53 protein-coding genes (2 of these 53 cut by a window edge) are annotated in these 55,868 nt (G+C 70.4%); 31 read left to right on the top strand and 22 right to left on the bottom strand.

All coding sequences use genetic code 11. From position 1 onward, the window contains the following. On the top strand, positions 1 to 286 hold the 3' portion of the coding sequence (locus tag ACIHFD_RS38615) for a YbaB/EbfC family DNA-binding protein (RefSeq protein WP_355190613.1). It extends 155 nt beyond the left edge of the window; the window shows 286 of its 441 coding nt (coding positions 156-441); its start codon lies off the left edge, out of view; it ends in the stop codon at positions 284 to 286. A 45-nt stretch (positions 287 to 331) separates the two neighbouring features. On the opposite strand, the gene ACIHFD_RS38620 is transcribed toward ACIHFD_RS38615, so the two are convergent. From ACIHFD_RS38620 to ACIHFD_RS38645, 6 genes are read right to left on the bottom strand one after another with little or no spacing between them, the layout of a single operon-like run. Then, positions 332 to 1,672 (bottom strand): hypothetical protein, encoded by a 1,341-nt coding sequence (locus tag ACIHFD_RS38620; RefSeq protein WP_397371199.1) that lies wholly within the window; start codon positions 1,670 to 1,672, stop codon positions 332 to 334. A gap of 22 nt (positions 1,673 to 1,694) precedes the next feature. Beyond that, entirely contained in the window at positions 1,695 to 2,108 is a 414-nt protein-coding gene (locus tag ACIHFD_RS38625) for a hypothetical protein (protein WP_350731435.1), read from the bottom strand. Further along, positions 2,105 to 3,538, bottom strand: a complete 1,434-nt coding sequence (locus ACIHFD_RS38630) for a hypothetical protein (protein WP_397371200.1) — start codon at positions 3,536 to 3,538, stop codon at positions 2,105 to 2,107. The genes ACIHFD_RS38625 and ACIHFD_RS38630 overlap by 4 nt, the downstream gene beginning before the upstream one ends. Beyond that, on the bottom strand, positions 3,538 to 3,918 hold the full coding sequence (locus tag ACIHFD_RS38635) for a hypothetical protein (protein ID WP_355190621.1): 381 nt from the start codon (positions 3,916 to 3,918) through the stop codon (positions 3,538 to 3,540). Before ACIHFD_RS38635 ends, ACIHFD_RS38630 begins: the two co-directional genes overlap by 1 nt. Before the next feature lie 34 nt (positions 3,919 to 3,952). Beyond that, complete coding sequence (locus tag ACIHFD_RS38640; RefSeq protein WP_350731440.1) at positions 3,953 to 4,264, bottom strand: WXG100 family type VII secretion target; 312 nt, start codon at positions 4,262 to 4,264, stop codon at positions 3,953 to 3,955. Between the two features lie 18 nt (positions 4,265 to 4,282). Further along, positions 4,283 to 4,624 (bottom strand): WXG100 family type VII secretion target, encoded by a 342-nt coding sequence (locus ACIHFD_RS38645; protein WP_397371201.1) that lies wholly within the window; start codon positions 4,622 to 4,624, stop codon positions 4,283 to 4,285. 256 nt (positions 4,625 to 4,880) lie between these two features. On the opposite strand from ACIHFD_RS38645, the gene ACIHFD_RS38650 reads away from it, so the two are divergent. Together ACIHFD_RS38650 and ACIHFD_RS38655 are read left to right on the top strand one after the other, a co-directional pair. Further along, positions 4,881 to 5,957 (top strand): hypothetical protein, encoded by a 1,077-nt coding sequence (locus ACIHFD_RS38650; protein WP_397371202.1) that lies wholly within the window; start codon positions 4,881 to 4,883, stop codon positions 5,955 to 5,957. A gap of 8 nt (positions 5,958 to 5,965) precedes the next feature. After that, a complete protein-coding gene (locus tag ACIHFD_RS38655) occupies positions 5,966 to 6,823 on the top strand; it encodes a hypothetical protein (protein ID WP_397371203.1) in 858 nt (285 codons plus the stop codon). Between the two features lie 251 nt (positions 6,824 to 7,074). Here the strand turns inward: ACIHFD_RS38655 and eccB are convergent, their stop codons facing one another. Further along, a complete protein-coding gene (gene eccB, locus ACIHFD_RS38660; RefSeq protein WP_397371204.1) occupies positions 7,075 to 8,490 on the bottom strand; it encodes a type VII secretion protein EccB in 1,416 nt (471 codons plus the stop codon). A gap of 513 nt (positions 8,491 to 9,003) precedes the next feature. Here eccB and ACIHFD_RS38665 point away from each other — a divergent pair. Further along, positions 9,004 to 10,389: an RNA-guided endonuclease InsQ/TnpB family protein gene (locus ACIHFD_RS38665; RefSeq protein ID WP_397371205.1), complete on the top strand. Its 1,386-nt coding sequence runs from the start codon at positions 9,004 to 9,006 to the stop codon at positions 10,387 to 10,389. A gap of 33 nt (positions 10,390 to 10,422) precedes the next feature. Here ACIHFD_RS38665 and ACIHFD_RS38670 read toward each other — a convergent pair whose 3' ends face one another. After that, entirely contained in the window at positions 10,423 to 11,781 is a 1,359-nt protein-coding gene (locus tag ACIHFD_RS38670) for an alpha/beta hydrolase family protein (RefSeq protein ID WP_397371206.1), read from the bottom strand. Positions 11,782 to 12,103: 322 nt separating this feature from the next. On the opposite strand from ACIHFD_RS38670, the gene ACIHFD_RS38675 reads away from it, so the two are divergent. Beyond that, on the top strand, positions 12,104 to 12,685 hold the full coding sequence (locus ACIHFD_RS38675; protein ID WP_350728303.1) for a helix-turn-helix domain-containing protein: 582 nt from the start codon (positions 12,104 to 12,106) through the stop codon (positions 12,683 to 12,685). 341 nt (positions 12,686 to 13,026) lie between these two features. Here ACIHFD_RS38675 and ACIHFD_RS38680 read toward each other — a convergent pair whose 3' ends face one another. Next, complete coding sequence (locus ACIHFD_RS38680; protein WP_397371207.1) at positions 13,027 to 18,045, bottom strand: FtsK/SpoIIIE domain-containing protein; 5,019 nt, start codon at positions 18,043 to 18,045, stop codon at positions 13,027 to 13,029. A 535-nt stretch (positions 18,046 to 18,580) separates the two neighbouring features. Here ACIHFD_RS38680 and ACIHFD_RS38685 point away from each other — a divergent pair. The 12 genes from ACIHFD_RS38685 to ACIHFD_RS38740 all read left to right on the top strand — a co-directional run bounded on the left by ACIHFD_RS38685 (position 18,581) and on the right by ACIHFD_RS38740 (position 28,754). Beyond that, a complete protein-coding gene (locus ACIHFD_RS38685) occupies positions 18,581 to 19,252 on the top strand; it encodes a hypothetical protein (protein ID WP_350728305.1) in 672 nt (223 codons plus the stop codon). 1 nt (position 19,253) lies between these two features. After that, the gene (locus tag ACIHFD_RS38690; RefSeq protein WP_397371208.1) at positions 19,254 to 19,970 is read left to right on the top strand and encodes a hypothetical protein; all 717 of its coding nucleotides are present in this window, start codon (positions 19,254 to 19,256) and stop codon (positions 19,968 to 19,970) included. Next, on the top strand, positions 19,967 to 21,262 hold the full coding sequence (locus tag ACIHFD_RS38695; protein ID WP_350728307.1) for an ATPase, T2SS/T4P/T4SS family: 1,296 nt from the start codon (positions 19,967 to 19,969) through the stop codon (positions 21,260 to 21,262). The genes ACIHFD_RS38690 and ACIHFD_RS38695 overlap by 4 nt, the downstream gene beginning before the upstream one ends. 4 nt (positions 21,263 to 21,266) lie before the next feature. After that, entirely contained in the window at positions 21,267 to 22,112 is an 846-nt protein-coding gene (locus ACIHFD_RS38700; protein WP_397371209.1) for a type II secretion system F family protein, read from the top strand. Further along, positions 22,105 to 23,025 (top strand): type II secretion system protein, encoded by a 921-nt coding sequence (locus ACIHFD_RS38705; RefSeq protein ID WP_364243157.1) that lies wholly within the window; start codon positions 22,105 to 22,107, stop codon positions 23,023 to 23,025. Before ACIHFD_RS38700 ends, ACIHFD_RS38705 begins: the two co-directional genes overlap by 8 nt. Then, positions 23,025 to 23,255 carry a hypothetical protein gene (locus ACIHFD_RS38710; protein ID WP_350728310.1) on the top strand — a complete coding sequence of 77 codons (231 nt, stop codon included), beginning with the start codon at positions 23,025 to 23,027 and terminating at the stop codon, positions 23,253 to 23,255. Before ACIHFD_RS38705 ends, ACIHFD_RS38710 begins: the two co-directional genes overlap by 1 nt. Then, positions 23,242 to 23,670, top strand: coding sequence for a TadE/TadG family type IV pilus assembly protein (locus ACIHFD_RS38715; protein WP_350728311.1), 429 nt, complete (start codon positions 23,242 to 23,244; stop codon positions 23,668 to 23,670). The genes ACIHFD_RS38710 and ACIHFD_RS38715 overlap by 14 nt, the downstream gene beginning before the upstream one ends. Continuing rightward, entirely contained in the window at positions 23,667 to 24,059 is a 393-nt protein-coding gene (locus ACIHFD_RS38720) for a TadE/TadG family type IV pilus assembly protein (RefSeq protein ID WP_357726163.1), read from the top strand. The genes ACIHFD_RS38715 and ACIHFD_RS38720 overlap by 4 nt, the downstream gene beginning before the upstream one ends. Beyond that, complete coding sequence (locus ACIHFD_RS38725; RefSeq protein ID WP_363962408.1) at positions 24,056 to 24,466, top strand: flp pilus-assembly TadE/G-like family protein; 411 nt, start codon at positions 24,056 to 24,058, stop codon at positions 24,464 to 24,466. Before ACIHFD_RS38720 ends, ACIHFD_RS38725 begins: the two co-directional genes overlap by 4 nt. Positions 24,467 to 24,535: 69 nt before the next feature. Beyond that, entirely contained in the window at positions 24,536 to 27,241 is a 2,706-nt protein-coding gene (locus ACIHFD_RS38730) for a BTAD domain-containing putative transcriptional regulator (protein WP_397371210.1), read from the top strand. Further along, entirely contained in the window at positions 27,238 to 27,834 is a 597-nt protein-coding gene (locus ACIHFD_RS38735; protein ID WP_397371211.1) for a hypothetical protein, read from the top strand. Before ACIHFD_RS38730 ends, ACIHFD_RS38735 begins: the two co-directional genes overlap by 4 nt. After that, a complete protein-coding gene (locus ACIHFD_RS38740) occupies positions 27,831 to 28,754 on the top strand; it encodes a hypothetical protein (protein WP_397371212.1) in 924 nt (307 codons plus the stop codon). The genes ACIHFD_RS38735 and ACIHFD_RS38740 overlap by 4 nt, the downstream gene beginning before the upstream one ends. A gap of 27 nt (positions 28,755 to 28,781) precedes the next feature. Here ACIHFD_RS38740 and ACIHFD_RS38745 read toward each other — a convergent pair whose 3' ends face one another. Continuing rightward, the gene (locus ACIHFD_RS38745; RefSeq protein WP_397371213.1) at positions 28,782 to 29,216 is read right to left on the bottom strand and encodes a MarR family winged helix-turn-helix transcriptional regulator; all 435 of its coding nucleotides are present in this window, start codon (positions 29,214 to 29,216) and stop codon (positions 28,782 to 28,784) included. Positions 29,217 to 29,306: 90 nt separating this feature from the next. Here ACIHFD_RS38745 and ACIHFD_RS38750 point away from each other — a divergent pair, with 90 nt between their 5' ends. Next, positions 29,307 to 30,461, top strand: coding sequence for an MFS transporter (locus ACIHFD_RS38750; RefSeq protein ID WP_397371214.1), 1,155 nt, complete (start codon positions 29,307 to 29,309; stop codon positions 30,459 to 30,461). Here ACIHFD_RS38750 and ACIHFD_RS38755 read toward each other — a convergent pair. From ACIHFD_RS38755 to ACIHFD_RS38775, 5 genes are all read right to left on the bottom strand, one after another. Further along, positions 30,458 to 30,958: a methylated-DNA--[protein]-cysteine S-methyltransferase gene (locus ACIHFD_RS38755; RefSeq protein ID WP_397371215.1), complete on the bottom strand. Its 501-nt coding sequence runs from the start codon at positions 30,956 to 30,958 to the stop codon at positions 30,458 to 30,460. The genes ACIHFD_RS38750 and ACIHFD_RS38755 overlap by 4 nt on opposite strands. Then, positions 30,955 to 32,334 (bottom strand): AlkA N-terminal domain-containing protein, encoded by a 1,380-nt coding sequence (locus ACIHFD_RS38760; RefSeq protein WP_397371216.1) that lies wholly within the window; start codon positions 32,332 to 32,334, stop codon positions 30,955 to 30,957. The genes ACIHFD_RS38755 and ACIHFD_RS38760 overlap by 4 nt, the downstream gene beginning before the upstream one ends. A gap of 119 nt (positions 32,335 to 32,453) precedes the next feature. Beyond that, a complete protein-coding gene (locus ACIHFD_RS38765; protein WP_363962414.1) occupies positions 32,454 to 33,395 on the bottom strand; it encodes an NYN domain-containing protein in 942 nt (313 codons plus the stop codon). Between the two features lie 107 nt (positions 33,396 to 33,502). Next, positions 33,503 to 33,712 carry an acyl-CoA carboxylase subunit epsilon gene (locus tag ACIHFD_RS38770; RefSeq protein ID WP_350728322.1) on the bottom strand — a complete coding sequence of 70 codons (210 nt, stop codon included), beginning with the start codon at positions 33,710 to 33,712 and terminating at the stop codon, positions 33,503 to 33,505. Then, positions 33,709 to 35,298 (bottom strand): acyl-CoA carboxylase subunit beta, encoded by a 1,590-nt coding sequence (locus ACIHFD_RS38775; RefSeq protein ID WP_397371217.1) that lies wholly within the window; start codon positions 35,296 to 35,298, stop codon positions 33,709 to 33,711. The genes ACIHFD_RS38770 and ACIHFD_RS38775 overlap by 4 nt, the downstream gene beginning before the upstream one ends. 36 nt (positions 35,299 to 35,334) lie before the next feature. Between ACIHFD_RS38775 and ACIHFD_RS38780 the strand changes: the two genes are divergently transcribed. The 3 genes from ACIHFD_RS38780 to ACIHFD_RS38790 all read left to right on the top strand — a co-directional run bounded on the left by ACIHFD_RS38780 (position 35,335) and on the right by ACIHFD_RS38790 (position 40,362). Then, complete coding sequence (locus ACIHFD_RS38780; RefSeq protein ID WP_397371218.1) at positions 35,335 to 36,099, top strand: ABC transporter ATP-binding protein; 765 nt, start codon at positions 35,335 to 35,337, stop codon at positions 36,097 to 36,099. Positions 36,100 to 36,124: 25 nt separating this feature from the next. Then, positions 36,125 to 37,675: a hypothetical protein gene (locus ACIHFD_RS38785; RefSeq protein WP_397371237.1), complete on the top strand. Its 1,551-nt coding sequence runs from the start codon at positions 36,125 to 36,127 to the stop codon at positions 37,673 to 37,675. Between the two features lie 65 nt (positions 37,676 to 37,740). Next, positions 37,741 to 40,362: a phosphoenolpyruvate carboxylase gene (locus ACIHFD_RS38790; protein WP_397371219.1), complete on the top strand. Its 2,622-nt coding sequence runs from the start codon at positions 37,741 to 37,743 to the stop codon at positions 40,360 to 40,362. A 9-nt stretch (positions 40,363 to 40,371) separates the two neighbouring features. Here the strand turns inward: ACIHFD_RS38790 and ACIHFD_RS38795 are convergent, their stop codons facing one another. From ACIHFD_RS38795 to ACIHFD_RS38805, 3 genes are all read right to left on the bottom strand, one after another. After that, on the bottom strand, positions 40,372 to 41,451 hold the full coding sequence (locus ACIHFD_RS38795; RefSeq protein ID WP_363962418.1) for an epoxide hydrolase family protein: 1,080 nt from the start codon (positions 41,449 to 41,451) through the stop codon (positions 40,372 to 40,374). Between the two features lie 61 nt (positions 41,452 to 41,512). After that, positions 41,513 to 42,355, bottom strand: coding sequence for a formate dehydrogenase accessory sulfurtransferase FdhD (fdhD, locus tag ACIHFD_RS38800; RefSeq protein ID WP_397371220.1), 843 nt, complete (start codon positions 42,353 to 42,355; stop codon positions 41,513 to 41,515). Then, on the bottom strand, positions 42,352 to 44,556 hold the full coding sequence (locus tag ACIHFD_RS38805) for an FdhF/YdeP family oxidoreductase (protein ID WP_397371221.1): 2,205 nt from the start codon (positions 44,554 to 44,556) through the stop codon (positions 42,352 to 42,354). Before ACIHFD_RS38805 ends, fdhD begins: the two co-directional genes overlap by 4 nt. A 35-nt stretch (positions 44,557 to 44,591) precedes the next feature. Here ACIHFD_RS38805 and ACIHFD_RS38810 point away from each other — a divergent pair, with 35 nt between their 5' ends. The 7 genes from ACIHFD_RS38810 (at position 44,592) to bfr (ending at position 49,569) form a co-directional block, all read left to right on the top strand. Then, positions 44,592 to 45,434, top strand: coding sequence for a biotin--[acetyl-CoA-carboxylase] ligase (locus tag ACIHFD_RS38810; RefSeq protein ID WP_397371222.1), 843 nt, complete (start codon positions 44,592 to 44,594; stop codon positions 45,432 to 45,434). Between the two features lie 33 nt (positions 45,435 to 45,467). Beyond that, positions 45,468 to 45,980, top strand: a complete 513-nt coding sequence (locus ACIHFD_RS38815; protein WP_397371223.1) for a PH domain-containing protein — start codon at positions 45,468 to 45,470, stop codon at positions 45,978 to 45,980. A 4-nt stretch (positions 45,981 to 45,984) separates the two neighbouring features. After that, positions 45,985 to 46,950: an adenylate/guanylate cyclase domain-containing protein gene (locus ACIHFD_RS38820; protein WP_397371224.1), complete on the top strand. Its 966-nt coding sequence runs from the start codon at positions 45,985 to 45,987 to the stop codon at positions 46,948 to 46,950. Positions 46,951 to 46,965: 15 nt separating this feature from the next. Then, the gene (locus ACIHFD_RS38825) at positions 46,966 to 48,051 is read left to right on the top strand and encodes an S-(hydroxymethyl)mycothiol dehydrogenase (protein ID WP_350728332.1); all 1,086 of its coding nucleotides are present in this window, start codon (positions 46,966 to 46,968) and stop codon (positions 48,049 to 48,051) included. Beyond that, positions 48,052 to 48,663: an MBL fold metallo-hydrolase gene (locus ACIHFD_RS38830; protein WP_397371225.1), complete on the top strand. Its 612-nt coding sequence runs from the start codon at positions 48,052 to 48,054 to the stop codon at positions 48,661 to 48,663. Between the two features lie 228 nt (positions 48,664 to 48,891). After that, positions 48,892 to 49,068: a bacterioferritin-associated ferredoxin gene (locus ACIHFD_RS38835; protein ID WP_138669932.1), complete on the top strand. Its 177-nt coding sequence runs from the start codon at positions 48,892 to 48,894 to the stop codon at positions 49,066 to 49,068. Between the two features lie 15 nt (positions 49,069 to 49,083). Beyond that, positions 49,084 to 49,569, top strand: a complete 486-nt coding sequence (gene bfr, locus ACIHFD_RS38840; RefSeq protein ID WP_397371226.1) for a bacterioferritin — start codon at positions 49,084 to 49,086, stop codon at positions 49,567 to 49,569. A 62-nt stretch (positions 49,570 to 49,631) separates the two neighbouring features. On the opposite strand, the gene ACIHFD_RS38845 is transcribed toward bfr, so the two are convergent. From ACIHFD_RS38845 to ACIHFD_RS38855, 3 genes are all read right to left on the bottom strand, one after another. After that, positions 49,632 to 50,108: an RICIN domain-containing protein gene (locus tag ACIHFD_RS38845; RefSeq protein ID WP_397371227.1), complete on the bottom strand. Its 477-nt coding sequence runs from the start codon at positions 50,106 to 50,108 to the stop codon at positions 49,632 to 49,634. Positions 50,109 to 50,189: 81 nt separating this feature from the next. Further along, the gene (locus ACIHFD_RS38850) at positions 50,190 to 50,591 is read right to left on the bottom strand and encodes a MerR family transcriptional regulator (RefSeq protein ID WP_397371228.1); all 402 of its coding nucleotides are present in this window, start codon (positions 50,589 to 50,591) and stop codon (positions 50,190 to 50,192) included. 23 nt (positions 50,592 to 50,614) lie between these two features. Further along, positions 50,615 to 52,882: a glycosyl hydrolase family 95 catalytic domain-containing protein gene (locus ACIHFD_RS38855; RefSeq protein WP_397371229.1), complete on the bottom strand. Its 2,268-nt coding sequence runs from the start codon at positions 52,880 to 52,882 to the stop codon at positions 50,615 to 50,617. A 203-nt stretch (positions 52,883 to 53,085) separates the two neighbouring features. On the opposite strand from ACIHFD_RS38855, the gene ACIHFD_RS38860 reads away from it, so the two are divergent. Both ACIHFD_RS38860 and ACIHFD_RS38865 read left to right on the top strand, forming a co-directional pair. Continuing rightward, on the top strand, positions 53,086 to 53,754 hold the full coding sequence (locus ACIHFD_RS38860) for a response regulator transcription factor (protein ID WP_043620820.1): 669 nt from the start codon (positions 53,086 to 53,088) through the stop codon (positions 53,752 to 53,754). Between the two features lie 3 nt (positions 53,755 to 53,757). Then, positions 53,758 to 55,038, top strand: a complete 1,281-nt coding sequence (locus tag ACIHFD_RS38865) for an ATP-binding protein (protein ID WP_192790161.1) — start codon at positions 53,758 to 53,760, stop codon at positions 55,036 to 55,038. On the opposite strand, the gene ACIHFD_RS38870 is transcribed toward ACIHFD_RS38865, so the two are convergent. Next, the gene (locus ACIHFD_RS38870) at positions 55,022 to 55,504 is read right to left on the bottom strand and encodes a GtrA family protein (RefSeq protein WP_397371230.1); all 483 of its coding nucleotides are present in this window, start codon (positions 55,502 to 55,504) and stop codon (positions 55,022 to 55,024) included. The genes ACIHFD_RS38865 and ACIHFD_RS38870 overlap by 17 nt on opposite strands. A 280-nt stretch (positions 55,505 to 55,784) precedes the next feature. Here ACIHFD_RS38870 and ACIHFD_RS38875 point away from each other — a divergent pair, with 280 nt between their 5' ends. After that, positions 55,785 to 55,868, top strand: the 5' end (the start) of a protein-coding gene (locus ACIHFD_RS38875) for a 5-(carboxyamino)imidazole ribonucleotide synthase (protein ID WP_350728339.1). It continues 1,065 nt past the right edge of the window; the window shows 84 of its 1,149 coding nt (coding positions 1-84); its start codon is at positions 55,785 to 55,787; the stop codon falls past the right edge of the window.

A 55,868-nucleotide genomic window follows, 5' to 3' on the forward strand; every position in this document is an offset into this window, starting at 1 on the left:
CACGGGGCTCAAGGAGCTCGTCCTGCACCCCAAGGCCATGCGCCTCAACTCGGCCGACCTGGCCGAGCGCATCAAGGTCGTCATCGCGGAGGCCAACGCCGACCTGCAGCGGCGGATCTCGGAGGAGATGGGCAACGTCTTCGGCGAGGAGAACAACCCCATGCGCTTCGCCCAGAACCCCGAGGGCGGCCTGGAGCTGGTACGGCAGGCCGAGGCGGCCTACAACCGCACGTACGAGGACCTCATGGGAGAGCTGGACAGGATCCGGCAGCGCATGGAGGGCTGAAAAAGCCCGGCTCACGTGGCGTGAGCCGGGCTTTCTTGTTTTCCGTCAGCCGATGCGGTCGGGGCCGGCCTGGTGCGCGGAGGACCAGATGTCCCCTTCGGGGTCGTAGATCTCGCGGTTGCGCTCACTGCTCTGGTCGCCGCCCGCGCCCATGCCGCCCGGCGGGTACGCCATGAGCCCCGTCCCCGAGGCCCCCGGCCCGCCGCGGAGCACCGACGGAGCGGCCCCCGATGCCGAGCCGCCCGCGCCGTACCAGGTGCTCGGGCCGCCGCCGCTCTGCCCCGGAACCGGGGAGAACGGGGTGCTCGTCGGCACCTGCGTGGTGGGGTTGGTGAGCACGGTGGGCGTGGACTGCTGCGGGTAACCGGTGTTCGGCGGCGTCGTCGTGGTGGTGGTGGGGAAGTTCGGGTTTCCGGCGTCGGCGAGCTGGGTCTTCGGCTGGTCTGCGCCGATCACCGGAGGCACGCTCTGGTCCTGGTCCCCGGGCTTCTGCGGCGAGCCGCCGGTGCCCGGGCCGTTGCCCGGCTGCTGGGGGTTGTTGGGGTCCTGGGTGCCCGTGGACGGGTCGTCCTGACCCTTGCCCGGGTCCTGGCCCGGATCGTCGCGCCCCGGGTCCTGGTCCTTGCCGGGGTTCTGGTCGCCCTTGCCGTCGGTGCCGTCGGTGCCGTCACGGCCGCCGCCGGTGCTGCTGCCGTCGGAGCCGGACGAGCCCTTCGAACCGTCGCCCGTGCCGTCGCCCGTCCAGTACCTCGTCTCGCCCGACGGCGTCTTCGTGCCGCTGCCGGGGTCGAGGGGCTGCTGCTTCTGGGTCTCCACCACCATGGGCTGGATCTCGGGCAGCTTGAACGCCAGGCCGTCGGCCATCTGCGCGTTCAGGTCGTTGATCTTGTTGTTCAGCTGCTCCAGATGCGCCCGGGCCGCCGAGTCCACCAGATACCCGGCAGTCCCCAACTGCGGGTTGAAGTTCGTCGTCGGCTCGTTGTCGACGTTGGTCGTGGTGCTGAGGGCGGTGGGCCCGGGCATGGTCGTCTTGGACGTCCTGAGCTGCTGGGCGTACTCGACCATCGGCTTGCCGGTCTTCTCCATGGCGTCGCCGAGCGCCGCGGCGCTCGCGTGCAGCAGCCGCAGCGCCTCCAGCGCCGTCGTGGCCCCTTCGCCGCGCCAGACCTCCGCGAGCTCCTCAGCGGCCTTCAAGAGCGTGCCCTCGAGCCCGCTCTTGCCGTGGACCAGACCGGCCGCCTTGACGTAGCTGTTGCCGGCGCTCTCGATGCGGTCCGGCTGGGTGTCCTTCAGATAGGCGACGATCTGGGCCCTGGTGACGAAGATGCCCGGCTTGCTGTTGCCGAGGTAGTCATAGAGCCTGATCGGCTTCCACTCATCGCCCATCTACGCCATCCCTGCAGATATCTCACGCACTGCTGTCCCGCTGCCCTTTTTCGTAGTTGGAGACGGCCCGTTCGACCGCCTCGGCCCACTTCTCGACATAGTCGATGAGCTGGCTGTAGCTCTCGCCGAACACCTTGTACGCCGACTCGAAGTTGGCGCCGAAGTTGCTGGCCACCTCCCACTTGCCGGTGGCCTCCGATCCGACGTTGCCCAGCCCTTGCACCTCGCCGATCGTGCCGGGGCCGCTCCACGTGGCGCTCATCGACGGCTGCGGGTTGCCGTGCACGGAGCCCAGGTTCTTGCGCAGCCGCGAGACGACGTCCCTGATCCCCTCGTGATCCGCGTACTGCCCGCCGCCGTTCCCACTGAGCCCTGGGAAGTCCTTGGCGAGCTCCAGTCCCGGGGGCGGCGAGTCGTTGTCCTTCGGAACGCTCACGCCTTGCCTTTCGAGTCACCCTTGATGGTGTGGTTGGTCGTCGTCACGTCGCTTCTGAAGAGGTCCTCGTCCTCCAGGAGGTACGTGGTCCGTACGATCTCCTGCTGCTCCTGGGCGCCCCGGCCGCCGGACGGAGGGACCGCCGAGACCATGGAGGGGCCGCCGCCCAGGCCGCGCAGGGTGGCCGCGCTCACGCCGTTGCCCGCTCCCGAGGCCGCGCCTCCACCCCCGCCGAAGCTACTTCCTCCCGTGGTGGAGCCGCCGTACGGGCTGCCGATGCCCGTGGTGGGCAGGCTGGTGGACGGTCCGGACACGGACGGATCGGGCATCCCGGCCAGGGTCGTCGTCGGGCCCCCGGCATTCGGGCTCTGGGGGCCGTTCAGGTTCGGGTTCGCGTTCGCGTTCGGGTTCAGGGCGTTGGAGGGGTCGGTCAGGCCGGGGATGTTGCCGGCGCCGTTCTGGCCGTTGCCGCCGATCCCGTTCTGGCCGTTCCCGATTCCCGAGCCCACGGTCCCGACCGTGCCGTTGGGGAACGTGCTCGTCGGGTTGTTCGTGGTGTCGATGCCCGGGATCTGGTGCCGGTTGGGGTCCTGCATGCCGTCCTGGTTCAGGCCGTCGAAGCCGGCCGTCGGGTCGAACGCCTGGTTGAGGCCGGCCGGGATGTTGCCGCCGATCCCGGTCTTCCCGCCGAACGGGCCGGTGGGAACGTTCGGCGAGAGCGCCATGAACTGCGGGATGTCGGTCTTGAGCTCGGCGGGGAACACGTCGTTGTTGAGCTTGGTGTCCTGGCTCAGCAGCTTGATGGCCTCGGCGGCCTTCTTCCTGTCCTTCTCCTCCTTGGAGTCGCCCCAGAGGTTGGCGAAGGGAAGGTCGCTGATGAAGCGGGTGATGCCGCCGACGAGCACGCCCACGCCCGCGCCGATCACCACACCCGGCACGGCTCCCACCCCGCCGAAGAAGGAGCCGATGGCGGCGCCGGCCACGCCGCCCGTGACGGCGGCCTCACCGAAGTCGATGTCACTGCCGGGGTTGTCGGGCACGTCTCCCTTGGCCGCCGACAACGTCCGGGCATGGACGATGAGCGCGGGGGCGACACCGTGCGGGTTCTTCGGGGGGTTCTTCGCATCGACGGGCTGGTCGCTGATCGTGGTCGAGATGTCCGCCGCCGCCTCCCGCAGCCTGCGCAGCTGCTTCTTGACGGTCTTGGCGTCCTCGCCCGCGGTCCAGGACTTGTCCAGCTCCCGCAGATGCTCGTCGATCACATCGACGAGATGGTCGAGCCGTGCCTTGCCTTCGAGGAACTCGGCCGCGGCCTGGCCGATGAGCTGGGGCTTGTTCTTGGCCAGCGTGTCGCGGAGCAGATCCAGCGTCGCGCCCTCGAACTCGAGGCTGCCGATCTGGCCCCTGATAGGCGCCTGGTACTCGGCCATCAGACCTGCATCGCCTTCGACCGGCCCTCGCTGTCCACCTCGGCGCCGTCGTAGTTCTGCAACGCCTGGTCGAGGAGGCCGATGACGTTCGCCACCTGGCCGGTGATGTTCGAGTAGGTGCTGGTGACGGTGGTGATGGCGTTGGTGGTGCTCTGACGGAAGCCCATGGCCGCCGGCCAGAACCCGCCCAGGGCGTCGTAGTCGCCGCTCAACTGCTCGACGGGACCGGAGCCCGTGAAAATGGCCTGCACGGCGCCGCTGCCGCCCGTCTTGCCGGCCTCATGGCCGGGGTCCAGCATGGCGAGGGCCTCTTCCAGGTCCGCCTTGGCCGCCTTGATCGCTCTCCGGCTGAGCTCAACCCCGCCGTTGTCGCTGCCCATGTTCCCCCTCTGGAATCGGCCCCCGCGCTACGCCTTACTTGCCGTCGAAGATCTGGGAGTTGATCCTGTCGACCTGCTGCATGTTCATGTTCGTGACGTTGATGTTCTTCTTCATCAGGTCGATGAACTGCGACATGTCGTTGGCCTCGCGCTCCCAGAGCTGCCTGACCTCGTCGAAGACGGTCTTGGCCTCGCCCTGCCAGATCGCGCTCTTGGCCAGCAGGTCCCGCTCCAGGTTGTCCAGCTCGGTGACCATGTCGTTGAACGCCTTGGCGAAGTCGGTCTCACCCTGGCTGAGGCCGGAGTAGTTGACCTTTGTAACGTCGAAGATGTCTTCCGCGGGCATTGCGGCCTCCCCTTGCTGCTAGCTGAGACGCGAGTCGAACTGGTTGTTGATCAGGTTGGCGATCTGGTTCATCGCCTCGGTCCGCTCCTGGTTGAACGCCTGGTAGTTCTTGTTGCTCGTGCCGATGTTCTCCGCCAGGCGGCGCAGGCTGCCCAGGATGACGTCCATCCGCTCGTGCCACTTCTTGTGGACGGCGTCGAACGCGGCCTCCGACTGGCCCAGCCAGTGCGTCTTGAGGCTGACGCCGGCCTGGTCGAGCTGCAGCTGGATGCCGCGCAGGCGCTCGGCGGCGTCCTCGATGCGGGTGACAGCGGCGATGAGATCGGATTCACTTACTTGAGCCTGCGGTTGTGCCCCCACAGTCCCTCCCTTGCTGGTCGGCTGACTCCCAGCCGACTACTGGAGTCGGCCCGTTTGGTCACATTAGTGAACATCCATCACTAGCGTCGCATGTGATCACGTTAATTTTCCATATCTTCGAGGCGGATGGTGGGTGTATTGACAGAATGTAGGCATTTGGGGCCTTGCTCCTGGTGAGTGGTAACAGGCCGTATCTGTCTGTACGGCACATGTGGGGCTGGCGTAACGTATGGGCCGTTCGTGACAAGGGGGGCACGTGGCCGAGGACAGCAATCCCTACTCGAGCGCCCTGAGCGGGCTCGGCGGGCTCGGCGGCGGCGCCGTCGACCCGCGTACCAAGGATCCCGACTTCTCGATGAAGTACTCCAGCGTCAATACGCTGGGGAAGAACGTGGGCAGCTACGGCGACGACCTGACCTCCATGAGTCAGAAGACCGGCGCCATCGACATGCACCAGTTCACCTTCGGCGTGATCGGCGGCGGGCTCAACGTGGCGCATCGTTCGGTCCGCGACAACGCCGTCGAGGCGCTGAAACAGGCCAAGGAAGTGCTGGACTCGTGGAAGCAGGCGATCGCCGACGCGGCCGCCAACGGCAAGGACGCCGAGGAGGCCAGCAAGGCCGGCAAAGGCCCCGGAGGCCCCGGCGGGCCGGGCAGCGGTGGCCTGCCCAAGACCGGGATGGGCGGCCTGCCCAAGGGCGTCAACCCCGACGACCTGAAGATCGACAAGCCCTCGACGGACATCCCGAAGCCGGACATCCCCGGGTCCGACATCCCGAAGCCGGACATCCCTGGGTCTGACATCCCGAAGCCGGACATCCCCGGGTCCGACATCAACAAGCCGGACATCCCGGGGTCCAACATCGACCAGCCGAAGATCGATCAGCCCAAGATCGACCAGCCGAACATTGACCAGCCCGACATCAAGCAGCCGGACGTCAAGCAGCCCGACCTGAGCGCCCTCAACCAGACGCCCAAGACCAACCTGGAAGGTCTCAACCCCAGCGTGCCGACCTCGACCACGCCGCAGGTCCCCAGCACCCCCGGCTACGACCCGCGCGCCTCCGTGCCGCGCACGTCGGTCGGCGTGCCGGACAGCGGGGTGGGATACACCGCCGGCGGCGGCACGCCAGGTACGAACGCGGGCGCGCCGGGGAGCATCGCCCGCGCACTGAACAGCGGGACGCCGCTCTACCCCATGACGCCCGGGATGGGCGGCGGAGCCGGCCAGGAGGAGAAGGACCGCGAGCGCGGTCCCCACCTCGGCGAGGACGAGTCGGTCTGGGAGACGGACGAGGACATCACGCCGGCGGTGCTCGGCAGGGAGGAATAGGCGAGCAGGTGGCTTACGAAGCGGATGTCTGGATGTTCCGCAGTGCCTGGGCGGCCACTGCGGCGGCGACGATCGTCATGCCGTACGCGGCGCCCATCCTCGGGCTCATGAGCCTGGTGATCGCGGACCCGGCCGAGCAGAGCCGGGCGGCGGACCAGTGGAACGACAAGACGCCGGTCAACATCGGGCAGGCCGACAACAAGGACTGGCACCCGCCGATGGCGGCGGGTGCGAAGCCCGCGCAGCAGACCCCGCTCCTGGCCCCGGCCGGGAACTCGGGGGGCGCCAGCGACCTCGCCTACCTGCGCGGCGAGCTGAAGCGGATGGCCAAGGAGATCGGCGACAACAGCGACTGGGCCGGCCGGGGTTACGCGTCGTTCGTGCAGAAGGTCAACGAGCTCGACACGCAGCTGGACAAGCTCGACAACAACCGCGTCGCCTGCGGGGAGACGCTCAAGTGCTCGGCCACCGCGTTCCATGTCGTGGCGGTGCTGTGCGACGTCATCGCCGGCATCCTGACGGTGATGGCGGGGATCGTGCTCGCCGTACGTTTCATCCCAGGGGGGCAGGCGTGGGAGGCGGCGATCATCCGCGGGGTGATGAGCATCTACAAGTGCCTGCAGACGGTCTTCAAGAACCACTGGAAGCTCGTCATGAAGGTCACCCTCTACCTGGGACTCGCGGGGACGGCGTTCAACCAGTTCACCAAGGACCTTCCGTTCCTGAAGGCCATGCCGTCCACCGGCGCGCCTAACCTGGTGAACGCCAGCGCCATCTGGGACCCCAGCAAGGCGGACATCGTCAAGAACCCGACACCGCAGATGCCCAACGTGGACGACTCGATGATTCCGGAGTTCGGCTTCTAACCCGGCCCCGCCCCTGCCGGGACGCCGGGAGCCCGGCTGCGCATCACCGTGCCGCCGGGAAACCGGCTACGCCCACCGTGCCGGCCCGGCCCGCTCCTCGGAGAGGCGCACGCACGCGAGCCCAGACGCAGACTCGAACTCGCTCCCGAACCGGACCCGAACACTCCTGAACCCGGATCCGAGCCCATCCCCGGGACCGACCATCCCCGGGACCAAACCCACCCCGGGGACCGAACCCACCCGCGATGGGCCTACCGGCTGCCGACGGTCAGGGGCACCATGGCCGCGGCGGGATCCAGCGCAGGCCCCTGCGGAATCGCGTGCATGATGTTCGTCGGCACGGGCGCGATGTCCGCGGCGTCGTACCCGAGCTTCGCCAGCACGTCAGCCGACGGGACCGGATAGCGCACCCCCTGGTCACTGATCAGCGCCAGCGTGCCCGCCACCGCGCCGAGCTGGCCCTCGCCGGGCAGCACACCGGCCACCACGGCGCTGCCCGGCGGAAGCAGCACCTGGTCGAAGCGGTCCTGTACGCCTGAGCTCGACGGCGTCGGAATCGTGACCCTGCTGCCGACCGTCACCTTGGTCACGACCGAGCCGGCAGCCGTGTTCGGATAAACCGAGCAGAGCGGCGTCGTCCCGGACACGTTGATCGCCTTGGGCATGGTCGTCGGCAGGGTGGGGTCCATGACGTTCTGGCGCGAGGGCGAGGCGTTGGCCGAGGCCGCGTCGATCTGGATCTCCCGCGCCACCCGGTTGCCGTACGCCTTCTTGATGTTCGGGTCCTCCAGCAGCAGCCTGGCCTGGACGGGGGAGATGGGCGCCAGGCCGTCGTTGAGCAGCACGTACCACCGCGCGGCCGTACCCGGCATGGCCGGGACCACGAACACCTGCCCCACCGCCGCCGTGACCTTCCCGTTGGCCCGTACCTTCCTGCCGAGGTTCGCCACGTTCGGGCCCCTGAAGTCGTGGCCGACGGGCAGCGCGTTCAGCCATGCCGCCGGCACCTTCCTGGGCTGCGCGTTGAGCGCCCGTACACCGTGCTCGTTGACGCGCATGCGGCGATTGCCCCAGATCACCCAGTTCTGCTGCCCGTCGGAGACCACCATCGCGTCCCCGCCCACGGGCCTCCCGCCGAGGTCGGTCCCCCCGACAAGGGTCGTGTACGGCTTGCGCCCGCCCGTGCTGTCGGGCCCCTCCACCACGCACACCGACCACGGCGCCTTGACCAGCTTCTTCCGATCGGGCAGCGAGTCGGGAGCCCCGGAGATCCCGATGAGCGGCCCCCGGGCGTACCCGGCCAGCGAGGCGGCGCTCACGCTCCGGGTCGTGATCTGCCCGGCGTCCAGCACGAGCCTGGCCGACACGTAGTTCGCCACCGGCAGCAGCCGCCGCTGCTGCTGGCTGTAGATGAACTTCGCCCCGCTCTCCTCCTCGACCAGCAACTGCCCCGGGTCGGTCAGCTTGGTCGCGTTCCCGGGCCGCACCAGCCCCCAGATCCCGAACACCGCCATCACCAGGACCCCGATCAGGATCCCGCCGAACGTGGCGACGTTCTGCCGGCGCATGGGGGACTCGGGGACGTCGGGCTCGGCCTGCAGGAGCGCCATGCCAAGCCTCTGCTGCATCAAGCGGTGTGCCTGATAGAGGTCCTTCTTGGTCTGCACAGCGCCTCCCCGCGTCAGAATCCGCGCATCAGCATAAACGCCTCAAACCCCACCCGCCCCAATCCCCCCAATTCCCACCCCCTCTCATACCTTCGCCCACCCCCGCCGCCCAGCTTCCGGCCCTCCAATCCGCTCCAGCGCCCTCGACCACCGCCCGGTCGGGCTTCTACCGGATTTGTCCGCAGTGCTCCGGCCTTCAGGCCGGGGGCGAGGCGGACCATCCCGCGCAGGGGCAAGAACAGCCGATACGCCCCTGAGGCGAAACGGCGTCCACGCGGCTCAGACCGGCAGGTCCTGCTGCTCGATGGACTGGCGATGACGGTCAGCGGTGTCCCGCCGCAACTCCCGGCGACGTACGAACCGGAAGGTTAAGGACTTCATTTGAAGCGCGGCGTGGAGAACCGGTCGTTTGGGACGGGCAAAGCGGACCTACTTTAGAACACGCTATGGAAAGCTTCGGCGACGATGGGTAATATTTTCGATGGGTGATGACCATGTGACAGGAGGTGCGTAATGGCGATCCGCCGCTCCACCACCAACAAGCAGGACCTGCCGCCGGTGGTGCAACCGCAGCTCGCCGCCGCCCCGGCCCAGGAGCCTGGCCCGGACAAGCGGCGGTTCGGGCACCGCGCCCGGCTGGCGCTGACACCCGCCCAGGCCCGCCTCATCGACGACCAGGCGCACGCGGCCCGTGCATTGTGGAACCTGCTGCACGACTGGTGGACGATGCTGGCCAGACACCAGCGCACGCTGGGCGCGGCAGACGCTGCGATCCGGCAGGCCCGCCAGGACATCGATTGGCTCGCCGTGCTGCCCGCCCAGGCCGCGCAGGCCGTCCTCAAGACGTACTTCCAGGCGTGGAAGAACTGCTGGCAGGGCCGGGCCGCGGCGCCGACCTTCAAGGCCCGCTTCCGATCGGTGATGGCAGTGGACATCCCGCAGGGCCGGGACCTGCAGGTCGCGCGGGCGCACCGGCGCTGGGGCATGGTCAATATTCCCAAGGTCGGCCGGGTCCGGTTCCGCTGGACCAAGGACCTGCCCGTCGGCAAGAAGGCCGATGCCGGCAACCGGATCACCGGTGCCCGGCTGGTCAAGGACGCGCTCGGCTGGCACATCGCCTTCCGCATCCAGACCATCGCCCCCAAGCCCGAGCCCCACCAGGGGCCGGACGTCGGCATCGACGCCGGTGTGGCAGTGCCGCTGGCCCTGTCGGATGGCAACCATCACACCCACGAGAAATGGAAGGCCACCAAGGACAAGCCGAACGCCTGGCTGACCGACGACGAACAGGCCACGCTGCTCGCTCTGGAGCGGCGGGCGGCCCACCGCAAGAGCTTCCGCAAGCCGGGCGAGCGTACCTCGCGCCGGCTGCGGGTCACCTATGACCAGATCGCAAGCCTACGTGCAAGAGCCAAGCGCCGGGCGATCGACTGGCAGCACCAGACCACCACCGAGATCGCCCGCACCTACGGCGTCATCGTGGTGGAAGACCTGCCCATCACGAACATGACCAAGAGCGCCAAGGGCACCGTCGAGAACCCGGGGACGAACGTCGCGCAAAAGACCGGCCTGAACCGCTCCATCAGCCAGGAGGCCTGGGGCCGCACTGTGACGATGCTGACGTACAAGGCCGCACGCTATGGCGGCGCGCTGCACAAGGTTCCCGCTCCGGGCACCTCTCTGCGCTGCTCGGCCTGCGGGTTCACCACCCCGGGCAGCCGGGAGAGCCAGGCCGTGTTCGTGTGCAAGAACCCAGGCTGCGGCTGGTCCGGCAATGCCGACCACAACGCCGCCCGCAACACCTTGCATCTGTATCGGATGGGCCTTGCGCTCGTCCCGGCTGCCGGGAGGGCAGTCGTCAGGAGCGCTCGCCGCGTCAAGCCCGCCACCGCAAGGTAGGAGGGAATCTCCTCCGTCACGGAGGAGAACACTTCAAGGGAGGAGCAACCCCCAGTACAGCGCCCACGGAACGAACACGACGCCGCCCGCCATCAGCAGCCCGACCCGCACCCTCTCGCCGACCGGAGCGGACCGCGGCCACCGTACGAAGGTCAGGACGGTGCCCACGACGGTCGCGATCGCGAGAGCCTGGAGCGCGAGCCAGATGAGAGGCCGCTCCGCCACCAGAGGCCCCGGCGAGGCCAGCTTCCCGCCAGTCATGATCGAGTAGAACAGGTAGAGGAACGCGCCCACGACCACCGCGAGCCCACCGGCACTCACCAGCCACGCCCCCTTGACTGGCACCGCCTCACCCTGCCCCGCCCTGTCGACAGACGACCCCCCGCCGCGCCGCCGGACCCGGCGTACCAGGGCCACCACCGGATACCCCCCGAACGCGACCAGGAACAACACCAGCGCCGCGCCCTGAACGCCCGCCGACTCCCACCACTCGGCAGGCGGCACCGCCACAGTGTCGTCCGCCTGGACCGGCGCGGGCCCCGTCACCTGCGCCACGGGTGCCCGCCCCGAGGTCGCCTCTCCCACCCAACTGCCGACCAGCTCCGGATAGCCAGGAGCGAGCTCGGGCAGCCGTGTGACCCCACCGTCAGGCGTCCGATGAGCGGCATGATCGGCATCCGCGAAGAACCGGAACGTGTACTGCCGGTTTCCTCCCTTCTCCAAAGCCTTGGCGAAGATGGGCGGCGTCTCCTGGGGTGGCGTCAGCAGGTCGTGTACGCCCCAGATCCCGAGCACGGGCTGCCGCAGGCTCGCGATGACCGGTTCCGGATCGTAGTAGGGCTCGGGAAACATCCCGGCGTCCGTGATCACCCGGTACATCGTGGGCTCGGCCCGATCGACGAACGACCCGTGCACCCCCGCCTTCCGCAACCCTGCCGCCACTGCCCAGGCCTGCTGCCGTAGCGGTTGCAGCGCGTTGGCGCCCACTACGATCACGAACGAGATGTCCTTGGACCGCGACGCCGCCAGCGGCGCCACCCATCCACCCTCGCTGAGGCCCCAGATCCCGACCTTCGCCGGATCGACCCCCGGTTGCCGCCGCAGCGTCTGTACGGCCCCCAGGGCGTCGTCGGCCAGTTGCGAGTACGACCTCTCGAACAGCGAATACCCCTCGGAACGCTTGTCGTAGATCAGCACCGACAGCCCTTGGCGGGCGAACGCCACGGCCTCGCCCAGCAGCTTGTTCCGTTTCGTCCCGGTCCCCGCCCCGTGCACCAGCACAACCCCGGCCCGCCCGCTCTGTGCCCGCACCGGACTGATCACGCTGCCGTGCAGCACCAGCCCACCACTCCCTCGGAAGCTCACCTCGGCGGCCGTCAGGTCGTCGGGCACGTCCAGCCCTCCATCAGGCGCAGCACCGGAGCGTGCCCCGACTCCACCTCCGAGCTGCCCGGCCCCGAGTCCTCGCTCCCGGACGGCTTTTCCGGCGACGTGTTCGGCCGAGAGTCCGACCGCTAAGTGTTCCGAAGGAGTGCTGGACGCAGCGGGTCCCACGGAAGTGCCGAGCAGTGAAGAACCACCAGAGGGTCCGGCCGCCAGAAGCGCGGCGGCGACGACCGCAAGAATCTTTTGCATATCGCCGAACCTACTCTGCAGAGAAGTCTCGGCAAAGAGAAGTCTGCAGATATCGTTCGGGAGGACTACCCTCCTCCTCATGAAGGAGGACGAGACGAAGAACGACCACGAGCCGTTCATCCTCGACGACCCGGACAAGCTCAAGGCCCTGGCCCATCCCATGCGCCGCCGCATGCTGACCCACCTCAACATCCACGGCCCCGCCACCTCCACCACGTTGGGTGAGCTGCTCGGCGCCAAGACCGGCACCACGAGCTACCACCTGCGCCAGCTGGAGAAGTACGGCTTCATCGAGGAGATCCCCGAACGCTCGTCCGGCCGCGAACGCTGGTGGCGCCGCGCCGAGATCCCCAGGGACATGCGCTTTCCCAACCCCGACCAACTGGCCCCGGAGGACCGCGCGGTCCTGGGCGAGTTCCTGAGGGTCGGGTTCGAGGAGGACCGCGCCCTCATGGAACGCTTCCCGGCCGCCTACCGCGCCGACCCCGACTGGGCAAGGGGCTCAAGGGGCCTGGCCCGCATGACGAAGGAGGAACTGAACGAGTTCTACAACGCGTACATCGCGCTGCTCCTCAAGTACAGCCACCGGCCGGAGGACGCCCCTCCGGATGCCCGCCCCGTCTACGTCCGCTTCTTCACCCTCCCCGCCGACGAGCCCTGACCCCCACGCCCGACACAGCCCTCCACGTCGACGAGCCCTGGCGCATCCTCCACGGCCCGCGCAACCGCACGCGCCGACGAGCCCTAACACCCGCCCTTACACAACCCACGGCCCCACCTGGCGAGGGTCTGGGTACCCCCGCAGCGCCGTTCTGCTGAGGAACCGGGCGCACCCCCAACATCGCAAGGAGCCCTCTCACGGAGCACCACCATCACGCCGGGCACTACGACTGGATGCTTCCGGGGCGGATGTCTGTGACGGGCAGGTCCCGCCGGGCGCGGGGGTCGGTCTCGTAGCTGGTGGTCCCGAGGGTGGTAGGGCTGGCTATTCGGCTTCGTACGTCAGGCGTCGTCGGGGAGTGCCGCTTGGATGGGGGTGATGTTGCCCGTTCTCACCAGGAAGCCTCGGCCAGGGGGGCCGCCGACCGTTCCGCGGGGTAGGCGGATCGAGAAGATGTCGCCGTCGGCCTGGCTCTGGACGGCCAGCAGCACCCCGGTGCGGGCCTTGCGCGTCTCGGCGACGAACCCGCGATAGGCGACGGCCAGATCTCCGGTCGTGCCGGCGATCAGCAACCCGTGATCGCCGTCCCGGCCCGACCGGTGCACCTCCTCCAGCGCCATCCCCAACGGACCGTCCGCGTTGATCAACTCGGCGTCGTCCACCAGCACCACGTACTGCTGCAGCTCCGCGACCAGCTCCGTCAGGTTGGCGGCGTTGCCGTCCAGCACGGCCAGTGCGCCGTTCAGCTCCCTTAACGGGCTGCGTCTGGGAGCGACGGCGATGACAGGCGTGCCCTGGGCGATGAGTGAATGGGCGGCGGTCAGCAGGATGGACGAACGGCCGGAGCGGGACGGACCGGCGATCACGGCGCCGGGCCCGTGGGCCAGCAGGTCGAGCCCGAGCGGCGCCAAGGCGTCGCCGCCGGCACCGATCAGTGCCCACAGCGGGGACGGGGGCGTGAACGTGGCGTCCAGGGCGAGTGCTTGGGATGCCGTGACGCGCATGGGGAGGGCGTCCACCCGCAACGGGGGCTCGCCGTCCCACTGCCAGCCGCCCTGCCCGCTACCGGCGGACCGCCCGTGAGCGGGACCGGGACTCCGTCGAGGGCTCGCCGAATCCACCGTCGACGTGCGGGCCAGGCATTGGAACGCGGCGACCTGGGCCGGGCCCGACGGGTCGGAGGAGAGCAGCGCGATGTGGTGCTCCACGATGCCGTGCTCGCCCATCGAGAGCGCGCGGCCAGGCGGCATCGACGAGGGCAGGCCCTTGAGGGGGAAGCCCGCCAGGCCGTAGTCGGAGGAGTCCGAGAGGCGCAGGAGCAGCCGGTCGTCGAAGACCGTCGAGACCTGGCCGAGCAGGCCCGACCGGTCGCTGGTGACCACGGCCCTGAACCCGACCGCCGGGCCTTCGCGCATGAGCTGGAGCAGCGACTCGATCAGGCGGCCGTAGTCGTAGCTCTCGAAGGCGGCGACGAAGCCCTCCCAGCGATCGAGCATGAACACCAGCCAGGGCAGGCGGTGGCCGGCTTGGCGGTATTCGGCCAGAGAGGCGTGCCCGGCCTCGGCCAGGAGCTGCTGGCGGCGGCCGACCTCGGCACGCAGGCGGGTGAGCAGGCGTTCGACCCGGTCGATCTGGTCGCGGGTCACGACGGCGCCGCAGTGGGGCATTGTGACCAGGGGCAGGAGCGCCCCGGAGCCGCAGTCGACCGCGTGGACATGGACGTCTTCCGGGGAGGAGTGGGCCGCGATGGAGCCCGCGATCGTGCGTAGCGCCGTCGATCTGCCGGAGCGGGCGGCCCCCGCGATGAGCAGGTGGCCTCCGTGGGCCAGGTCCAGCGCGAGAGGGCTTCGGTCCTGCGCCCACGGACGGTCGGTCAGGCCGTAAGGCAGCGGTGGGACCTCGACGAACGCACCCGACGGGGATCCCGCGCCGTGGGGCTCCGGGCGGGAGGGGAAGTGGTCAGGTTGCGCCGCGGCCGGTAGAGCGCCTCCGGAGGGGCGGGGGGTCGATGGATGGAGATGGCCTGGGCCCGCTGGGTGAAGGGGCGTGGGGCGACCTATGGGTGGGTGTCCGGGGAGGCCGAGGGAAGGTTGGGCCGAGCCCTTCACGGAGACCTGGACGTGGTCATGGGCGGCGATCCCTGGAACGTGCCTGGAAGCGCCCTTTGTCGGGTTGGGAGGCGCCGTCTGTGGTGCGGGGGAGCCGGCGTTGGAAGGTGAGGATACGGTGGGCGCGGTCGCCGAGGGTGGCGTGGTGAGGGCCGGGAGATCCAGGACGAAGTGAGTGGGGAGGGGATCGAGCCAGGGACTGGGCTGGACGGGGACCGCGGTCAGGTGGGTGGCCTCGATCAGGGCGTCGGCGACCAGGGTCAGGTCGGTGACCGTCGAGTCCTCCTCCGGCTCCGGAGGGGGCGGCAGAGGTTTGCCCAGCGAGCGCCAGCTCACGTCGAGCACCCTGATGGCGGCGCCCGGCCCGGCGAGCGGGCCCGTCGAACCTGGCGCGGGGCTGCGGCCTCCTACCCTGGCCGTCTGTACGGCGGTCGCGGCCCCCACGCCGGAACGGACGTAGCAACGGCCGGGCGTCGACTTGGAGATGTGGGCGGCGTCCGGGAGGTCGATGACGTCGGAGGACTCCGCGGGCTCGGTCACGCGCAGGGCGATGCGCAACGACGTGTTCGCCTGGATGTCGGCCGTGACCACGCCCGCGGGGCGCTGCGTGGCCAGGATGAGGTGGATGCCCAGCGAGCGCCCACGGCGGGCGATGTCGACCAGGCCCGTGACGAAGTCGGGCAGCTCGGCCACCAGGGCGGCGAACTCGTCGATGATCAACACCAGGCGCGGCATGCCCGTGCCCGTGTAGTCCTCGATGTCCTTGGCCCCGGCAGCCGCCAGCAGGCGCTCTCTGCGGCGGATCTCGGCCGCCAGCGAGTCGAGGGCCCGCTGGGTCAGGTGGCCGTCGAGGTCGCTGACCATGCCGACCGTGTGCGGCAGGCGTACACACTCCTTGAAGGCGGCGCCGCCCTTGTAGTCGATCAGCACGAACGTGAGCTGGTCAGGCCGGTTGGCCACCGCCAGCGAGCAGATCAGCGTCTGCAGCAGCTCCGACTTGCCCGCGCCCGTGGTGCCGGCGATCAGGCCGTGGGGGCCGTCGAGCCTGAGGTCGACCGAGAACGGGCCCTCGGGGCCGATGCCGATCAGCGCGCTCGTGGAGCCCTGGGCCCGCCATCGCCCGGCCAGCTCCTGTCCGGACGGGCTGGGCATGCTCATCAGGTCGAGCAGGCGGACGGCGCCGGGGAGGTTGCCCGACGGGTCGTCCCTGCTCACGTCGCGGATGGGGGACAGGGCCCTGGCCAGCCGGTCGGACCAGGTGGGGGAGACGAGGTCGCCCAGGATCGGGCCGATGACGTCGAGGCCGCCGCCGCGCAGGCGTACGAGACCGTCCGTGCCGCACGCGGCCACGGTCTGGCACTCCTCGGGCAGCAGTCGCTGGTCGTCGTCGATGGCGAGCGTGAACACGCCTGAACGCGGGCCCTGGCGCAGCACCTGCGGCATGTTGGGCAGGCCGCGCAGCACCTGGGCGCCGTCGAGGATCACCAGGACGTCGTACGGGCGCACGTCGTACGAGGAGAAGGTGGGCTTCTCCGGGCCCCCGAGGTCGTCCCAGCCGGTGGGGATCTTGCCCAGCTCGGGGATCGCGGTGTTCTGGCGTTCGTCGATGAGGGCGGCGAGCTCGGAGACGCGGCGGGCGGCCGACTCGGGGTCGGTGCCGATCAGCGCCACGCACTCCTCGCCCGCGCGCGGCGTGCAGTGCGGGAGCCAGCGCATCCAGCCCCAGCGGTGTTCGCCGTCGGCGTGCGCGGACACGATCACGATGGCCAGGTCACGGGGGCTGTGCAGGGTCGCGGCCTGGGCGATCAGCCAGCTCGCGAGGCTGGTCGCCGCGGCGCGCGGGCCCGTGACGCCCGCCACGCCCAGCCTGCGCATGGGCAGCGCCACCGGAACGGAGTGGCACATCGGCGGATCGATGGGCCCGCCCTGCTCCTCCGACAGCTCCAGGTTGGCGGGCAGGTCGGCGAGCCCGACCCTGAGCCTGAGCGAGTCGGCGTCGTGGATCCGGCGCTCCCACAGCCGCCTGCGCGGCCCCGTGGCGGTGAGCAGCACCTGCGCCGGGTCGGGCGCGTCCGACCTGCGGGCGGCCTCGTCCGCCACCCTCGCCCGCTCGACGGCCTCGTCGTACGCCTGGAGCTGCTCGTTGTACTCCTTGAGCGCCTTTTTGTGCTGTTTCTTGCCATGGCGGCGGTCGCTCCACCACTGGCCGATCATGATGACCGGGGTCATGAGGGCGACGAGCAGGTAGTACGGCTGCTTCAGGGCGAACGCGAGCGTCACGCCGAGCACGGCGGGCAGGAGGGCGGCGAGCAGCTGGAGGCGCAGGCCTTCGTTCCTGGAGGGCTCCTTGGGTTTGACGAACTTGCGCTCGGGCTCGGAGCGCCGGAGCCTGGGCGGGCGGTTGTAGGACACGCCGCCCTCGCTCCTGGGCGCCAGATGCGCGTCTTTGGGCTCGATCGACGTCAGCACGAACACCGACGAACCACACGTGAGCACGGCCTGGTCGGGCCATTCGGTCCGCTCCGTGAGCGGACGGCCGTCGAGCTCGGGCACCTCGCCGTAGTCGGCGGCCAGCTCGGCCGCCTCCCGCTCCGCGACCCGGGCCGTGAGCTCGGCGACCTCCTCGGCCCACCGGCCCTTGAGCTTCAGCCTGGGCGCCTCGCCGGGCGGCCGCCCGGCGCGCTCGATGGTGATCGCGTCCGGCGTCACGCGTACGGTCACCGCCTCCGGGGCGAGGACGGGGTCGGCGGTGGTCATGGCGCACATCGGGTCGGAGCCGATGACGTGCACGCCCAGGCCCAGCCGATGTACGGCGCCGGCCGCCGGGCCGCCCACCACGCGCACCTCGGCCACCCCGCCCGGCTCCTCGATGAGGGTTTCGCGGGCGAGCGCGGGGTCCAGCGTGATCTTGTCGCCGTCGCGCAGCACGGCGGCGGCCCGGGCGCGGGGATCGAGCGGGCGGCCGTCACGCCACAGGGCCGGCGCCGCTCCCGCTCCTGCGGCGCTCGGCTGCGCCGTGACCGCCTGTGTCGCGGTGCGCTCCGGCCGGCGGGGGTGTGGCACGTGGGCGCCGGTGTCCTCGGGGGTCGACATTCCGTAGGGGGCTCGTGCTTTGGGCAGGCGGACGACCTTCGCCAGCGGCCCGTGATCGTTGAGCGCCTCGCTCACCCTCGCCACTGTGGCGCCGTCGTCGCCGTCGATCACGACGTCACGGTCGCCCTGCCCGCCGAGCACGGTGAGCATGATCCGCATGATGCCGTCTCCTCGCTCGGACCTCGGGCGCCCAAAGGTAGCGCCCGAAGCGAGGGTAGGCGGGTTGGTTGACGGCAATGGCATGGCCGGCTGGTGCTGGGGATGAGCTCGTGTTGGGGCTCCCGATGGCTGTGGATAACCGGTCTCCGCTCTTTGGCGGGGGTGGGTGGCTTGGTCGGGGCGGTGGGTGTCGGGGGCGCGGTGTATGGGATTGGTGTCCGTTTGGTTAGGTCGCGGGGCGTTGCGTCCAGCCGTGGGCGTGGTTGGGCGATTGGTGTCGTCGGGCCGGGTGGAATAGGGGCTTGGGGTGGGTGGGGGTAATGGGAGTGAATGGTGTGGTGGGTGTTATTGGGGTGGTGGCTAGCCGGAGAAATGGTTGTTCGTCAACTCGGTAGAAAGAATCGGCATCGATTATTCGGCATTGGCGTCCCGTCACCTGCGAAACAAGCATGGGTCCTCGCATTCCGCCCCCGCGCCCCCTCCCCGCCCCACATAATGGCGGCAATTCCACGATTCAATTGGGAGCCCCCCACCCATGAGGACCAGTGAAAAGCCTGCCGTCAACGCGGCGGCGGGGTTGTCCGGCCCGGCCTCGCGCAAGCTCCCCGTGCCCCCTCGCGAACGCAAGCCGGCCCTCGCCGCCCTTGCCGTTCTGCTGATCCTGGGCGGCGCGCTGGCCACGACCCTGCTCGTGCTGCGCAGCGGCGACCGCGTCTCCGCGATCCGGGTGACGCAGCAGGTCGGCGCGGGCCAGAAGTTCACCGAGCAGATGCTGGAAGAGGTCCAGATCGCGGCCGACAGCGGCATCGACTACGTGAGCTGGTCGGAGCGGGGCAAGGTGGAAAACAGCTTCGCGACCGTCACGGTCCTGCCCGGCACGCTGTTCACGAGCCGGATGGGAGTCAAGCAGAGCAGCGAGCTGGGCCCGGGAAAGGCGACCGTCGGATTGGCCCTCAAGCCAGGGCAAATGCCCGCCGGAGTGGAAGCGGGTGACCGGGTCCAGGTGATATATGTGCCCAGCCGTTCGGCCCAGGGGCAAACGCGGGTGCTGGCGGAAAGCGCTCTCGTGTTCTCGGTGGGCGACAAGTCGAGGACGGCGAATTCCGGCCAGATCACGGTAATAGTGGATTCATCAGCGTCGCCGGAAATTGTGGCGTTCGCCTCCAGCGGCGAGATCGCGGTGGCCGAGCTACCGGGGGCACGCTGACGTGGCGCTGATCGTACTGGCCGCCGACAAGGGCGCGCCGGGTGTGACGACTGCGGCGACCGCCCTGGCGGCGGTGTGGCCGCGCCCCGTGCTGCTGGCCGAATGCGACCCGGCGGGCGGTGACCTCGCCTACCGGCTCCCGGCCGCCGACGGCGGCGTCCTGAACCCCGGCAAGGGCCTGCTCACCCTCGGCGCCACGGCGCGGCGCGGGCTCGAGCCCGCCCAGATCCACCAGCACACGCAGAAGATCGTCGGCGGTCTCGACGTGCTGGTCGGGCTCACGCACGGCGAGCAGGCCGCCGGGCTCACCTGGCTGTGGGGCCCATTGGGCAGGGCGCTCGCCAGCATCCCGAACGCCGACGTGATCGCCGACTGCGGCCGCCTCGGCGCGCACGCGCAGCTCGGCGACCTGCTCGCCGAGGCCGAGCAGGTCGTGCTGCTCACCAGGGCCACCCTCGACCACGTCGCCCACCTGCGCGAACGCCTCCAGATCACCAAGGCGCACGGCGTCGCCGTGATCGCCGACCCGCGTAACTACCGCGCCTCCATCGACGACGTACGCAGGATCGTCGGCCCGGCCGTCCAGTACGTGTACGGCCTCGCGCACGACCCCAAGGGCGCCGAGCTGCTGCGCGGCCAGTGGGGCGGACGGCTCGACCGGTCCCTGCTCATCCGCACCGCGAGAGACCTGGCGGGAAGGCTGGTGAGCCACCGATGATCGATCACTCGCTGGTCAAGCGCTTCCGCCAGGAGGTCGGCGACCGCCTGGCCCACCAGCGCCGGCTCGACCAGGCCAACGGCCTGCCCCCGATGACGGGGGAGGACGAGCGCCAGTTCGCCCGGGCGCTGATCTCCCAGGTCCTGGAGGAGCACGCCCGCAACGAGATCGGCCTCGGCCGCACGCCCCCCACGGTCGAGGAGGAAGAGGCGCTCGCGGCCGGCATCCACGCCGCGCTGTTCGGCGTGGGCAGGCTGCAGCCGCTGCTCGACGACCCCCAGGTCGAGAACATCGACATCAACGGCTGCGACAGGGTGTTCGTCAGCTACGCCGACGGCCAGGAGCTCATGCACGACCCGGTCGCCGAGTCCGACGACGAGCTGATCGAGCTCATCCAGATCCTGGCGGCGTACTCGGGCCTGTCGAGCAGGCCCTTCGACACCGCCAACCCGCAGCTCGACCTGCGCCTCCCCGACGGCTCCAGGCTGAGCGCCGTCATGGACGTCACCGTCAGGCCGGCGGTCTCGATCCGTCGTGCCCGCCTCGGCAAGGTCTTCCTGTCCGACTTGGCAGGCAACGGCACGATAAGTCGGGACATATCGAGGTTCTTGACGGCCGCCGTCGCCGCCCGCAAGAACATCATGATCGCCGGATCCACCAACGCCGGCAAGACCACCCTGCTGCGGGCCCTGGCCAACGAGATCCAGCCCACCGAGCGCCTCATCACCGTCGAACGAGCCCTGGAGCTGGGCCTCGACCAGTTCCCCGAGCTCCACCCCAACGTCGTCGCCTTCGAGCAGCGCCTGCCCAACTCCGAGGGCCAGGGCGAGATCTCCATGGCCGAGCTGGTCAGACGCTCCCTCCGCATGAACCCCAGCCGCGTCATCGTCGGCGAGGTCCTCGGCGACGAGATCGTCACCATGCTCAACGCGATGACCCAGGGCAACGACGGCTCCCTGTCGACCATCCACGCCAACTCCAGCATGGAGGTCTTCAACCGCATCTCCACCTACGCCCTGCAGGCCAGCGAGCGCCTGCCCATCGACGCGACCCACATGCTCATCGCGGGCGCCATCGACTTCGTCGTCTTCATCACGAAGCGCAACGACTACCACGTCGGCGGCACCCTGCGCCGCTACGTCTCCAGCATCCGCGAGGTCAACGGCTGCGACGGCCGCGTCCTGTCGAGCGAGGTGTTCGTGCCGGGCCCCGACGGCACCGCCGTCCCGCACGCGCCGGTCTCCTGCCTGGACGAGCTCGCCGCCCACGGCTACCTGCCGGGAGGGTGGTGACGAGGTGATCTTCGACCCGTTCGCGCTGCTGACCGGAGCGATCATAGGCGGCGGCCTGTTCCTGTTCTTCATCTCCCTGTACGGCATGCGCCCCCGCCCGCCCCAGCCCAAGCGCCACCTGCTCAAGATGCTGACCACCCGCACCGCGATAGCCGCGGTCGCGGCCGGGCTCGTCCTGATCATCACCGGCTGGCCGGTCATGGCGGTGGGCACGGTGCTGCTCGTGTTCGCCTGGCGCGGCCTGTCGGGCGGGGCCGCCGAGGAGCGCGCCGCCATGCGCCGGCTCGAAGGGCTCGCCGCCTGGACCGAGTCCCTGCGTGACACGATCGCCGGGGCAGCCGGGCTCGAACAGGCCATCCCGTCGTCCATCAGGGCCGCCGCGCCCATGCTCAGGCCACACCTGCGCGCCATGATCGACCGGCTGCACACGAGGATGGCGCTGCCGGAGGCGCTGGCGCTGTTCGCCGACGAGCTCGACGACCCGTCGGCCGACCTCGTGGTGGCCGCGCTCATCCTCAACTCCCGGCTGCGCGGCCCCGGCCTGCGCGACGTGCTGGGCGCGCTGGCCGTCTCGGCCCGCGAGGAGCTCGACATGCGCCGCCGGGTCGAGGCCGAACGCCGCTCGACCAGGCGCAGCGTCCAGATCGTGGTGATCACCGCGCTCGTCTTCGCCGGGCTCCTCATCCTGTTCAACCCCTCCTACGTGGCCGAGTACGAGGGTCTGCTGGGCCAGGCCGTGCTCGTGGTGGTCGCGGGGCTGTTCGGAGCGGGGTTCGCCTGGATGAGGCGGCTGGCCAGGTTCGACAAGCCGACCCGGCTGCTCATGGGAGGAGGCGGCGGCGATGGTTGAGGGCGCGCTGGGCGGAGCCGTATTAGGGCTCGGCCTGTTCGTGCTGCTGCGGGCGCTCTTCCCGGCCCGCCCGGGGCTGGTGGCGCGGCTGCTCGCGCTCGACGCCGTGCGCGAGGACGCGGGAGCTCCGAGCATCCAGCTCCTGCTGCCCGAGGAGGAGGTCAGCGCGTTCCGCCGCGGCCTGGGCGCCCGCCTGGCCCGCCTGTACGCGGCCCGCGGCTGGGAGGTCAGGTCGATCAAGGCGGACCTGGCGCTGCTCGGCCGCTCGTTCGAGGCGTTCCTGGCCGGCAAGGTGCTCCTGGCGGCCAGCGGCCTGCTGGCCTTCCCGCTGCTGCTCGGCTGGCTGGTGCTCATGGAGTGGGGCACCTCGCTCGCCATCCCGTTCTGGGCCGCCGTGCTCGTCGCTCTGCTGTTCTTCTTCCTGCCCGACCTCCAGATACGCAAGGACGCGGCGGCCAGGCGGCGTGACTTCCGCCATGTGGTCGGCGCGTTCCTCGACCTCGTCTCCATGAACCTGGCCGGCGGCCGCGGCGTCCCCGAGGCCCTCATGATGGCCGTCTCGGTCAGCGGCGAGCAGCCCAACTGGGCGATGGGCCGCATCCGCGACGCGCTCAGCGGCGCCAGGATCGTCGGCATCACCCCATGGCAGGCGCTCGGCCAGCTCGGCGAGGAGATCAACATCGACGAGCTGCGCGACCTGTCCGCCGCGCTCGGCCTGGTGGCCGACGACGGCGCCAAAGTACGCGCGTCGCTGACGGCGAGGGCCGCGACGCTGCGCCGCCGCGAGCTGGCGGAGATCGAGGGCAGGGCCGGCGAGCGGTCGCAGTCGATGCTCGTGGCCCAGCTGCTGCTCTGCGCCGGTTTCGTGATCTTTCTCAGTTTTCCCGCCGCTATGAAGATGTTGGGGTCCTGATGAACCATCCCTGGATCGTTTACCTCACCGCGTACCTGGGTGTCCGCATCCAGCGCGCCCGCACCGCCCCCACCCGCGGGGCCTCCGCCGTCGAGTGGGTGATCATCACCGCCATCATCGCCGGTGTCGCGCTCGGGTTGGCCACCTTGATCAAGTCGCTGGTCGAAGGAAGGCAGAACGATCTCCAAGGCACCTTCGGCGGTGGCGGTGACACCGGTGGTAATCCGTAGGAGGGGCGAGCGGGGCGCGACGGTGATCGAGCTGGCCATCCTCATGCCGATCATCCTGGCGGTCGCGCTGCTCATCGTGCAGGTGGCGCTCTGGTTCCACGCCCGCCAGGTCGCGGAGGCCGCCGCCCAGGAGGGCGCGCGCGTGGCCAGGGCGGCGCCGTTCGACTCCGGTGACTGGCCGGGCCAGGCCACCGCCAAGGCCACCGACATCATCCAGGCCGTCGGCCCGAAGCTGCTCCAGAGCGCCAAGGCCACGACGTCCGAGAAGGAACCGGACGAGCGCTTCGTCACCGTGACCGGCAGCGCCGTACAGGTCATCCCGCTGCTGCCCGAGCTGACGTTCACGATCACCGCCACCGCGGGCGGGCCGGTCGAGTGCTTCCGCCCGGACAACGGCGGCGGGGACTGCTCGTGAGGCGGGCGGAGCGCGGCTCCATGGCCGTGGAGACGGTGATGCTGGCCCCGCTCTTCCTGCTGTTCCTCATGTTCCTGGCGGGAGCGGGGGTGCTGGTGGAGTCGCAGGGGCGGGTCAACGGGGCGGCCAGGGACGCGGCCCGGGCCGCGTCGGTGCAGCGCACGCTCGACGACGCCGAGGCCGCGGCCAAGGCCATCGCCGACAGCACGCTGACCGGGCCCTGCGGGTCACCGTCCGTGTCGCTGGACGGCTCCGCTTGGGAGCAGGGCGGCCAGGTCCAGGCCGAGGTGAGCTGCGAGCTGGACCTCGGATTCCTGGGGTTCGGCGGCGTCAAGCGGATGACCGGCACGGCGGTGGTGCCGATCGAGCAGTTCAGGAGGGTCGAATGAGGGAGCGGGGGTCGATGTCGGTGTTCACCGTGCTGTTCTCCGTCGTCGTGTTCCTGCTGGCCGGGCTCCTCGTGGACGGCGGCGCGGCGATCAACGCCCGGCTGCGCGCGGCCGACGTGGCCGAGCAGGCCGCGCGGGCCGGCGCCGACGAGATCGACGTCGACCATCTGCGCTCCACCGGCCAGACCCGGCTGCTCGGCGAGGACCAGGTGTGCGCCAGGGCCGACGAGATCGTCGCCGCGCAGGGCGGCGAGGGTGTGACCCGCGGCGAGTGCACCGTCGGCCAGGGGCAGGCACAGGTGACGGTCACCGTGTCGGTGTCCTGGAAGGCGTTCTTCCTGAGCGCGATCGGCTTTCCCGGCACCGAGATGACCGGCCGGGCCGTCGCCGCGCCCGAAGCGAGATAGACCGAAACTCACCGGTCGATGGATCGGTGAGCGTACGAGCACGACCCTGGACGGCGGAAGGGAGAGACGATGCCGACGCGAGAGCCCGCGCGCCCACACGGACGTCACACGCCCGTGCGCGTCAAGGCCAGGCGCAGCGCCGGAGATGTGCTCGCCGGCATCGGATCGCTGATCGTGCTGGTCGCGCTCGTGGGCGGGGTGCCGTACGCGCTGCTCACGTTCGTGGGGCCGCCGATCGCGCCCGAGCTGCTCGACCTCGACCTGCTCACCAGCCGCGTCGGCCCGAGCACCGTCGTGGCCGTGCTGGTGCTGCTGGTGTGGCTGGCCTGGTTCCAGCTGTTCGTGTGCGTGCTGGTCGAGGTGTACGCGGGCGTGCGCAGGGTCGGCATGCCGGCCCGCGTGCCGCTCTCCGGAGGCACGCAGGCGCTGGCCAACAAGCTCGTCGGCGCGGTGCTGCTGCTGTTCACGGCGGGTGCGATGGTCGTGCCGCTGGCCAAGCTGGCGCCCACGCCGGCCGCCACGCCCGTGACGGCGGTCGCGTACTCCGCGCCGATCGTCGAGAAGACGACCCTCGACACGCACAAGACCAAGAAGGTGTACGTGGTGCAGCCGCCGCACGGCCGGCACCACGAGAGCCTGTGGGAGATCGCCGAGAAGTGCCTCGGCGACGGCCGCCGATATCCCGAAATTTACCGGCTTAATCAGGCGAAGGAGCAGCCGGACGGCTCCCGCCTGCGCATGGCCGACCTGATCAGGCCCGGCTGGGTGCTCGACATGCCGGACGACGCCAGGCACGCCCACGTCGTCCCCGTCGACCAGCCCCGCGAGCAGACCCTGCGCGAGCACCCCGGCAGGGCGTCGGTGGGTCAGCACGCGGACCGGCACGCCGACTCGAAGACCGGCCAGGCCGAGAAGAAGGTCGAGGCCAAGCACCGCCAGCCGGATCAACAGCAGCAGCAGCCCGACCGGCCGCAGGCCACCATCCGGCAGAGCCAGACGACCGACCTGACCGACTATCTCGCCACGGCCTCGCTGGCCGCCGCGGGCCTGCTGGTCGTGCTGGCCAGGCGGCGCCGCGAGCAGCTCTGGCGCAGGGTGTTCGGCCGCCGGATCGCCCGCCCGCGCGACGACGCCGCCCAGGCCGAGGTCGCGCTGAGGCTGGGCGGCGACGCGCCGGGCGCCCGCATCCTCGACATCGGCCTGCGGCTGCTCGGCGCCGAGCTGGCCGCCCAGAACCGCACGCCGCCCACCGTGTACGGGGCGCACCTGTCGGCCCGCACGCTCGACCTGTGGATCCACCCGCCGGACGGGGACGCGCCCGCGCCGTGGATGGCCCAGGACGGCGGCCAGGTGTGGCGGCTGCCCGCGCACGAAGGCCGCCTGCTGGAGGAGCAGGCGGGCGGGGCGCCGTACCCCGGGCTGGTCTCCATCGGCACGGACGCCAGCGGACGCGTGCTCATCGACCTGGAAGCCGCGCAGGGCCTGATCAACGTGCGCGGCCCGCAGACCACGGCCGCGCTGGCCGCCCTCGCCGTCGAGCTGGCCACCAACCGCTGGTCCGACCGCATGCGCATCACGCTCGTCGGCTTCGGCGAGGAGCTGACCGCTATCGCGCCCGACCGCATCAGGGCCGTGGGCGGCCTGGCCGAGGTGCTGCCCGAGCTGGAGGCGATCGCCGCGCCGCGCAGGGAGGTGCTGACCGGGCGCATCACCGGCAGCCCGCGCGACGCCCACTACCTGCTGTCCGCGGTCGCGCCCACGCACGAGGAGGCCCGGCGCCTGGCGCTGCTGGCCCGCCGGGACACCGCCGGTTACGTGCTGGCGGGCGAGGTCCCGCACGCCACCTGGACGCTGGAGATCGGTGACGACGGCCGGGCCAGGATGGCCGAGCTGGGCTTCGACGTGCAGGCCCAGCTCCTGCCCCGCCGCCACTACCAGGCATTGATCGACCTGTTCCGCACGGCCTCCCAGGTCGACGGCGAGGCCGTCTCCGAGGCCGAGCCGCTGGCGGGGCTGCACCCGCCCGCCGTCGAGATCAGGATGCTCGGCCCCATCGAGGTCATCGGCCTGCGGCCCCTGGAGGAGGGCCGGCTGGCGCTGGCCGCGGAGCTGCTGGTCTACCTGGCCACGCATCCCGGCGGCGTGCATCCCTCGGTGCTGGGCGGGGTGCTCTGGCCGCGCGGCGTGCAGGACATGGTCAGGGACGCCACGATCGCCAGGGTCGCCGAATGGCTCGGGCGGGAGCACCTGCACACCGACGAGGCCGGCCGGATCAGCCTGGGGCCCGAGGTGCGTACGGACTGGGCGCTGTTCCGCGAGCTCGTACGCCGCTCGCACGGCGACCCCACGGCCCGGGCCGTCCTGCTGGAGAAGGCGCTCGGCCTGGTCAGAGGCCCGCTGCTGAGCGGCCGCCAGCCGGGCAGGTACGCCTGGCTGGCGGCCGAGGACCTGGAGTACGACGTGGCCGCCGAGGTGGCCGACGCGGCGCATCAGCTCTGCGAGCTGCGGCTCGCGCACGGGCAGCCGGACGCCGCGGTGGCCGCCGTACGCGCGGCCCTGCTGCTGGCGGTGGACGACGAGGGCCTCTGGCGCGACCTGCTGCGGGCCACGCACGCCACCGAGGACACCGTACGGCTGCGCGCCGTCGTCGAGGGGCTGACCCGCAGGGCGGCCTCGCACCCGTACGGCGGCGGGATGGCCCCGGAGACCGAGGCACTGATCGAGGAACTGCTGCCCACGTGGCGCATCCATGTGGTGAGGGAGTCGTCGGCATGAGACGAGTCATGGTGCTGCTGATGATCGTCCTGGTGGGCTGCGGGCAGGCCGAGCGCCCGTACACGCCCGTGGCGGAGCCCACCCCGGCGAAACCCTCCGGTAAGGCCGCGCAGCCGGAGGAGACGCTGCCCGCCGGCCCCCAGAGCATCGCCATCGGCGACGGCCTGCGCGTGCGGGTGGAGTGGCCGGCCGACCCCGACCCGCTGCTGAAGGTCATCGTCGACCAGTACGTGGGCACTCGTCAGGCCGTCGTCGAAGGGACCCGCGGCTACCGGCGCAATCTCGAGATCCAGGCGGAGGAGCAGGCGACGGAGTGGGTGAACGAGTTCATCGACGAGGAGCAGTCGATGCGCGGGACGGGCCGGCTCTACAACCTGCGGGTCAGCGCCCGCATGGGCAAAGGCGCTCAGATCAACGCGTGCGTGGACGAGTCGGGCGTACGGATGATCTCCTCCCGCACCGGGAAGGCCGTCGCGCCCCAACCCGATTGGCTGCGCACCCCCTACGGCCAGAGCGTGGTCGCCCATCGCGGTGACGACGGGGTGTGGCGCATCAGGTCCTACATCACCTCCACAGAAAGATGCACGCGATGAAACCTTTGCTCGCGGTACTGCTCGCGGTGCCGCTGACGCTCGGTCCGACCCCGGGACCCGGCGATGTGGACGTCAAGGGCAATCAGCGCGGGCGGACGACGACCCTGAGCCTGGAGGCCAGCACCATCAAGATCACCGGTGACGGCAAGGGCGGTTCGGGCGACGGCTACCGCATCCCGCGTCCCTGCTGGTACGAGCCCAGCCTGGACGCCGAGGAGATGTTCCGGCTGCACACCGAAGGCGCGGGCCCGGCCAGGCGGGCGGCCATCGACGAGGACAGCTTCCGGGCCTTCGTCCAGCAGTTCAAGGACAAGCTCGGCAAGCCGGGCCGGTGGTGGGTGCCCGCGTACAACAAGGCCGATCCGAACGGCGCAGCCTGCTGGGGCGGCCTCGAACAGTTCATCTTCATGCCCCCGAACACCACGCCGCCGTCCGGGATCACGATCGAGCAGCTGGCGCAGATCGCCAGGGCCGCGCTGACCGTCCCGGAGCCGACGGTCAAGCTGAACCCCGACGCCAAGAGCTTCGTCAACCTCCCGACCTACGTCTGGCTGGAGAACGTCGGTCAGCCGCGCCGCACGGTCACGGCGTCGATCCCCGGCGTCATGAGCGTGACCCTGGTGGCGACGCTGCAGGACATCAAGATCGACCCGGGCACGTCCAAGGACCGGGCCGAGGTGCACGAGGAGGGCTGCGGGCCGTCCGGGAAGCCGTACGCGAAGGGTGCCCAGTTCACCTGCGGCGTGCGCTACCTGCGCTCGGCGATCGACCAGCCGCGCGAGAGGTACACGCTGACCGTCACCACCGTCTGGCCGGTCCAGGTGGCCGACAACGTGGTGCCGTTCCAGTTCGCGCCCGTACAGGTCGGAGCCAGCCGGGACGTGCCGGTCGGCGAGATCCAGAGCAACGTCAAGCCGTGAGCGGCGGCCGGGCCGCTCAGGGGCCGCTCAGGCCCGGACCACCGCCACCAGCGGGGCCAGCTCGGGCAGCTCCGCCGCCTCGTCGAGCACTTCCTTCAGTACGCCGTCGTGCGTGGGACGGGCCCGCTCCAGCAGCTCGAACCCGGCCTGTGTGACCTCCGAGTAGATCCCGCGCCTGTCGTCCTCGCACAGGTAGCGCTTGAGCAGGCCGCGGTTCTCCAGGCGCGTCACCAGCCTGGTCGTGGCGCTCTGGCTGAGCACGACGGCCCTGGCGAGCTGCTGCATCCGCATGTGCCAGCCGTCCTGGCGGGCCAGCACGTCCAGCACTGTGTATTCGCTCACACTGAGCGAGTGCTCCTTCTGGAGTGATTTCTCCAGCTTGTCCTCGATTTTCGCGTGCAGCGCCGCGAGGGTGCGCCAGCCCTGGGCGCGCGCCTCCACGGCGTCATCGGCTAGGGGCATGTGACAGCCTCCTCGACATCCTTGTATGGTCAGTTAGTCGGCGTGTGCAAATAATGTCCACGCTTACTAACGTCGTCTGAGGAGTAGTCTATGCCTCTCGCCCTGTTCGCCCTCGCGATCAGCGCCTTCGGCATCGGGACCACGGAGTTCATCATCAACGGGCTGCTGCCCGAGGTGGCGGCCGACTTCCACGTGACCATCCCGGCCGCCGGCCTGCTCGTGTCCGGCTACGCGCTGGGTGTGGCGGTCGGCGGGCCGCCGCTGACCATGCTCGGCGGGCGCCTGTCGCGCAAGACCATGCTGTTGTCGCTGATGGTGCTGTTCATCGCCGGGAACCTGCTGTCGGCGCTGGCGCCCTCGTACGCGGTGCTGATGGTCGGCCGTTTCCTGTCGGCCTTCGCGCACGGCGCGTACTTCGGGGTCGGCTCCGTGGTGGCCGCCGAGCTGGTGGCGCCGAAGAAGCGGGCCAGCGCCATCGCCATGATGTTCACCGGACTCACGCTCGCCAACGTCCTGGGCGTGCCCCTGGGCACCTGGATCGGTCAGGCCTTCGGCTGGCGGGCCACGTTCTGGGTCGTGGTGGCGATCGGCGTGGCCGGTCTCGCCGGCGTCGTCGCCCTCGTCCCCCGGCAGCCGCGCCCGACCGGGAGCGTCGTGCGGGAGCTGGCGACGTTCCGCAAGGCCGGCGTCTGGCTGGCCCTCGGGATGACCGTCTTCGGCTTCGCCCCGGTCTTCGCCGTCATCACGTTCATCGCGCCCATCATGACCGGCGTGGGCGGCTTCTCGCCCGGCGCCGTGCCCGTGGTCATGGCCCTGTTCGGGGTCGGCCTCGTGGCGGGCAACCTGATCGGCGGCAAGCTCGCCGACCGCACGGTCATGCCCAGCATCTACGGCTCGGTCGCCCTGCTCACCCTGCTGGCCGTGGCGGTGGCCCTGGTGTCGGGCAGCCAGGTGGCCTTCGTGATCACCATCACGCTGTTCGGCGTGGCCGCCTTCGCCACGGTCCCGCCCCTGCAGACCCGCGTCCTGGACGCCGCCGCCGGCGCTCCCACGCTGGCCTCGGCGGCCAACATCGGGGCCTTCAACCTGGGCAACGCGATCGGCTCCTTCGCGGCCGGCCTCACCATCGACGCCGGCTTCGGCTACACCGCCCCCGCCTGGACCGCGGCCCTGCTGGGCCTGGCGGGGCTGGCCGTGGCGGGGGCGGCGGGCCTCCAGGCCCGCCGCCTGGTGCCCGCCACCTAGAGGGCGCGGGATTCGTGGGCGATCAGCCACTCCTTGACCGGTACGCCGTAGTAGTAGCCGCCGTAGCCTCCGCCGCTGGGCAGCACCCGGTGGCAGGGGACGAACGGCGCGATGAGGTTCTGCGCGCAGGCCGAGCCGGCCGCCCGGGCGGCCGTCCTGGGCATGCCGGCCCGCTCGGCCAGCTCCGCGTACGAGACCGTGGTCCCCGCCTTGACCTCGCGCAACGTGGCGTGGAGCCGCTTGCGGGTGGCCGTACCCGGCTGGGAGACCTGGACGGCGTCCAGGGCGTCCAGATCCCCGGCCAGGTACGCCCGGACCGCCGCGGAGGCGGCCCCGAGGTCGTCCACGACCTCCAGGCCCTCCGACTGCAGCTCGGGCGTGAGGCGCACGAACATCTCCGTCGGGTCGGCGGTGAAGCCGGCCGCCACCACGACCCCCTCGCGGGACAGCAGGGACAGCGGCCCCACCGGGGTCGGGATGAGCTGGGCAGCGATCATGATGAGCTCCAAAGGTGCAGGGCGGCGTAGGCCCGCCAGGGCCGCCACCGCTCGATGTGGTCGTCGGGGATGCCCAGGCAGGCCATGCGCTTCTTGAGCACGAGGTCGCCCGTGGGCCACGCGTCCGGGTCGCGCAGCGCCCGGAGCGCGATGTAGCTGGCCGTCCACGGGCCGATGCCCGGGACTTCGAGCAGGTCCGACACCGCCTCGGCGGGATCCTGACCGCCGTCGAGGTCCAGGCGGCCCTCCACCAGGTGGCCGGCCAGGTGCCTGAGCGTGTCGATCCGGCGGTTGGTCAGGCCCACGCCGGTCAGGTCCGTCTCCAGGAGCTCGGCGGGGGTGGGGAAGAGCGGGCCGGGGGCCTTGGCGACGATGCGGCCGAGGAGGGTGCGGGCGCCGGCCACCGAGATCTGCTGGCCCACCACCGCGCGTACGGCCAGCTCGAAGCCGTCGAACGCGCCCGGCACCCGCAGCCCCGGACGGGCCGTCACCAGGGGCCCGAGCGAGGTCTGCTCCAGGATCTCCGAAATGGCGGAGGGGTCGGCGTCGAGGTCGAGGAGGCGGCGGCAGCGCGCCACGACGCGGGCGAGCTGCCGCGTGTCGTCCATCACGACGTCCAGGGCTATGTGGTCCTGCCGTGGTGTGAGCGTGATCGTCCCACCTGGTACGGCTCGCTCATACGACGTCCGGTCCGCCACCTCCAGCCCCGGAATGGCGCGGGCCGCCAGGAACGCGAAGACCCCATCCACGTCGTACGGCTCGCGCCGGTGCAGCCGCAGCCGCAGCGTCGCGTCGCAGACCCGTGGCCCCGCCGTGGCCCGCAGCTCGCTGGGCGTGAAGCCGTACGTCTCCCGCATCGTCGCGTTGAACTGCCGCACGCTCCCGAACCCGGCCGCGAACGCCACCTCCGTGACCGGCAGCCCCGTCTCCGTCAGCAACTGCTTGGCCAGCAGCAGCCGCTTGGTCCGCGCGACCGCCAGCGGCCCGACGCCCAGCTCGGCCACGAACAGCCGGTGCAGGTGCCGCTCGGTGATGTGCAGCCGCTGGGCCAGCCCGCCCACGCCCCGCTCGTCCGCCGCGCCGTCGTCGATCAGCCGCAGCGCCCGGCCGACCAGGTCGCCGCGCACGTCCCAGCCCGGGTCGCCGGGCGAGAGCTCCGGACGGCACCGCTTGCATGGCCGGAACCCCGCGGCCTCGGCCGAGGCCGCGTGCCGGTAGAAGCGCACGTTCCTGGAGGACGGCGTACGGGCCGGACAGATCGGACGGCAGTAGATGCGCGTCGTCGTCACCGCCGTGTAGAACCGCCCGTCGAACCGGGCGTCCCTGGCCGAGACGGCCCGGTAGCAGGAGTCGAAGTCGAGCTGGAGTGGTGACATGCCTCCGACACTAGGCGCTCTCCGAAGGCGCTGACTGGCGGAAATCGGACGTGAGCGTCGAACGGCAGGTCAGCAGGCCGAGCCGGGTGACCTGCGGAAATCGGACACCCGGCGCACGGCTACTTCGACGAGATGCCCACTCCCAGGTCGAACTCCCGGTAGACCCGGGCCCAGAAGCCGTCACGCAGCCACACCCGGGCCTCCGGGTAGGGCCGCAGCGAGTGGCCAAGCTCCTTCTCCGCCTCGATCAGCAGCTCGGTGTCGATCACGGTCGGCAGGATGGGCCCCGGCAGCAGGTCGCGGATGTTGTCGCGGCCACGCGTGAGGATCCACTTCTGTGCCACGTGCTCGCCCACGTCCTCCACGCGCGGGCGGCTCGGCCCGAGCTTGGCCACCTGGCCCGGCTTGGCGTGCGGCTTGACCGGCGTGCGCCCGGCGAAGACCTGGGCGGGCGACGGGGCCACGGCCGGCGGAGTGACCGGTACGGGCTGGGGAGCACGGCTGAAAAAGGGCCTCAGGAAATCAGCGGAGATCACTTCCACGGTGTCGGACTCCCACACCAGGCGCTCGGCCTGGTTGGTGCCGTACGGCGGCTCGACGCCCCACAGGTGGATCCGCACTCCGTACGCCTGCGCCGCCTCGACCGCCGGAACCATGTCCTCATCGCCTGCCAGCAGGATGGTGTCGGTCACCGCATGATGTCGGGCCAGCGCCTCCAGATCGCTCCTGATCTGCGCGTCCACGCCTTTCTGCTGGCCACGGGCGTTCAGGTTGCCAAGCCGCACCTTGACCCACGGGAGCTGGGCGATGACCCGCTGGTCGACGGTGGGCACACGGTCACGGGCGGCGTCATACCAATAGATCCGCAGAAGTTCGCCGGAAGTACGTTCCTCTGCATGTTTCTGTAGACTCTGGATGAGTTCATCGGCGGCCACCCGATATTCCTTGCGTTCCTTCGCACCGAGCAGCACTTCACCCGCCGCCGCGTACAGATAACCGACATCCACCAGGACGGCGTACTTGGCTGCCACAGGATGCGGCATGAGGTCTGGGATGGCCATGTCGTCCTCCAGGCCGCGGTGTTAGTTGATCGGCTGACTATATACGCCTACTTTCTCTAGATAGTCCCAACTCCCGGGGAACTTGACACCCGATTCTCAGGATCTATCTAGGGTAGAGCGCTCATCCGCCATGCCGACTTCCCTGGGACGACAGGCTTACGCATACCTCTGGCTGGGTTTCGCCACCTTTGCCGACGCGGCTCCGGAGACGCCTCGGGTTCGGCGTGCGAGCTCTGCCGCGCGACGAGGACGGCCACCAACGCCGCGATCTCCTCGGGCGTGGCGTCCCCCCGGACAATTCGCAGCTCTGGCGTCATAGCGGGATGTTCCCATGCTTCTTCGGCGGGAGCGTCGCCCGCTTGTTCCTGAGGGCCCTCAGCGCCCTGACGACCTGAACCCGGGTCTCGGACGGCCGGATCACCGCGTCCACATAGCCGCGCTCGGCCGCGATGTACGGATTGGCCAGCGTGTCCTCGTACTCGGTGACGAGCCGGGCGCGCTCGGCCTCGGCGTCGTCGGAGGCGGCGAGTTCGCGCCGGTAGAGGATGTTGACCGCGCCCTGTGCTCCCATGACCGCGATCTGGGCCGTCGGCCAGGCCAGATTGACGTCCGCGCCGAGGTGCTTGGAGCCCATGACGTCGTACGCGCCGCCGTACGCCTTGCGCGTGATCACCGTGATCAGCGGCACGGTGGCCTCGGCGTAGGCGTAGAGGAGCTTGGCGCCCCGCCGGATGATTCCGTTCCATTCCTGATCGGTTCCTGGGAGGAATCCCGGCACATCCACAAATGTCAGTATCGGAATATTAAAGGCATCACATGTTCGAATAAATCGGGCGGCCTTCTCCGATGCGTTGATATCCAGACATCCGGCGAAATGCATGGGCTGGTTGGCCACGACCCCGACCGGCTGGCCGTCCACCCGGCCGTACCCGACCACGATGTTCGGCGCGAACAGCGCGTGGACCTCCAGGAACTCCCCGTCGTCCAGCACGTGCTCGATGACCCGGTGCATGTCGTACGGCTGGTTGGCCGAGTCGGGGATCAGCCCGTCGAGCTCCGGATCGGGCTCCAGGTCGGTGGCGGGCTCGAAGGCGGGGGCCTCGTCCAGGTTGTTCGACGGCAGGTACGACAGCAGCGCCTTGACGTACTCCAGCGCGTCGTCCTCGTCGGTGGCCTGGTAGTGGGCCACGCCCGACTTCGTGTTGTGCGTGTGCGCCCCGCCGAGCTCCTCGAACGTGACCTCCTCGCCCGTCACCGTCTTGATGACGTCGGGCCCGGTGATGAACATCTGGGACGTCTGATCCACCATCACCACGAAGTCGGTCAGCGCGGGGGAGTAGACGTGCCCGCCGGCCGCGGCGCCCATGATGAGCGAGATCTGCGGGATCACGCCGGACGCGTGCACGTTGCGCTTGAAGATCTCCGCGTAGAGGCCGAGCGCGACCACGCCTTCCTGGATGCGCGCGCCGCCGCCCTCGTTGATGCCGATGATCGGGCACCCGGTCTTGATCGCCAGGTCGAGCACCTTGACGATCTTCTCGCCGTACACCTCGCCGAGCGAGCCGCCGAACACCGTCACGTCCTGCGAGAACACGCACACCTGCCGGCCGTCGACCGTGCCGTGCCCGGTGATGACGCCGTCGCCGTACGGCCGCCGCCTCTCCAGCCCGAACATCGTCGACCGGTGCCTGGCGAACTCGTCGAACTCCACGAACGAGCCCTCGTCCAGCAGCGCGAGCACCCGCTCCCTGGCGGTCATCTTGCCCTTGGCGTGCTGCTTGTCCACGGCCTCCGCGGAGCCCGCGTGCGCGGCCTCGTCGAGCCGCCGCTCCAGGTCGGCGATCTTCCCGGGGGTGGTGTGAATGTCCGGCCTGTCCGGCAGCTCCTCGGCAGCAGTGCTCATGCGCGCAAGGCTAGTCCTTCCTCCTAGAGTGGATCCATGACGGATGCGGTTCGCACGCACGGGCTGTTCAAGCGCTACGGGCCGCAGGTCGCGGTGGCGGGCGTCGATCTGGTGGTGCCGTCGGGGAGTTTCGCGGGCCTGGTCGGGCCCAACGGCGCGGGCAAGACCACCACGCTCAGCATGATCACCGGGCTGCTCCGGCCCGACGGCGGCACGGCCGAGGTCGACGGGTTCCACGTGTGGCGCGACCCCGTGGAGGTCAAGACGCGCATCGGGGTGCTGCCGGAGGGGCTGCGGCTGTTCGAGCGGCTGTCGGGCCGCGAGCTGCTCCTCTACAACGGCCGGCTGCGCGGCATCCCCAAGGGCGACGTCGAGCAGCGCGCGGGCGAGCTGCTGGCCGTGATGGACCTGACCGAGGCCGCCGACAAGCTCGTCGTCGACTACTCCACCGGCATGCGCAAGAAGATCGGCCTGGCCGCCGCGCTGCTGCACAACCCGTCCGTGCTCTTCCTGGACGAGCCGTTCGAGGGCGTCGACCCGGTCAGCGCCAACACGCTCACCGACGTGCTCCGGCGCTTCACGGCGTCCGGCTCGACGGTGATCTTCTCCAGCCACGTGATGGACCTGGTCGAGCGGCTGTGCGACTGGGTGTCGGTGATGAGCGCGGGCCACATCGTGGCGCAGGGCCCGCTGGCGGACGTACGCGGCGGGCGCAGCCTCAACCAGGCGTTCCTGGAGCTGGTCGGCGGATCGCGCGACAACGGCGAGGGCCTCACGTGGCTCGGCGCCAACCCCAGGTGACACCCGAGGAGTCCCGTTGACCACCGTGGCCCTGTTCGCGCAGCTCAAGCTCCGGTTGCTGGCCGGAAACCTGCGCGGAGACCTCCAGCGCAAGCTCGGCTTCGTCTTCACCCTGCTCATCGCCACCGGCCTGGCTGTGCTCGGCTTCTTCCTGATGAGCCTGCTCCGGCTGGCGCCCCACGACATCGCCGCCGACCTGGTGATCATCGCGTTCACGTCCTTCCTGATCGGCTGGATGATCGTGCCGCTGATGGCGTTCGGCCTGGACGACACGCTCGACCCGGCGAAGCTGTCGCTCCTGCCGCTGCGCACCGGGCAGCTGGCGGTCGGCATGTTCACCGCGTCCGTGACCGGGGTCTGGCCGCTGGCCATGCTGATCGTCACGGCCGGCGCGCTGGTGGGGGTGGCGACGGGCGTCGGCGGCGTGCTGCTCGGGGTGCCGGCCGCGCTGCTGCAGTTCGCGCTGTGCGTGGTGACGTCGCGGCTGATCACCACCTCGCTCTCCAGCGCGCTGCGCACCCGGCGGGGCCGTGACGTGCTGGCCGTGGCCGCGCTGCTGGTGGTGGTGCTCGCGCAGCTGCCCAACCTCGTGATGAACCGCGGCCTCGGCGACCCCGAGGCCATGCTGCGCCAGCTGGCGGGCGTGCTCCGGTGGACGCCGCCGGGCATGGCGGCGCACGCGATGGCCGACGGCGGCCTGGCCGGGCTGGCCGAGCTGGCGCTGGTGGCCGTGATCGTGGTGGTGCTGGGCCTGCTGTGGATCAAGGCGCTGGGCCGGGCCCTGGTGACGCCCGACGTCTCCACCCAGGCCGCGTCCGTGCGCAAGGAGAGCGGCCTGGTCGACAGGTTCCTGCCGGACGGGCCGCTGGCGGCCGTGGTGACGAAGGAACTGAAGTACATCAGGCGGGAGCCTAGGTTCCGGGTCGGCTGGTTCAGCGCGGTCGTGGTCACCGCCGTGCTGGCGTTCTCGCTGAGCAGGAACACGGGCGGCGCGGAGGGCGTGCCGATCGTGCTCACCTGCGTCGGCGCCCTGATGATCGCGCTGCAGTCGGGCAACGCGTTCGGCATCGACGGCCGCTCGTTGTGGATGAACGCCGTGGTGTTCGGCTCCGAGCGCGGGCTGGCCATCGACCTGGCCGGGCGCCACCTGGCCAACGTGCTGATCGCCGTGCCGCTGCTCACCGTGATCGCGGTGGCCACCGGCCTGTTCACCGGCCATCCCGGCATGATCGTCCCGGCGGCGCTGGCCGGGTGGGGCGCGCTCGGCATCGGGCTCGGCGTCGGGTCGGTGACCAGCGTGGTGGTCCCGTACACCGTGCCCGAGCGGATGAACGCCTTCAGCGGCGCCGCGCCCGGGCAGGGCGGCCAGGCGTTCGCCTCCGCCATGGGGGCCACGCTCGGCATCGCGCTGCTGTCGCTGCCGTTCGTGGTGCCGCTGGCGTTCGGCTGGTTCTGGGTGTGCGCGGTGGCGCCGTTCTACGGGGTGCTGGCGGAGACGCTCGGCAGGCGCCTGGCCGCCAGGATCGGATTCGCCCGGATGCCGGAGCTGCTGGGGGCCGTTTCCAAAGGTAGTTGAATGGTCTAGTCCAATGGGCGAGACCGGTCTACGGCTTCCCGGAGCGACTCGATACCCTTCGAAACATGATTGACCAGGGGCTCGAGCGTCGCAGCGCCGCCGTTACCGAGATGCCGGACGAGCTACGCCACGATGTGCGGCTGCTCGGCAAACTGCTCGGCCAGGTGCTCGCCGAACAGGGTGGCGAAGACCTGCTGGCCGACGTCGAACGGCTGCGCAAGGCAGTCATCGCAGCACGTAAGGGCGAGGTCTCGGCCGACGAGATCACCGCCATGGTCGCCGAATGGGAGATCGAGCGGGCCGTGGCGGTCGCCCGCGCGTTCACCTGCTATTTCCACCTGGCCAACCTGGCCGAGGAACACTACCGGATCCGCACACTACGCGAGCGGGACGCCGAGGGCAGGGTCCAGCGGGAGTCGCTGGCCCAGGCCGTACAGGAGCTGGGCCACGAGCGGGTCTCCGAGCTGCTGGAGGGCCTGGAGCTGCACCCGGTGCTCACCGCCCACCCCACCGAGGCACGCAGGCGCGCGGTCGTCACCGCCATCCAGCGCATCAGCGGCCAGCTCACCGAGTACAACACGCCCGGCCGCGGCGCCAGCGAGCGCGCCGAGAACAAGCGCCGCATGCTGGAGGAGATCGACCTCCTGTGGCGCACGGCCCAACTCCGCTCGACCAAGCTCGACCCGCTCGACGAGGTGCGCACCGCGATGGCCGCCTTCGACGAGACGCTGTTCCGCATGGTGCCGCAGGTCTACCGCTCGCTGGACGCCGCGCTCGACGAGCGCACCGGCACGCGCCCGCCGCAGGCCAGGCCGTTCATCCGGTACGGCAGCTGGATCGGCGGCGACCGCGACGGCAACCCCAATGTCACGGCCAGGGTCACCCGCGAGACCATCCAGATCCAGTCCGAGCACGTGCTGACGGCCCTGGAGACCGCCTGCACGCGCATCGCCCGCACGCTGACCTCCTCCGTCCAGCTCGCCGCGCCCTCGCCCGCGCTCAAGTCGGCGCTGGCCGAGGCCATGGACGCCTATCCCGACGTGGTCTCCGAGCTGGCCACCCGCTCGCCGCGCGAGCCGCACCGGCAGTGGCTGCTGTTCGTGGCCGCGCGCATCGCCGCGACCCGCCGCCGCGATCTCGACCTGGCCTACCGCGCGCCGGCCGAGCTGCTGGACGACCTGCGCGTGGCGCAGGAGTCGCTGGCCGCCTCGGCGCCGCGGCAGGCGTACGGGGAGCTGCAGCACCTCATCTGGCAGGTCGAGACGTTCGGCTTCCACCTGGCCGAGCTGGAGGTGCGCCAGCACTCCCAGGTGCACGCGGCCGCCCTGGAGGAGATCAGGGCCGGTGGCGAGCTGTCGGAGCGCACCGAGGAGGTGCTGGCCACGATCCGGGTGATCGCCTGGATCCAGGAGCGGTTCGGGGTCACGGCCTGCTCCCGCTACGTGGTCTCCTTCACCCGCTCGGCCGACGACATCGCGGCCGTCTACGAGCTGGCCAGGCACGCGCTCGGCGAGCGGGCGCCGGTGCTCGACGTCGTGCCGCTGTTCGAGTCGGGCCAGGACCTGGCCAACTCGCCGGACGTGCTGACCGGGATGCTCGAGATCCCGGCGATGCGGGCGCGCCTGGAGACCAACGGGCGGCGCATGGAGATCATGCTGGGCTACTCCGACTCGGCCAAGGAGCTCGGCCCCGCGGCCGCCACGCTCCGGCTCTACGAGGCTCAGGAGGAGCTGACGGCCTGGGCGGCCAAGCACGACGTGAAGCTGCGGATGTTCCACGGCCGTGGCGGCGCGCTGGGCCGTGGTGGCGGCCCGGCCAACCGTGCGGTGCTGGCCCAGGCGCCGGGCTCGGTCGCCGGCCGGTTCAAGGTCACCGAGCAGGGTGAGGTCATCTTCGCCCGCTACGGCCACATCGCCATCGCCCGCCGCCACCTGGAGCAGGTGGCCAACGCCGTGCTGATGGCCTCCTCGCCCACGGTCGGCTCCCGTACGGCGGCCGCCGCCGAGCGCTTCCGGGGCCTGGCCGAGCAGGTGGCGACGGCGTCGGAGCAGGCGTACCGCGCGCTGACCGAGGCGCCGGGCTTCCCCGAATGGTTCGGCCTGGTCAGCCCGCTGGAGGAGATCGGCACGCTGCGCCTGGGCTCGCGCCCGGCGCGCCGCGGGCTCGGCGCGCCGCGCTCGCTCGACGACCTGCGGGCGATCCCGTGGGTGTTCGCGTGGGCGCAGACGCGGGTCAACCTGCCCGGCTGGTACGGCCTCGGCACCGGGCTGGCCTCGGTCGGCTCCCTGGAGGAGCTGCGGGCGGCGTACGCGGAGTGGCCGCTGTTCAACGCGATGCTGGACAACGCCGAGATGTCGCTGGCCAAGACCGACCGCTCGATCGCCAAGCGCTACCTGGCGCTGGGCGGCCGGGAGGACTTTGCCCAGCAGGTGCTGGAGGAGTACGACCGGACCCGCGACCTGGTGCTGCGGGTCACCGGCCACACGCGGCTGCTGGAGAACCGGAAGGTGCTCTCGCGCGCCGTCCAGCTCCGCGACCCGTACGTGGACGCGCTCTCCCACCTCCAGCTGCGGGCCCTGCGCGCGCTGCGCACCGGCAACCCGTCGGAGCAGGAGCGCGAACGCCTGTCCACGCTCCTGCTCCTGTCGGTCAACGGCGTCGCCGCGGGCCTGCAGAACACCGGCTGATCCGGCGGTCTAGCGGAGGCCCTCGAAGAAGGCGATGACGTCGGAGGTGAGGGCCTCCGTCGCGGTGTGCGCGGTGTAGTGGCCGTGCGCCGGGGCCGGCAGCGTCTTCCAGGAGACGATGTTGGCGTGGTCGCGCTCGGCGAATCGGCGGATCGACGTGAAGTCGCCCTCGGCCATCGCCAGCGCGGTCGGAACGGTGGTGGGCTCCTTGGGCTGCTCCGCGCGGGCGTTCTCCCAGTACTGCCGGATGGCCGAGCCGGCGGTCCCGGTGAACCAGTAGATCGCGGCGCTGGTGAGCACGAAGTCGTCGTCCAGGTCCTCGTCGAAGAGCTGCACGAGCCAGCCCAGGAGCCCGGCGGGGGAGTCGGCGAGGGCGTGGGCGAGGGTCTGCGGCTGCTGCGAGTGCAGCACGTTGAAGGCGCCCTTCTCCTTCCAGAACCAGTCGAGCACGGCCAGCCCGGCCTGGTCCTCCTCGCTCAGCCCGGCGAACTCGGCCGGGTCGCCGGAGGGGAAGGAGAACAGCTGCGTGACGTGCACGCCCACGACGTGGTCGGGGTCGATCCTGCCGAGCTCGGGCGAGATCATCGAGCCGCCGTCGTTCCCGACCGCGCCGTAGCGGGTGTAGCCGAGGCGGGCCATCAGCTCGGCCCACGCCCTGGCGATGCGCTGGTTGTTCCAGCCCAGCTCGACGGTGGGGCCGGAGAAGCCGTAGCCGGGGACCGACGGGATGACCAGGTGGAAGTGGCGTGACAGGGGCTCGATGGCGTCGAGGTACTCGGCGATCGAGCCGGGCCAGCCGTGGGTGAGGATCAGCGCCAGGGCGTCGGGGTTGTCGTTGCGTACGTGGATGAAGTGGATGTTCTGGCCGTCGATCTCGGTGGTGAACTGCGGGTGGGCGTTGAGCCTGGCCTCCTGCGCGCGCCAGTCGAAGCCGTCCCGCCAGTAGCCGACCAGGCGCTTGACCCGCTCGACGCTGACGCCCTGGTCGACGCCGGGGATCTCGTGGGTGAAGCGGGTCAGGGCGAGGCGGGCCTGGAGGTCGTCGAGGTCGGCCTGGGAGATCTCGACGCGGAAGGGGCTGATGCTCATGGAAGGCTCCCGGAACGTGCGGAACGGTTTGTTCTGTTCCAGAATAGCAGAACGGAATGATTCATTCCACTAGAATCCGCTCCGATCCCGCGTAGACGTTGCAGCGCTCTCCGCGCAGGAACCCCACGAGCGTGATGCCGAACTCCCTGGCCAGCTCCACCGCGAGCGACGACGGCGCCGAGACCGCGCACACCGCCGGGATCCCGGCGGCCAGGGCCTTCTGCATGATCTCGTAGCTGGTCCGCCCGCTGACCATGAGCACGTGCTCGGCCAGCGGCAGCCGCTCGTTCAGCCCCGCCCAGCCGACCAGCTTGTCCACCGCGTTGTGGCGGCCCACGTCCTCCCGCACCGCCACCAGCGTGCCCGTGGCCGAGAACAGCCCGGCCGCGTGCAGGCTGCCGGTCTTGCCGAACCCGCCCTGGGCGGCGCGCAACGCGTCAGGCAGCCCGTACAGGAGCTCGGGGGTGAGGTCGAGCCGGCCCCTGGGGACCGGCTTGCAGCGGTCGTGCAGCGCCTCCAGGCTGGCCGAGCCGCAGACGCCGCACGCGCTGGAGGTGAGGAAGTGGCGGTCCAGCGCGGGCAGGTCGGGGATGGGGCCGCGCAGGCGCACGGTCACCGTGTTGTAGCGGGCCTCGGGCGGGAGGTCCTCGTCGGTGCAGTACGCGATGGCGGCGATGTCGCCGGGACCGGCCAGGCCCTCGCCGTGCAGGAACCCGGCGGCCAGCTCGAAGTCGTGCCCGGGGGTCCGCATGGTGATGGCCATGGTCTTGCGCGTGCCGTCGGGCGCGGTGAGCCGGATCTCCAGCGGCTCCTCGGTGGCCAGGTAGTCGCGCCGCTCCCTGGTGGCGGAGCCGGACAGCTCCATGATCCTGATGCGCGTGGTGGGCCCGGGACGCGTGCTCACAGCGGCCGCACGGTGACGAGGGCGTTGTAGTCGGGGATCCGCGCGTCCGGGGAGCGGCGGGACTCGTCCAGCAGGACGTTGCCCTCCGGCCAGTGGATCTGCAGGTTGCCCGGCATGAGCGGGGCCCGCAGGATCTTGCCGCGGTAGGTGCGCTCGCCGGAGCGCAGCTCGACCGGGGCGCCGTCGGGCAGGCCCAGGCGGTCGGCGTCGTACTCGCTCATCAGCACGGCCTCGCGCATCGCGCCGTTGAAGCCGTCGCGGCGCTCGTGGACCATGCTGTTGAACTGTTTGCCGCGCCTGGTGGCCACCATGAAGGCGCCGTCGGGGCGCTTCAGCGCCGGAGGCCGGACGACGCTGAAGCGGCCCAGCCCGTCGGGGGTCTGGAAGCGGCCGTCGGCGAACAGGTGGCGGCCGCCGTACTGGACGTTGTCGCCGAACTTCCGCAGGTCGGCGATGCCTCGGTAGAAGGGGACGGCGCGCTCGATCTCGGCCCGGATCTGCGGAGTGCCAGTGAAGGCGATTTTTGACGAAATTTCGGGGTTTGTGCGGGCGGCCAGCTCCGTGAAGATCTTCCATTCCGGCCACGCCTCGCCGATGCGCGGCCCCTCGACCTCGGGGGAGAAGATGATCCGGCGCTCGGTGGAGGTCTCGGTCACGCCGCCGACCATCTCGTAGCGGGTCTGCGCGGGCAGCAGCAGCACGTCGCCCTCGCCCGGAACCAGCATCTGCGACGACAGCACGATGTCGATGTGCACCCGCAGCCGCAGCCGCGACAGGGCCTCGCGGCAGTAGGCCGGGTCGGGCAGGACCTCCAGGAAGTTGCCGCCGCTCGACACCAGCGCGTCGAGCTCGCCGCGGTGGGCCGCGTCGATCATGTCGGTCGCGGTCAGACCGGGCGTGGTCGGGACCTCGAACCCCCACATCTCCGTAAATTTCGCGGCATTCTCTGGCGTGATCGGCAGCCCGCCGGGCAGGCCGGTCGCGTACGCGCCCATCTCGGCCCCGCCCTGCACGCCGCTGTGCCCCCGGATCGGCATCAGCCCGCATTTGTCGCGCCCGACGAAGCCCCTGGCCAGCGCCAGGTTCACGATCGAGCGGACGTTGTCCTCGCCGTAGCTGTGCTGCGTGATGCCCATCGACCACACCAGCACCGCCGACCTGGCCTCGCCCAGCAGCGTAGCCAGGCGGAGCATGTCGTCGCGGGAGGCCCCGGACAGCGCCTCCAGCTCCTCCCACGTCTGCCCCGCGAGCTCCCGGCGCAGCTCCTCGAAGCCCGTGGTCCGCTGGTCGACGAACTCCTTGTCCACCCAGTCGTTCTCGATCAGGTGCTTGAGCACGCCGTTGAGGAAGCCGATGTCGCCGCCCACGTTCACGCCGAAGAACTCGTCGGTGATCTTCGTGCCGAACACGGCGGACTCGGCGTTCGACGGCACCCAGTACTTGTCCATGCCGGGCTCGCGATAGGCGTTGACCATCGCGATCCGGGTGCCGGCCTTCTTGGCGTGGTAGAGGTACTTCATCGCGACCGGCTGGTTGTTCGACGGGTTGGAGCCGATGAAGACGATCAGGTCGGAGCCGATCCAGTCGGTGTACGAGCAGGTCGTGGCCGCCGCGCCGATGGTCTGCTTGAGCGCGACCGTGGAGGGCGAGTGGCAGATCCTGGCGGCGTTGTCGACGCTGTTGGTGCCGAGCGCGCGCACGGCCTTCTGGGCCGCGTAGTAGTTCTCGTTCGGCACGCCGCGGCTGGTCAGGTAGGCCCCGAAGCGCGCGTCCCGCAGGCCGTCCGCGGCCACGCGCAGCGCCTCGTCCCAGGAGATCCGGGTGAAGCCGGGCTCGCCCGCGCGGCGCAGCATGGGGTACGGCAGCCGCCCCAGCTCGCGGAGCTCGGCGCTCTTCTTGCCGACGAGTCCAGAAATATCCCGCAAAAGTGTGGTGTCCAGGGCGGGCATCGTGTTCAGCGGCAGCAGCCGCAGCCTGATGTTGCACAGATGGATCTCGTCCATCGTCCAATCCCTCATGCCTTGGGTGCCCAGCGCGCACCCGTCACACGTGCCCTGGTTGAGTATCCGCCACGCGTAACCCCGGTTGCCCTTGACCGACCTGAACGCCTTCCACAGCTCCAGGTAGTTGTTCGGCTTGCGCAGCCCGATGCCGAACGGTCGCCAAGAGGCCCAGTTACGCGGATCCAGGAGCTTGCTCATCTCTCCATCTTCCTCCTGGCTGCAAAGATAGAGGGATGCCCGACTCGCGTTACTCCGACCTCGACCGCCCGCCGCTCAACGAGGCGGCGCTCAACCGCGCGCTGGTCCGCCCCGGCTCCCTGTGGACCGGCATCACCGTCGTGGAGAGCACCGGCTCCACCAACGCCGACCTCGCCGAGGCCGCCCACGCCGGAGCCCCGGAGGGGACGGTGCTGGTGGCGGAGTCGCAGCTGGCGGGCCGCGGCCGGCTGGGCCGCACCTGGACGGCGCCGCCGCGCTCGGGCCTGACGTTCTCGATCCTCCTCAAACCGGACGTGCCGGCCACCGCGCAGGGCTGGCTGACGCTCCTGTACGGCGTCGCCGCCGCCTCCGCCCTGCGCCGCCTGGCCGAGGTGGACGTACGCGTCAAATGGCCCAACGACCTGCTGATCGGCGAGCGCAAGCTGGCCGGGATCCTGGCCGAGCGGGCGGAGAGCGGCGTCGTCATCGGCATGGGCCTGAACGTGTCGCTCAGGCCGGAGGAGCTGCCCGTCGAGACGGCCACGTCGCTGGGCATCGAGGAGGCGGCCTGCCTCGACCGCGACCCGCTGCTCAGGGCCGTGCTCCGGGAGGTCGAGAGCCACTACAGGGAGTGGACCGACGCGAAGGGCGACGCCGAGGCGTGCGGGCTGCGCCCGGCGTACCTGGCGGCCAGCGCCACGGTCGGGCGGCGGGTCAGGGTGGAGCTGCCGGGCCGGCAGGCGGTCACCGGGACGGCCACGGGGGTCGACCAGTTCGGGCACCTGCAGGTGGAGTCGGAGGGGGAGCGCTACACGCTGAGCGCGGGCGACGTGGTGCACGTCCGCCCGGCGGACCGACCTGATCCGCCGGGAGCGTAGCCGCCGCGGCGGCGATGGTGGCACGATTTGGCCATGACCCTTCCCGACCATCATCTGACGCAGGGTGAGCGGCGCATCCGGTCCTTCCATCCCCATTGGAAGCGACTCGTGCTCCCCTTCCTCGCGCTGGTTCTCGTCGTCGCGGCCGCGGGCGCGGCGATGTTCTTAATCCCCGGCGGCTGGGAGTACGCGTTCTACGCCAGGATCGCCGTCGTCGTCATCGGCCTCATCCTGCTGACGATCTGGTCGCTCGTCCCCTACCTGCGGTGGGTCAACACCGGCTACGTGCTCACCACCCACCGCTTCACGATCAGCACCGGCGTGCTCAACAAGTCGACCGACGAGATCCCGATCACCAAGGTCAACACGGTCAGCTCCGACCAGACGTTCTTCGAGCGCCTGCTCGGCTGCGGCACGCTGACCGTCGAGTCCGCGGGGGACCGGGGCGAGATCGTGCTGCGTGACATCCCCAAGATCCAGGACGTCCGCACCGACCTGTTCAGGCTCGTCGAGGACGCCTCCGACGGCGAGATCGACGGCCAGTGACCGCGTGAGCCGTCCCCCCAGCCGGCCGACCGCCGAAGAGATCGAACGCCTGCTCGTCGGCTCGCCGGCCCGCTTCACGAAAGAGCAGGTCACGGCCAAGGCCGGGGTGTCGCAGGAGCTGGCCGAGCGCATCTGGCGAGCGCTCGGGTTCGCGCAGCGGGCCGACGGCGCCGTGGCGTTCACCGACGCCGACGTGGCGGCGTTGCGCCGGGTGCGCGGGATGCTCGACGGTGGCCTGCTCGACGAGCAGACCGTCATCCGCATGGCCCGCGCGCTCGGCCAGACCACGGCCAGGCTGGCGCAGTGGCAGGCCGAGATCATGATCGGCGCGATGCTGCCGCCGGAGCCCTCGGAGGACGACCTGGCCAAGGTGCTCGGGGCGGCGCAGGAGCTGATGCCCGACTTCGAGCAGGTGCTGGTCCACGTCTGGCGGGCCCAGCTCGCCGCCGCCGGCACCCGGCTGCTGGCCATCGCCGACGGCAGCGACGAGCTGGTGCCGACCCGGGTGGCGATGGCGGTGGGGTTCGCGGACCTGGTCTCGTTCACCAGGCGCAGCCGCGAGCTCGACGAGAAGGAGCTGGCCGAGCTGGTCGAGGGGTTCGAGGCGCGGGCCTCCGACGTGGTGGCCTCCCACGGCGCCCGGCTGGTCAAGACGCTGGGCGACGAGGTGCTGTTCACCGCCCCGAGCCCGGCCCAGGCCGCGGGGATCGCGCTCGACCTGGTCGAGTCGGGTGTCGAGCTGCGCGTCGGCCTGGCGTACGGGCCGGTCCTGCCCACCATGGGCGACGTCTTCGGCACCACCGTCAACCTGGCCGCCCGGCTCACCGCCATCGCCCGGCCGGGCACGATCCTGGTCGATTCCGCGCTGGCCGAAGGGCTGGAGGGGTTCGATCTGCACAAGATCAGGCGCCGGCCCGCGAGAGGGCTCGGCGTGGTCCAGCCCTATCTCTTGCGGAGATCATCCTCCTGACACAAGATGGCTGGCATGCCGTACGAAGTGCAGGGCGTCGTCGCCCGGGCCAAGGGTCAGGAAGTTTCGCTCGAGACGGTCGTGGTGCCGGACCCAGGTCCCGGCGAGGCGGTCGTCAACGTGCAGGCCTGCGGGGTCTGCCACACTGACCTGCACTATCGCGAGGGCGGGATCAACGACGACTTCCCGTTCCTGCTCGGCCACGAGGCCGCGGGCGTCGTGGAGGCGGTCGGCCCGGGTGTCACCGAGGTCGAGCCCGGCGACTTCGTGATCCTCAACTGGCGCGCGGTGTGCGGCCAGTGCCGCGCGTGCCTGCGCGGCCGCCCGTGGTACTGCTTCGCCACCCACAACGCCACGCAGAAGATGACGCTCAAGGACGGCACGGTGCTGTCGCCCGCGCTGGGCATCGGCGCGTTCCTGGAGAAGACGCTGGTCGCCGCGGGCCAGTGCACCAAGGTCTCCGCCGAGGCGCCCGCGCAGGTCGCGGGCCTGCTGGGCTGCGGCGTCATGGCGGGTATCGGCGCCGCGATCAACACCGGCGGCGTGGCGCGCGGCGACTCGGTCGCCGTCATCGGCTGCGGCGGCGTCGGCGACGCCGCGATCCTGGGCGCCTCGCTGGCGGGGGCCGCGAAGGTCATCGCCGTCGACGTGGACGACCGCAAGCTGGGCTGGGCGCGCGACTTCGGCGCCACCCACACCGTCAACTCCCGCGAGAGCGACCCGGTCGAGGCGATCCGCGACCTGACCGGCGGCTTCGGCGCCGACGTGGTCATCGAGGCGGTGGGCCGCCCCGAGACGTACAAGCAGGCCTTCTACGCCCGCGACCTGGCCGGCACGGTCGTGCTGGTCGGCGTCCCCACGCCGGACATGACGCTGGAGCTGCCGTTCCTCGACGTCTTCGGGCGCGGCGGCGCGCTGAAGTCCTCCTGGTACGGCGATTGCCTGCCCTCGCGCGACTTCCCGATGCTCATCGACCTGTTCCTGCAGAACCGGCTGCCGCTCGACAAGTTCGTCTCGGAGACGATCGGGATCGGGCAGGTCGAGGAGGCGTTCGCGAAGATGCACCGCGGCGAGGTGCTGCGTTCGGTGGTGACGTTCTAGATGATCGACAGGGTCATCACCTCGGGCACGTTCTCGCTGGACGGCGGCACCTGGGACGTCGACAACAACGTGTGGCTGGTCGGCGACGCCCGCGAGGTCGTCGTCATCGACGCCGCCCACGACGCCGCCACGATCGCCGAGCGGGTGGGCGGGCGCACGGTCAAGGCCATCGTCTGCACGCACGCGCACAACGACCACATCAACGCCGCCAAGCCCCTCGCCGACCGCACCGGGGCGCCCATCCGGCTGCACCCCGCCGACCAGGTGCTGTGGGAGCAGCAGTACGGGGCCGCGGCGTCGTACGAGCCGCTGGCCGACGGCGAGAAGATCGAGGTCGGCGGCATCGCGCTGGAGGTCGTCCACACCCCTGGCCACGCGCCCGGCGCGGTCTGCCTGTACGCCCCCGACCTCGGCGCCCTGTTCAGCGGCGACACGCTCTTCAAGGGCGGCCCGGGGGCGACCGGCCGGTCCTACAGCTCGTTCGACACGATCATCGACTCGATCAGGGATCGGCTGCTGACCCTGCCGCCGGAGACCGTCGTGCACACGGGACACGGCGACTCGACCACGATCGGTGCGGAGGCGCCCCACCTGGACGAATGGAGCGAGTGAGCGCCGTCGCCTGGAGGAGGAGCGGCGGGAGCGTAGCGACCAGAGCGACGGGGGAAGGCGACGGCATCGAGGGCGAACGAGCCGCCTCCACGGAGTGGAGGCCATGAACAGGTGGTGGATAGCGTGATGTGGCCGACCTAACATAGGCAAGCCTTACCGAAGTGAGGTAGCTTAGGTGTGCCTTACCTAAAGGTGCCCCCACTTCGCTCGCGAGAGGCCTGTCCCCGGATGTACGTGTGCATTTGTCGTGCTGTGACCGAAAACGAGGTGCACGACTGCATCGCCTCCGGGGCCAAGAGCGCGAAGCAGATTCGCGACACCACTGGTGCCGGTGGTGACTGTGCCCGATGTGTACGGAAGATCTGTGCAATCCTGAAACGGTCTGAAGAACTGACGACCGCATAGCGAGGGGCCCGTTTCATGCAGGGCGACAAGCAGATCATCGAGCTGCTCAACGAGCAGCTGACCGCCGAGCTCACCGCCATCAACCAGTATTTCCTGCACGCCAAGATGCAGGAGAACTGGGGCTACACGAAACTCGCCGAGCACACCCGTGCGGAGTCGATCGACGAGATGCGCCACGCGGAGCGTCTGACCGATCGCATCCTCTTCCTGGAGGGCCTGCCCAACTATCAACGCCTGGGCACCCTGCACATCGGCCAGACCGTGGAGGAGCAGCTCAGGGCGGACCTCGAGGTCGAGCTCTCAGTCGTGCAGCGCCTGCGCCCGGCGATCGCGCTCATGCGCGAGAAGGGCGACGTCACCTCGGCCCGGATCTTCGAGGAGATCCTGGAGGACGAGGAGCAGCACATCGACTATCTGGAGACGGAGCTCAGCCTCATCCGCAGCCTGGGCGAGCAGCTCTACCTGGCCCGCTACGCCGAACCGCCCTCGTCCGACGACTGAGCGGCTCAGTAGCGGCTCTGTGGCACCGAAGGCGCCCCGTCCCCGGACGGGGCGCCTTCCCTTTACCTCCAGAGCCACGCCTGCTCTCCCGTGTCCCTGCACGTCCACTGGATGATCCACTTACCCTTCTTGCGCTCGCCCTTGCCGACCGCCAGGCACAGGCCGCTGGCCCGGTTGCGCAGTCGCTGCATGTCGTCGTAGATCCACTCCTGCTCGATCCCGCCGTCCGTGCACGGCCACTGGATCGCGTACTTGCCCTTGACCTGGGAGCCGCGCGCGATCGCCAGGCACATGCCGGTCTTGGCGTTGACGAGCTTGCGCCCCTTGTAGATCCACTGCTGGTCCTTGTTGTCGGAGCAGGTCCACTGGATGACCTTCTTGCCGGCCTTGACCTCGCTCTTGCCCACGGCCAGGCAGAGGTCGGTGGCGCCGTTCATCAGCCGCCCGCTGGCCCCCGCCGAGGCGGGAGCGGCGGCCAGGGACAGCGCCAGGGCGGCGGTGGCGGCGACGGCGAACAATCTGGTGGGGATGGCGTCCACGTCAGTGACCCTTTCCGTTGAGGTATTGATCACTGAGACGCGCGCGATTCCCGTTTTGTTGTGATCGGATCCCTTATGGGATCAGCCCTGGGGTGAGCAGTCGGCGACGGTGGTCTCGGAGATGACGTCCTCGTACACGCCGACCTTGTAGGTGATGAGGTCCAGGCAGCGGTTGAGATCGCTCATCTGGCGCAGCACGCGCTCCCGGTGCTCCAGCATGATCGTGAGGCGTTCCGCCTCGTTCCCGGTCCCGTTCCTGACGAGGTCGGTGTACTCCCGGATGGCGGGCAACGGCATCCCCGAGGCGCGCAGGATGATGCACGTGGTCAGCCAGTGCGCGTCCGCGTTGCTGTAGATCCGCCGCCCGCCCGGCCCGCGGCGTACGGGGTTGAGCAGGAGGCCCTCACGCTCGTAGAAGCGCAGCGTGTGCACGCTCAGCCCGGTGAGTTCGGCGAGCCGGCCGATGCTGATCTCCGATGACATGCCGCCCAGGATACGAGCCGGCTCTAGCTCCCCAGGATGGTGTAGGCCGTCCCGGCCTGGGCGTCCCAGCTCAGCGTGTCCCCGGAGCGCCGCGCGTCGCCGGACACCCGGCAGCGTCCGGCCAGGTCCGTCCGTACCGTGATCGGGCCCGAGCGCCCCACGTGCAGCGTGATCCGCTCGGCGGCGCCGTCCCGCCAGGAGACGTCCACCGTCACGTCGCCCCGGGCGCGCAGCCCGCGCACCGACCCCGTGGGCCAGGCGGAGGGCAGAGCGGGCAGTACGTGGATCTCGCCGTGCTGGCTCTGCACCAGCATTTCCGCCATACCGGCGGAGGCCCCGAAATTTCCGTCGATCTGGAACGGCGGGTGCGTGTCCCACAGGTTGTCCAGCGTGGACGTCCTCAACTGCTCGCTCAGCATCCGGTGCGCGTGGTCCCCGTCGAGCAGCCGCGCCCAGAAGTTGATCTTCCAAGCCTTGCTCCACCCGGTGCCGCCGTCCCCGCGGGCGGTCAGCGACACCTTGGCCGCCTCGCCCTCGCGGCTGCCCGCGGCGATCTGCCGGCCGGGATGCAGGCCGAACAGGTGGGACACGTGCCGATGCGTGTTCTCCGGGTCGTCCCGGTCGGCCTTCCACTCCTGGAGCTGCCCCCAGGACCCGATCCGCAGCCCCGGGTCCAGCTTCGCCAGCGCGTCGCGTACCCGCCCGCCGAACTCGGCGTCCCCCAGGACGTCCGCGGCCTCCGCCACGTTCGTGAACAGGTCCCGGACGATCTGCTGGGACATCGACGCCCCGGCCGAGAAGTCCCCGTGCTCGGGGGAGTAACTGGGCGAGACGACCAGCGTCCTGTCACGGGGGTCGGTACGCAGGGTGTCCAGCCAGAACTCGGCCGCCCCCTTCATCACCGGATAGGCGGTCTCGCGGAGATATCCCGCGTCCGCGCTGAAGCGATAGCGGTCGTAGAGCTGCTGCGTGAGCCAGGCCCCGGCCTCCGGGAACCAGAACGACGTGGCCCAGTCGTGCACGCCGGTGAAGCCGAACGGGTTCGTCTCGTTGTGCACCAGCCACCCGCGCGCCCCGAACATCTCCCGCGCCGTGATCTCACCCGGCTTCACCAGGCCCGCGACATAGTCGACGTACGGCTGCGCCGTCTCGGCCAGGTTCGTCTGGTCGGCGAGCCAGTAGTTCATCTGCAGGTTGATGTTGACGTGGTAGTCGCCGGCCCAGGGCGGGGTGGTGGAGTCGTTCCAGACGCCCTGCAGGTTCGCGGGCAGCGATCCGGCCCGTGAGGAGGCGATCAGCAGATAGCGGCCGTAGGAGAAGAAGAGGGCTTCGAGCGCGCGGTCGTCGGCGGAGGCGCCTCCGGTGTAGGCCGCCCGGAGCCGGTCCGTGGGGACCGGCGGCGTCCGCTGGCCGAGGTCCAGCCGTACGCGGTCGAACAGCTCCCGGTGGTCGGCCTGGTGGGCGCGGCGCAGGGCCTCGTACCCCTGGGCCGCCGCCTGGTCCACGGCGGCGGTGACGGCGGCGTGCGGGTCCTCGCCGCGGTAGTCCGGATGGGCGGGGGCGTAGTCGGTGCCGGCGGACAGCACGAACACGGCGCTGTCGGCCCCGGTGACCGTGATCCGGTCGATCCCGTCCGTACGGCTGCCGCCCTCCGTGACCACCCGTACCTGGGCCTCGAACGCCATCCCGTTGTCCGCGAGCCGCCCGCGGATCGTCAGCCGCCCGTCCGAGACGCTGACCCGCCCGTCCTCGTGCGGCGAGGACACCCGGAGCGTGAACGACACCTGGCCCGCCCGATCGGCCGAGACCCGCCCGGCGATGACGTTCCCGGGGTGGCTGGCGAAGTACTCGCGCGAGTGCCGCACCCCGTCCGCCGTGTACGTCACCCTGGCCACGGCCTCGCTCAGGCTCAGCTCCCGGCGGTAGCCGGCGGGGGAGCCCGGCTGCCCGGCCAGGTCCAGCCAGAGGTCGCCGAACGGCTGGTACGCGCCGAAGCCCGACTTCGGCTGCCCCAGCGCGGCCGCCACCTCCTCCGGCGCCATCCGCCCGTCGCGATCCAGCGCCTCCTGGACCTCGGCGAGCGCGTCCGGCCGGGGAGCGGTCCAGTCGCCGAAGTCGTATCCCTCCCGCGATCCCGGGCCGCCCGTCCACAGGCTCTTCTCGTTGAACTGGAGCCGCTCGGTGTCCGTCCCGCCGAACACCATCGCCCCGAGCGCGCCGTTCCCGATGGGTAACGCCTGCGTCTCCCAGTCGGTGGCCGGCCGGTCGTACCAGAGGGTCAGATCAGTCACGGGGGACAACGTTAACAACATTATTTCTTCCGGACGGCAGAGGGCCGGGGACTCCATTGCTTTAGTTTCTCGGTAATCGCGGTAATTTAATCCCGACTAACCGATATTTAGCCGTGTTTGCCCAGGTCAATGGATAGGTCAACTGCGAGTCAAACCGCGCGCTGTGCCCGGGAAACGATCGCTTAAGGTCCTACGATCGCTTCATGACCTGCGTACTTCTCGCCGAGGATGACACCTCGATCTCCGAGCCGCTCGCGCGTGCATTGCGCCGTGAGGGCTATCAGGTCGAGGTGAGCCCCGACGGCCCGCAAGCCCTGGAAAGGGCTCTGTCGGGCGGCATCGATCTCATCGTTCTTGACCTTGGACTGCCCGAAATGGACGGTTTGGAGGTGGCTCGTCGCATCCGGGCCGAGGGCCACGGCACTCCGGTCCTGATTCTCACCGCTCGCGTCGACGAGGTGGACACCGTCGTCGGCCTCGACGCCGGCGCGGACGACTACGTGACGAAGCCGTTCAGGCTGGCCGAGCTGCTCGCCCGGGTACGGGCGCTGCTCCGGCGCGGCACCTCTGAGACTCCGGTCGTCCAGGGCGTGCGTATAGACGCCGACTCCCGCCGCGCGTGGATGGGGGAAAAGGAGCTGCATCTGACAACGAAGGAATTCGACCTGCTGCGTGTGCTCGTCCGCGACGCCGGAAAGGTGGTCACGAGGGAGCAGATCATGCGCGAGGTCTGGGACACGAACTGGTGGGGTTCGACCAAGACCCTCGACATGCACATCTCCTGGCTACGCCGCAAACTCGGCGACGACGCCGCGAAACCGCGTTACATCACGACCGTCCGGGGAGTCGGCTTCCGGTTCGAACGCGAGTAGGAGATGCGCCGCCGACTGCTCTCCTCAACCCTGGTCGTCGCGGTCATCGCGGTTCTGCTGCTGGGGGTCCCCCTGGGTGTCGTCGTCAGCCGGCTGATCGTCGACGAGGCGGCTCAGGAGCTCGGGGCGGAGGCCAAGCGCCTCGTGGGAGAGGTCGAGTACGCCCGTGTCCAGGAGACGCCGCTCGACCCCCAGCAACTGGAGCAGAAGTATCCCGGCAGGTACATCCAGATCTGGGAACGCGGAACCCCCTTGCGGGTGACCGTGGTCGGCACCGCACCGCCGTCCGGTCACCTGATGACCGAGGACGCGCAGACCAACACCGGCGTCTATGTCCGCATAAGTCGCGATCGCGACCAGGTTGAACAGGACGTACGGGCCCGGCTCCTGCTCATCGTGGCCCTGGCCGTCGCCGCCCTGGCGGTGGCCGTGAGCCTGGCCGTCGTACAGTCACGGCGGCTGACGCTGCCCTTGCAGGACCTGGCGAAGATCGCCGAGCGGCTGGGCTCCGGAGACGCCCGGCCGAGCAAACACCGCTACGGCATTCCCGAACTCGACCGGGTGGCCCAAGTGCTCGACCGCAGCGCGACCCGCATCTCCGACCTGCTCACCCGCGAGCGCGAGTTCGCCACCGACGCCTCCCACCAGCTCCGGACCCCCTTGACCGGTCTCACCATGCGCCTGGAGGAGATCGTGTCGGCCGCGGACGAGCCGGAGGTCGTACGGGAGGAGGGCGAGGCGGCGATCGTGCAGGCAGAGCGGCTCACCGCCGTGATCGACGAGCTGCTGGCGGCGGCGCGGCGCCAGCGCCACGCCCAGGCCGAGCCGGTCGCCATCGACGACGTGATCATCCAGCAGATCAGGGAGTGGGAGCCGGTGTTCCGGGAGGCGGGGCGTACCCTGCGGCTCGAAGGCGCCCGCGGCCTGAAGGCGATGGCCACCACCGGCGGCTTCGGCCAGGTGATCGCGTCGCTGCTGGAGAACTCCCTGCGCCACGGCGGCGGCGACGTCACCGTCACGTCGACCAGCGGTGACAACTACGTGGTGATCGAGGTCGCGGACGAGGGCCCGGGCATCGCCGACGAGATCGCCCCCAAGATCTTCGAGCGGAACGTCAGCGGCGGCGGAGGCACCGGTCTCGGGCTGACGCTCGCCCGCGCGCTGGCCGCGGCCGACGGCGGCAGACTGGAGCTGGTACGGCGCCGCCCGGCGACGTTCGCCATCTTCCTGCGCCCGGCCGAGGACGACGGCGCGAGGACCCGCGTGGTCAGCGGTCCTGCTTGACCCCGGTCTCGGGCAGCTCCATCGGGATGGGCTCGGTGGCCTCCAGGAACACCCACTTCTTGTACGACCAGTAGCGGAACAGCGTGCCGAGCCCCACGCCCACGATGTTGGCGATGTTGAAGCTGAGCGGGTCGTGCAGGTCGAGCGTGTAGGTGGTGAAGCCGATCGTCAGCATGCCGAACAGCAGCGCGATGCCGTTGAGCAGGAAGAACAGGAAGTATTCGCGCCTCAGCCCGCTCTGGTCGCGGTGCCGGAAGGTCCAGAAGCGGTTGCCGATGTAGGCGAAGGTCGTGGAGATCGTCGTCGCCACGACCTTGGACGTCAGCGGGCCCCAGCCCAGGCCCACGTTGCAGAGGTTGAGGAGGCCGGTGTCGATCAGGAAGGCGACGGCCCCGATGCTGCCGAACTTGGCCAGTTCGTACACAAGGGAGGAGAACCGCTCGTAGAGGCGTTTGGCGAGGTCCACGTCTCTGCTCGGTCCCTTCCTTCGACGAGCCTGACCCAACTCAGCGTACCGGCCACCGTGTAGGCCCGACGTCAGGCTGGTGAACTTACCACTTAGAAATATCGTCCTATGCCCGGCATTTACGACAGTTGGGCATTACGCTGCGTTGCACATCGCCCGCGACCCGGCATAAGCGGGCGGAGCGGAACGCTGGGCGGTCGTGCCTGCGAAGGCGACCCGGAACGGCCGCCCAGCCCGGGGAGTCCGGGAAAGTCGTTCCGTCCCGGTAAGCTCACCTGGCGTGAGTTCCTACAGCCCCATCGGGCCGGTCGTCGGCATCGTCGGCGCAGGCCAGCTGGCCAGGATGTCGCAGCCGCCGGCCATC

This window comes from Nonomuraea sp. NPDC051941, from assembly GCF_044593615.1.

Excerpts from the sequence above, each read along its gene's own strand:
- ACIHFD_RS38620 (WP_397371199.1), bottom strand. The coding sequence starts at position 1,672 with ATGGGCGATGAGTGGAAGCCGATCAGGCTCTATGACTACCTCGGCAAC.
- ACIHFD_RS38630 (WP_397371200.1), bottom strand. The coding sequence starts at position 3,538 with ATGGCCGAGTACCAGGCGCCTATCAGGGGCCAGATCGGCAGCCTCGAG.
- ACIHFD_RS38635 (WP_355190621.1), bottom strand. The coding sequence starts at position 3,918 with ATGGGCAGCGACAACGGCGGGGTTGAGCTCAGCCGGAGAGCGATCAAG.
- ACIHFD_RS38640 (WP_350731440.1), bottom strand. The coding sequence starts at position 4,264 with ATGCCCGCGGAAGACATCTTCGACGTTACAAAGGTCAACTACTCCGGC.
- ACIHFD_RS38665 (WP_397371205.1), top strand. The coding sequence starts at position 9,004 with ATGGCGATCCGCCGCTCCACCACCAACAAGCAGGACCTGCCGCCGGTG.
- ACIHFD_RS38675 (WP_350728303.1), top strand. The coding sequence starts at position 12,104 with ATGAAGGAGGACGAGACGAAGAACGACCACGAGCCGTTCATCCTCGAC.
- ACIHFD_RS38680 (WP_397371207.1), bottom strand. The coding sequence starts at position 18,045 with ATGCGGATCATGCTCACCGTGCTCGGCGGGCAGGGCGACCGTGACGTC.
- ACIHFD_RS38685 (WP_350728305.1), top strand. The coding sequence starts at position 18,581 with ATGAGGACCAGTGAAAAGCCTGCCGTCAACGCGGCGGCGGGGTTGTCC.
- ACIHFD_RS38695 (WP_350728307.1), top strand. The coding sequence starts at position 19,967 with ATGATCGATCACTCGCTGGTCAAGCGCTTCCGCCAGGAGGTCGGCGAC.
- ACIHFD_RS38705 (WP_364243157.1), top strand. The coding sequence starts at position 22,105 with ATGGTTGAGGGCGCGCTGGGCGGAGCCGTATTAGGGCTCGGCCTGTTC.
- ACIHFD_RS38710 (WP_350728310.1), top strand. The coding sequence starts at position 23,025 with ATGAACCATCCCTGGATCGTTTACCTCACCGCGTACCTGGGTGTCCGC.
- ACIHFD_RS38725 (WP_363962408.1), top strand. The coding sequence starts at position 24,056 with ATGAGGGAGCGGGGGTCGATGTCGGTGTTCACCGTGCTGTTCTCCGTC.
- ACIHFD_RS38730 (WP_397371210.1), top strand. The coding sequence starts at position 24,536 with ATGCCGACGCGAGAGCCCGCGCGCCCACACGGACGTCACACGCCCGTG.
- ACIHFD_RS38735 (WP_397371211.1), top strand. The coding sequence starts at position 27,238 with ATGAGACGAGTCATGGTGCTGCTGATGATCGTCCTGGTGGGCTGCGGG.
- ACIHFD_RS38740 (WP_397371212.1), top strand. The coding sequence starts at position 27,831 with ATGAAACCTTTGCTCGCGGTACTGCTCGCGGTGCCGCTGACGCTCGGT.
- ACIHFD_RS38745 (WP_397371213.1), bottom strand. The coding sequence starts at position 29,216 with ATGCCCCTAGCCGATGACGCCGTGGAGGCGCGCGCCCAGGGCTGGCGC.
- ACIHFD_RS38750 (WP_397371214.1), top strand. The coding sequence starts at position 29,307 with ATGCCTCTCGCCCTGTTCGCCCTCGCGATCAGCGCCTTCGGCATCGGG.
- ACIHFD_RS38755 (WP_397371215.1), bottom strand. The coding sequence starts at position 30,958 with ATGATCGCTGCCCAGCTCATCCCGACCCCGGTGGGGCCGCTGTCCCTG.
- ACIHFD_RS38760 (WP_397371216.1), bottom strand. The coding sequence starts at position 32,334 with ATGTCACCACTCCAGCTCGACTTCGACTCCTGCTACCGGGCCGTCTCG.
- ACIHFD_RS38765 (WP_363962414.1), bottom strand. The coding sequence starts at position 33,395 with ATGGCCATCCCAGACCTCATGCCGCATCCTGTGGCAGCCAAGTACGCC.
- ACIHFD_RS38770 (WP_350728322.1), bottom strand. The coding sequence starts at position 33,712 with ATGACGCCAGAGCTGCGAATTGTCCGGGGGGACGCCACGCCCGAGGAG.
- ACIHFD_RS38775 (WP_397371217.1), bottom strand. The coding sequence starts at position 35,298 with ATGAGCACTGCTGCCGAGGAGCTGCCGGACAGGCCGGACATTCACACC.
- ACIHFD_RS38780 (WP_397371218.1), top strand. The coding sequence starts at position 35,335 with ATGACGGATGCGGTTCGCACGCACGGGCTGTTCAAGCGCTACGGGCCG.
- ACIHFD_RS38790 (WP_397371219.1), top strand. The coding sequence starts at position 37,741 with ATGATTGACCAGGGGCTCGAGCGTCGCAGCGCCGCCGTTACCGAGATG.
- ACIHFD_RS38795 (WP_363962418.1), bottom strand. The coding sequence starts at position 41,451 with ATGAGCATCAGCCCCTTCCGCGTCGAGATCTCCCAGGCCGACCTCGAC.
- ACIHFD_RS38805 (WP_397371221.1), bottom strand. The coding sequence starts at position 44,556 with ATGAGCAAGCTCCTGGATCCGCGTAACTGGGCCTCTTGGCGACCGTTC.
- ACIHFD_RS38810 (WP_397371222.1), top strand. The coding sequence starts at position 44,592 with ATGCCCGACTCGCGTTACTCCGACCTCGACCGCCCGCCGCTCAACGAG.
- ACIHFD_RS38815 (WP_397371223.1), top strand. The coding sequence starts at position 45,468 with ATGACCCTTCCCGACCATCATCTGACGCAGGGTGAGCGGCGCATCCGG.
- ACIHFD_RS38825 (WP_350728332.1), top strand. The coding sequence starts at position 46,966 with ATGCCGTACGAAGTGCAGGGCGTCGTCGCCCGGGCCAAGGGTCAGGAA.
- ACIHFD_RS38830 (WP_397371225.1), top strand. The coding sequence starts at position 48,052 with ATGATCGACAGGGTCATCACCTCGGGCACGTTCTCGCTGGACGGCGGC.
- ACIHFD_RS38835 (WP_138669932.1), top strand. The coding sequence starts at position 48,892 with ATGTACGTGTGCATTTGTCGTGCTGTGACCGAAAACGAGGTGCACGAC.
- bfr (WP_397371226.1), top strand. The coding sequence starts at position 49,084 with ATGCAGGGCGACAAGCAGATCATCGAGCTGCTCAACGAGCAGCTGACC.
- ACIHFD_RS38850 (WP_397371228.1), bottom strand. The coding sequence starts at position 50,591 with ATGTCATCGGAGATCAGCATCGGCCGGCTCGCCGAACTCACCGGGCTG.
- ACIHFD_RS38860 (WP_043620820.1), top strand. The coding sequence starts at position 53,086 with ATGACCTGCGTACTTCTCGCCGAGGATGACACCTCGATCTCCGAGCCG.
- ACIHFD_RS38865 (WP_192790161.1), top strand. The coding sequence starts at position 53,758 with ATGCGCCGCCGACTGCTCTCCTCAACCCTGGTCGTCGCGGTCATCGCG.